This window comes from Actinoplanes sp. NPDC051343, assembly GCF_044455125.1.
Classification (GTDB): domain Bacteria; phylum Actinomycetota; class Actinomycetes; order Mycobacteriales; family Micromonosporaceae; genus Actinoplanes.
Map to the genome: position 1 here is coordinate 46,584 of NZ_JBITEL010000017.1, position 54,810 is coordinate 101,393.

A 54,810-nucleotide genomic window follows, 5' to 3' on the forward strand; every position below is an offset into this window, starting at 1 on the left:
CACCGATGCTGCCGTCACCGATGCTGCCGTCACCGATGCTGCCGTCACCGATGCTGCCGTCACCGATGCTGCCGTCACCGATGCTGCCGTCACCGATGCTGCCGTCACCGATGGTGCCGCCACCGATGCGGAGACCGGCGCGCTGGTCGCTCGGATCGCGGAGCTGGAGGGGGCGCTGGCGCATGCCCGGGCCGGTGCGGACAGCGAAGTCGTCGAGCTGGACGACCATCTGGTGCTTCAGGACGTGGGCATCTATCGATACCACCATCCTCTCGAGGACGCCGCTGCCTACAAGGAAAGGCTTCGTTCTCTCGAGGCGGAGATTGATTCCACGGTCAAGGCGGGGCGTGCCGTCCTGGCCGCCGACATGTTCACCTTCTCGGGGTCGCTCGCGAAGGGCCGGAAAATGGTCGCGGATCTGTCCAAGCTCATGCTCCGTGCGTACAACGCGGAGGCGGACAACTGTGTTCGGTCCCTGCGCTCGGGCAACATCACCACTGCGAAGAAGCGTTTGCAGTCCGCGGTCACTGCCATCGAGAAGCTGGGCGCGATGATGGAACTGCGCATCAATCCGGAGTATCACGCGGTGCGTGTCCGGGAACTTGAGCTGACGGCCGATTTCCAGATGAAGGTTCAGGAAGAACGTGAACGGGCCCGGGAGGAACGCGAACTCCTGCGCGAGCAGCGGCGGGCCGAGCAGGAGCTGGCGGCGGAGCGCGAGCGTCTCGACAAGGAAAGGGCGCACTACCGAACCGCCCTGGCCGCGCTGCGCGACAAGGGTGACGATGTCGCTGCGGGCGACCTGGCCGCTCGGCTGGCGGAGATCGACGAGGCCATCAAGGCGAATGACTATCGCATCGCGAATATCCGCGCCGGCTACGTCTACGTCATCTCCAACATCGGGGCCTTCGGGCCCGACATAGTCAAGATCGGCATGACTCGGAGGCTGGAGCCGCTCGACCGGGTGCGCGAACTCGGCGATGCGTCGGTTCCGTTTCCCTACGACGTTCACACTCTCTACTTCTCCAGCGACGCCATTGCACTGGAAAACGAATTACACAAGGCGTTCGCTCATCGGCGGGTGAATGTGATCAACGAGCGACGCGAGTTCTTCTTCGCTACGCCGGTCGAGGTGCGGGAAATCCTTGAGAAGAAGACCGGGGGATTACTGGAGTTCAATGAGCATCCCCAAGCGGTCCAGTACTTCCAGAGCAAGGGGCACTGGCCGCGGTTCTAGTGGCCGTCAACTTGGGTTCAAGGAAAGGTACATCCGCAGACCGGTGCCGAGCGCGGTGGAGACCGGACCGACCGGCACGAATCCGACGGCCAGGTAGAAGGCCGAGGCGTGCGGATTGCCCGTGACCCACAGGCGCCGGTGACCGGAGTCGCATGCGGCGTTCGCGATCTGCCGGACCAGGTGTCGGGCTGTGCCGCGGCGGCGCCAGTCCGGGTCGACGAAGAGGTCCTCGAGTTCGGGGCCGGTGTCCTGCCCGGTGCCGCTGGTGGCGAAGCCGACGACCCGGTCGTCGCCGGGTGGGCCGGCCAGTGCCACCAGCGTGCGGCCGTCGGCGATGCCGTCGCCGGTGAAGACCAGGAACTCGGGCCGCCGCAACAGGATCGGAGCGTCGTCGGCATTGGACAGCGACGCCGCGCGGTAGACCCGCTGCAGCGCCGGTAGGTCAGCGGCGACCGCGCGGCGGATCGCCGGTGCGGAGCCGGCACGCTGGTTCATGCGCACACTCCAGCAGCGCCGGCATCGGCCGTCAACGGCATATCCGATCGCGGAGCCGTGGGCGGCGGAGGCTCGGGTCGTTGTCAGTGCACGTCGTCGCCGAACTCGTAGTAGTCCGGCTCCTCCAGCGGTGGCTCGTCCATCCCGTCACCCCACAGCGAATCGCCAGCCCGGGCACCGGACTCGGCCGGAACCGGCGGCCGCTCGTTGTCGGAGCCGAATCGCGAGCCGGCCGAGCCGGCCGAGCCGGCCGAGGTGGCCGAGGTGGCGCCGCGCGTGCCGGCCGAGGAAGTGGGGCGCGTGCCGGCCGAGGAAGCGGGGCGCGAGCCGACCGGCGAGGCGGCGCCTGGGGACGCGACTGGTGAGGGACCGAAGCGGGAGCCGGCGGAGGGGGTGGCCGGGGGGTCGGGCAGGTCGTTGATGGCGTCGAGGACCGGCTGGCCGAACTTGGTCAGCTTGCTCTGGCCTACGCCGCTGATGGTGCCCAGCTGGGACAGGGTGGCCGGGCGCAGTGTGGCGATCGCTCGGAGGGTGGCATCGTGGAAGATGACGTAGGCCGGGACGCCCTGTTCCTTGGCCGTTGCCGCGCGCCACGATCGCAGGTGCTCGAAGAGCGGCGTCGCCGACTCGGGGAAGTCGGCGGGGGCGGCCGCCGGAGTGGCGCTGCGGGACGCGCGGGACGGGCGGGCCGGCTTCACCTCGCGGCGCATCATCACCTTGGCCTCGCCGCGGAGGAGCTCGGAGCTGCGGTCGGTCAGCACCAGGGCGCCGTAGGCGGGTTCGACCGCCAGGTAGCCCGCGGCCAGCAGCTGACGGACGACGCCGCGCCACTCGGGCTCGCTCAGGTCGGCGCCGATGCCGAAGACCGACAGCTCGGCGTGGCGGAACTGGGCGATCTTGTCGGTCTTCTTGCCGAGCAGGATGTCGATCGACTGGCCCGCGCCGAACTTCTGGTTGCGCTCCTTCTGCAGGCGGAACACCGTGGACAGCAGCTTTTGCGCGGGGACCGTGCCGTCCCACGACTCGGGTGGGGTGAGGCAGGTGTCGCAGTTGCCGCAGTTGGGGCCCGAAGGGTCCTGGCCGAAGTAGGCCAGGAGCTGGGCGCGCCGGCAGGTGACCGTCTCGCAGAGGGCCAGCATGGCGTCGAGGTGCTGGGAGGCGTTGCGGCGGAACGCGAAGTCGCCGTCCGAGCTCTCGATCATTTTGCGCTGCTGCACGACGTCCTGCAGCCCGTACGCCAGCCAGGCCGTTGAGGGCAGGCCGTCGCGCCCGGCCCGGCCCGTCTCCTGGTAGTAGCCCTCGACCGACTTGGGCAGGTCGACGTGGGCCACGAACCGCACGTCGGGCTTGTCGATGCCCATGCCGAAGGCGATCGTCGCGACCATGACCAGCCCGTCTTCGCGCAGGAAGCGGGACTGGTTGGCCGCGCGGACGCGGCTGTCGAGGCCGGCGTGGTAGGGCAGAGCGGGCACGCCGTTGGCGCTGAGGAACTCGGCGATCTTGTCGACCGAGGCGCGGGACAGGCAGTAGACGATGCCGGCGTGGCCCGGGTGCTCGGTGCGGAGCAGGTCGAGCAGCTGCTTGCGCGGCTCGGCCTTGGGCACGATGCGGTATTGGATGTTGGGCCGGTCGAAGCTGGACGTGAAGTGGCGGGCGCCGGTCAGCTCGAGCCGCATGGCGATCTCTTCGCGGGTGGCGCTGGTCGCGGTCGCGGTGAGCGCGATGCGCGGCACCTCGGGCCAGCGCTCGTGCAGCATCGACAGGCCCAGGTAGTCGGGGCGGAAGTCGTGGCCCCACTGGGAGACGCAGTGCGCCTCGTCGATCGCGAACAGCGAGATCTTGCCCCGGTCGAGCAGCCGCTGGACGCCCGCCGTGCCGAGGCCCTCGGGTGCGACGTAGAGCAGGTCGAGGTCGCCGTTGACGAACTCGGCCTCGACGACCCGGCGCTCCTCGAAATCCTGCGTCGAGTTGAGGAAGTTGGCCCGGACCCCGGCCGTGCGCAGGGCGTCGACCTGGTCCTGCATGAGGGCGATGAGCGGCGAGATGACCACGCCGGTGCCCGGGCGGACCAGGGCCGGGATCTGGTAGCACAGCGACTTGCCGCCGCCGGTCGGCATCAGGACCAGCGCGTCGCCGCCACCGATCACGTGCTCGATGATTTCGCGCTGCTGGCCCCGGAACTCGGGGTAGCCGAAGACGGTGTTGAGGACCTCGAAGGCGGGGGAAGTCACCCCGCGACAGTACAGAGGGGGACCGACATTCGCCTCGGACGCCTGTGGACAACCTGGGGGACGCACCGGGCGTCCCCCGTCCCCGTCCGTTGTACGGGGGAAGAGTAAAGGCTGTTGACAATTGCCAGCAAAGTGAATTACTTCGATGTCAGCGGCAGCGCGACCAGATCGAGCACCACCTGGGCCGGGCTGCCCGGCGGGGCGTACAGACGAAGGGACGCCTTCTCCGCCACCTTGTGCAGAGCCGACACGCCGGCGCTCGACAGGTGCGTCACCCCGGTCAGATCGACGGTCAGGCCGACGGTGCCGCCTCGCGAACGTCGCAGAAGTTCGGTGCCGACCTGGCCGGCGGTAGCGGCGTCGATCGGCCCGTCGACGCGTACGGAAGTCTCGTCGTCCCCTTCCAGTTCGGTGATCTGCAGGGGCGTCGCCGCCGGCCGATCGGGCCGGGACGGCCCGGCGGCCGGACCGAACAACCGGGCGGGCCGGCCGAGCCGCAGTTCGATCCGTGCCCGGGTGCCCTCCCCGGCCGGCGTGACCAGCAGGTGGTCGACCAGCTGGGCGGTCAGCGCGAGACCGCGACCGCGCAGCGGCTGCCGCACCGGCTCCCGCCAGCGGCCCCGATCGGTCACCGTGGCGTCGAGGCGTCCCGAGTCGGTGAGCGTCGCGTGCACCGAGACGGTCGCGTCGCCGTCGGAGTGCTCGATGGCGTTGGTCATCAGCTCGCCCAGGGCGTGCTGGACCACGAACACGTCGGGCCCGGCCGCGCCGAGCGCGTCGAGCCAGGCGGCGATCGCGGCGCGGGCTCCCCGCAACGCCGTCGGCTCGGCCGGCAGATCAAGTTCCAGATCCGGTACGCGGGGGAGACGCTGCACCGCCAGCAGGGTGATGTCGTCGTCGTGCCCGGTCGCCCGCACCAGCAGCTCGATCGCCTGATTGCAGACCCGCTCGGCCGGAATGCTCGCCGGGTCGTGCAGCGCCCGCCCGGCCGCGCTGTCGGCCGCCACCCGGGCCAGTTCGGCGATGCTCGCCTCGTGGCTGCGCCCGGGGCGTTCCAGGATGCCGTCGGTGAACATCAGCAGCAGCTCGCCGACCTCGAGCTTGTCGGTGTGCACCGGGAACGACCCGCCCGTGCCGAGCGGCGTGCCGCCGGTGCCGGTCAGATGACGGCCGGGCCGGCCGTCGGGCGACACGACCAGCGGCGCCGGGTGTCCGGCCGTGCAGTAGGTCAGCTCGCCGGTCGCCGGGTCGAGCACGGAAAGGCAGACCGTCGTCGCGTGGGCGGTCGGCCGCCGCCGCGCGAACCGGTCGGCCGCGGCCAGCGCGCGGGCCGGGTCGTCGCCGTCGCTCAGCCGGTCCTGCAGCACCGCGCGGAGCTGACCCATCACCCCGGAGGCGGCCACGCCGTGCCCAACCACGTCGCCGGTGACCAGGGCGACCCGGCCGTCGGGGCGGACGATCGCGTCGAACCAGTCGCCGCCGGCCGCGGTGTCGGAGCCGGCGAGCAGGTAGGCGGCCGCGATCTGGGCGCCCGGCAGCACCGGCAGGCCGGCCGGGAGCAGCTCCCGCTGCAGGGCGGTGATCACGTCACGGCTCTGCTCGTAGCGTTCCTGCAGATGGGCCGCGGCCTCGGCGGCCGCCGCGCGGGCCCCGACCATCGCGGTGACGTCGAAGCCGACCCCGACCACGCCCCGCCGCTCGCCGTCGACCAGCCACGGGGTGATGGAGAAGTTCGCGTACATCTCGTGCACCGAACCGTCCGGCCGGTCGAGGTGGACCCGCCACTCCCGGCCGAGAATCGGCTCGCCGGTGCGGAAGACCTCGTAGTAGGCCTCGGTGATCTGCTGCCCGGCCAGGTCGCTGATCACCTCGCCGATCGGCAGGCCGAGCCACGGGCGGCCGGGCAGCACCGCCCGGGTGGCCGCGCTGAGGAACCGCACCCGAAGGTCGGGCCCCTCGCAGACGGCCAGGATCACCGGCGCCTGGTCCAGCGCCGCCAGCCGTACGTCGTCCATCACCTCATGGTGCCTGATGAAGGACCGGCCCCGTTACTCGGCCAGGGGTAGCTCGATCGTGTGAGCTGTGTGGGAGGCCTTCGTGGCCAGGTAGCGCACATTGGCCGACGACATGTGCACCCCGGTCGGGACCCGCTGGGTGACGTCGATGCCGTACGACCCGAGTTGTACGGCCTTGTCCGGATTGTTGCTGAGCAGCCGGATGCGGTCGCAGCCCAGCGCCGACAGCATCTGGGCCGCCGCCGCGTAGTCGCGCTCGTCCTCACCCCGCCCGAGCGCCACGTTCGCCTCGTAGGTGTCGAGCCCCGAGTCCTGCAGGGCGTACGCGTCCAGTTTGGCGTAGAGGCCGATGCCGCGGCCCTCCTGGCGGAGATAAAGCAGGACGCCGCCCTGGTCGGCGATCCGCTCCACGGCCTCGCGCAGCTGGGGGCCGCAGTCGCAGCGCTGGCTGCCGAAGACGTCGCCGGTCAGGCACTCGCTGTGCGGCCGTACGAGCGGCGCCCGGCCCCCGGCCGCCGACTTCTTCAGCGCCCGCTGCCAGTCGCCGAGACCGAGCGCGAGGTGCTCCTCCTTGTCGACCAGGCCGTCGAAGGTCATTACCTGGGCGGTGGTGGCATATCCGTCCGCAAAGCGCAGCGGGACAGTGACCTGCTGCCTCACCGTGGCTTTCAACATCGGTCCTCCTTTATGGTTCCCGGCTGATCCGCCCCACCGGCAGCCCGTGTCACGACACCGCCACAGACAGCAAATGTGCCTGTAATCGTCGCCCGGATTATCTTGGACGCAACTCGTGATCTGGGTGACGATCGTCGCTCGACTGGAGGCATCATCAGTGCTTGAGCGTCCTTACACGCTTCTGAGCTGCGGAATGTCGATCGATGGCTACCTGGACGACGCCGGTCCTGATCGACTGCTGCTCTCCAACGACGCCGACTTCGACCGCGTCGATGAAGTGCGCGCGACGTGCGACGCGATCCTGGTGGGTGCCGCGACGATCCGCGCCGACAATCCCCGCCTTCTCGTACGCGCCGAGCACCGTCGCGCCGCCCGCGAGGGCCGCGGCCTGGCGTCCACGCCGCTGAAGGTGACCGTGACGAGCCAGGGTTCGCTGGACCCGTCGGCGCAGTTCTTCGCCGCCGGCGACGTCGAGAAGCTGGTCTACTGTCCGACCCCGGCGGTGGCCTCGGTCTCGGCCCGCCTCGGAGCGGTGGCCACCGTGGCCGACGGCGGCGATCCGGTCGACGTCGCGGTGATCGTGGCCGACCTGGCCCGCCGCGGCGTGGGCCGCCTGATGGTCGAGGGCGGCGGCACCATGCACACCCAGTTCCTGACGTCGGGACTGGTCGACGAGCTGCAACTGGTCGTCGCGCCGTTCTTCGTCGGCGACTCGCGGGCGCCCCGCTTCGTCGGCGACGGCAAGTTCGGTTGGGGACCGACGCACCGGGCGGTGCTGGCATCCGTCCGCCAGATCGGCGACGTGGTGCTGCTGCGCTATGCACTCTCGGATCGGTTCGTGGCAGCTTAGGGACAAGGAACCGGCGCTCCTCTAGGCGCCGGTGCGGGCCAGCTCGCGGCCCGCCGGGACCGCCTCGTGCATGACCGGCGCCGGCGACACCGGGGCCACCGTGCGTACGGTCTGCAGCGCGCGATCCATCGCCGCCGCCCGCAGCCGCGCAACGGCCCGGACCACCAGTACGATCGCGCCCGGCAGGGCCGCCACGAAGGCGAACAGACCGTAGACCACCGCGATCGTCAGGCCCTGGGTGGCGCTGAGCCCGGCCGCGCCGAACGCCCACGCCGTCACCGCCTCGCGCGGGCCCCAGCCGCCGACGTTCACCGGCAGAGACATGGCCAGCAGCGCCAGCAGCATCAGCGGGGCCAGCCGCAGCAGGGACGTGGTCGAGCCGGCCGCCCGGGCAGCCACCACGAACGTCGCGAGGTGCCCGGCGAGCACGACCGTCGAGGCGAGCGTGATGCCCGGCCAGTTCTTCCGGGCGAGCAGACCCGTGCGGATCTCCGACAGCGTCGTGCGTACGCCCGAAGCAAGCTTGGAACCTCCCTGCCGCAACCGGCGGCAGGCGAGAAAGACCAGAGCGCCCGCCAGGGCGACCGCGCCGGCCGCGACCGCGACCGTGGCGCCGTGCTCGGTCAACGCGCTCAGAATCGGCGAGGGGACCGTGAGCAGGACCGTCACGCCGACGCCGAGCAGGACGATCTGGCCGGCGGTGCGCTCCAGGACGACCGCCCGGACGCTGCGACCGACGTCGCCCTCGTCGCGACCGTGCTGAACCGCCCGGTCGACGTCGCCGAGGACACCGCCGGGAAGTGCGGCGTTGAGGAAGAGCGCCTTGTAGTAGTCGGCGACCGCGGTCCTGATGCCGAGCCGCAGACCCATGCCGCGCGCGACCAGGCACCAGCGCCAGGCGCTGAACACCGTCGTCGTCACCCCGATCAGGAACGCGAGGGCGAGAGCCGGCGCCGAGATCACCCGCAGGCCGTCCAGGAACGCGCCGGTGCCGAGCCGCCACAGCAGCACGGCGATGATCGCCGCTCCGCCCAGGATGCGCAGCCAAGCCCAGATCGATCGCGTCACTTCGTTCGTCCCCTCGTTCGGCCCTTCATCCCCTAGTACGCCGGGGCGGGCACAAAGGGTTCAGCCGAAGATGGCCAAAAGATCAATGTGTCCGACCGTGGCCCGCGTCGTCGTGCTCAGCCGCTCCTCGAGGTAGGCGTCGAGCCGCAGGTCAGGGCGCTGTTCCTGGGCCGCGCCGACCCAGCCGCGGAGCCACTGGAGCGTGAGCGGTGCCTCTTTTGCGCCGAGCCGCCACGGGCTCTCACGGGTGACGACCGTCGCGCCGGCCCGCTCGAACGCGGCCCGGGCGACGTGCGGCGCGTCCGGCCCGAGCTGATGATCTCTCCGCTGGTGGTCGTTGAACGCGTCCTGGACCACCTTGTCATGCTCGTCGGGCGGGTCGAGGGTGACCTGGCCGGTGACACTGAGCGTGAACAGCGCGGGCGTCCGGCTGTCGGCGCACGCGCGGACGAGTGACTCGATGCCGTCGGCCGTGAGGATGTCGAGCAGGGCCGAGCAGGTGACCAGGTCGGTGCCGGCCAGATCCGCGGCGGTCAGCGCGGTGACGTCGCTCAGTTCGGTGGTGACCGTGACGCCGTCGAAGGGCATGTTGGCCTGGGCGTGCTCGAGGAGTGCGGGGTCCCGGTCGGCCATGATCCAGTGCTGGGGGACCGGCAGTTGAGGGGCCAGCCAGCGGCCGAGGGAGCCGGTGCCGCAGCCGAGGTCGCGGATCGTGCGGATGTCGGCGGGCAGCAGCCCGACGAGGTCCCGCGCACGGGCCGCGGCGTCGGCCGGCTCGCGCAGGCCCAGCCAGGTCTCGCTGAACTCTCCGGTCATCGCGGGCTCCTTCGTCTCGTGCCGGCTCGTGTTGTCCACAGTCGTTCCCCGTGATCTTCAAATTCCCGCGAGAATAGATCCGGGGGAGGCCCCGGCGGGGTTGATCACAGTTGGATGATCTCGGTCAAGATGCGGGCGGTTTCGTCCCACGTCGGGAGGGTCCGGCGACGGTCCTGTGCCGCAATGCGCCAACGATTGCGCAGGTCGGGGTCGGTGAGCCACGCACGCAGGGCGTTCGCCAGAGCCGGCGGATCACCGGGCGAAATCAGCGTGCCCGGCCGGCTGCCGTCGGCCGCGAGTCCCAGGGCCTCGGGAACTCCGCCGACCTCGGTCGCCACGACCGGCAGGGCGCGGGCGAGGGCCTCGGTCACGACCATGCCGTAAGTCTCGGCCCGGGACGGGAGCACGAACAGGTCGGCCTCGGCGTAGGCGGCGTCGAGATCGGCATCGGCCAGCGGGCCGACGAAGCGGATCCGGGGGTCGGTGTGTGGGACCGGCTCGACGAGGGCGCCCGCGAACGTGCATCGCCAGTCGAGGTCGGCCAGGTGGTCCTGCAGTGCGGAAACCAGCAGGTCCTGGCCCTTGCGGTGGGTCACCGAGGCGACGCAGAGCAGCCGGCCGCCGCTCGGTGACGGCGTCGCGGGATCGGCCGGCGAGACTCCCGGGGCGGCTACCTTCACCGCCGGCAGGTCGTGCATCCCGGAGATGGTGGCAGCGGCCTGGGACGACGTCGCGATCACGGTGTCGGCCAGGTGCAGAGTGCGGCGTTCGAGCGCGCGCAACCGGTCCCGCTCCGGCGCGGGCAGGCCGGTTTCGTCGCTCAACGGCAGGTGCACCAGGACGATCAGGCGTAGCCGCCGGGCGTGGGGTTCCAGCAGCGACGGCACCCCGCAGGCCACCAGCCCGTCGAGCAGCACATCGGAATTGTCGGGAATGTCAGCCAGGGCGCGCGCGAGCGCCGCCTGCGCAAGCGGCGCGGGGGACGGCCACGAACCTGCCACGGCGATCTCGTGCACGTCCCGGTCGAGCAGGGACAACACGATGCGGTCGTACCGGTTGCCGCCGCTCGGTGCCGCCGGGTCGTCGATCCCGCCCGGCAGCACCGCCCACAGCGGGGAGCTCACAGATCGCGCTCGTACGAGGCCCAGGCGATGTGCGACTCGTGCAGCGTCACCGCGACGCCGGTCAGCCCGGACGCGCCGGCGCCGAGCGAGCCGTCCGCGACCGCGCCGGCCAGACGGTCGGCGATCACCTTGGCCAGGTATTCCGTCGACGTGTTGACGCCCGCGAAGTCGGGCTCGTCGTCGAGGTTGCGGTAGCTCAGGGCGCCGCAGATCGCGTGCAGCTTCTCGAGCGCCAGGCCGATGTCCACCACGATGTTGTCGTCGTCGAGCGAGGGGCGGCGGAAGGTGGCGTCCACCACGAAGGTCGCGCCGTGCAGCTTCTGGGCCGGTCCGAAGACCTCGCCGCGGAAGCTGTGCGCGATCATGATGTGGTCGCGGACCGTGACGCTGAACAAGAGCTACTCCTCGGGGTAGTCGATGACGTGGCAGAGGGCCGGAAGGCTACCGTCCGCGAGCCGCGGCATCACCTCGGGCAGGGACGCGAACGGTGACCGCCCGGTGATCAGTGCGTCGAACACCGGATCGCGCAGCAGGTCCAGCGACAGGGCCAGGCGCTGGGCGTACGTGCGGCGCCGGTTCGGGGCGATCCCGCCGACCTGGCTGCTGCGGACGGTCAGCCGGCGGGAGTGGAAGAACTCACCCAGCGGCACCGAGACCTGCCGGTCGCCGTACCAGCTGAGCTCGACGACCGTGGCCTCCGGCGCGAGCAGCTCCAGCGCGCGGGTCAGGCCCTCGGAGGTGGCCGACGCGTGAACGACCAGGTCGCAGTCGCCGTCGGCGTCGGCCGGGGCGGCGTAGGAAACCCCGAGAGCCTCGGCCAGGGCGGCCCGCGACGGGTCGGGGTCGACCAGCTGGACGCGTACGCCCGGAAGCCCGGCCGCGACGGCCGCGACCGACGCACCCACCATGCCCGCCCCGACCACGGCGATTCGATCGCCGATTTGCGGGCATCCGTCCCAGAGTGCGTTGACCGCGGTCTCGACCGTCCCGGCCAGCACGGCCCGGTGGGCGGGAACGGACGGGGGCACGACGGTCACCGCCGAAGCCGGAACGACGAAACGGGTCTGATGCGGGTAGAGGCAGAAAACGGTCTGGCCGACCAGGTCGGGTATGCCGTCCTCGACCACCCCGACATTGAGATATCCATATTTGACCGGGGCCGGGAAGTCGCCCTCCTGGAACGGTGCCCGCATGGTCGCCCACTGGCTCGACGGCACGCGGCCGGTGAAGACCAGCGTCTCGGTTCCCCGGGAGACCCCGCTGTGCAGGGTGCGCACCAGCACCTCGTCGCGGGCCGGTGCGGGCACCCGTTCTCCACGGATCTCACCCACCCCCGGTGCGGCGAGCCAGAACGCCGACGCGTCACCCGACATGGAATATCCCCCCAACCGACGAGACCGCTGAACCGATCGCGTTCTCCGCGCGTGTAAAGCGCTGACAGCGGCAACCATATCCGGCGGCCGATTTTGCACCTGGAGGCACGGTGACACCCAATATCGCAGTGACCACGACCACCCCCTCACGGGGTCCGGTGGCCGGTCTTGCACTCCAGGTCGTGCTGCTCGCCACCCTCTTCGTGACCCTCGGGCTGACCCCCGAGGGTCTTCTCAGCGGTGCGGTCTACGGCCTGGCGCTGTTCGCCTTCCTCGCCACCGGGCTGCAGCGGGCCGCGATGGCGAAACTCGGCCCGGCCAACACCGTCACGCTGGCCCGCGCGATCCTGGTCGGCGGGGTGACCGCCCTGGTCGTGACCTCGTTCTCGCACCCGGTCAGCACGCCGGCACTGGTCGCCATCGCCGGCGTCGCACTCGCCCTGGACGGCGTGGACGGACAGGTGGCACGGCGTACGGGAAGCACCTCGGCGCTCGGCGCCCGGTTCGACATGGAGATCGACGCGTTCCTGATCCTGGTCCTCAGCGTCTACGCCGGTGACCGTTTCGGCTGGTGGACGGTCGCGCTCGGCGCCTACCGCTACCTGTTCGTCGCCGCCTCGTGGGCGCTGCCCTGGCTGAACGCCGCGCTGCCGCCCAAGTTCTCCCGCAAGGTCGTCGCCGCGCTGCAGGGCGTCGTGCTCGCGGTCGCCACGGCGCACCTGCTGCCGTACACCGTGACGACCGCCGCCCTGGCCGTGGCCTTCCTGTCGCTGACCTGGTCGTTCGGTCGCGACACCGGGTGGCTCTACCGGGCCGGGCGGGTGCGCGAGGCGGCCCGGGTGCGGTGGTCGGCACCGGGTCAGGCCGCTCTCGTCAGCTGACCCTCTTTCGCCGGGTCCGTCCTGGACGGATGCAACATCGCGGCGATCGCCTCGACCCCGTCGACCAGGCGGGGTCCGGGCCGCACGACCAGGCCGTCGCCGTCGATCGCCCACACCTGGGCGCCAGCGAACTCGTGTTTGATCCGATGGGCCTGCTCGGTCGCCCCGTCCAGGTGGAAGCCGCACGGCGTAACCAGCACGACGTCGGGCCGGGCGGCGGCCAGTTCCGCGTACGTCGTCTGCACCGACCGTTGCCCGCCGCGCGCGCCCACCGGTTCGCCGCCGGCGGCGACCACCAGATCGGGCACCCAGTGCCCGGCGGTGAAAGGCGGATCGACCCACTCCAGGATCGCCACTCGCGGCCGTCGTTCCCCCGCGACCCGGGCGGCCACCCGCGCCAGTCGCGCGCGGAGCCCTTCGACGAGGTCGAGCGCCCTTTCCCGTACGTCGGCAGCCGCCCCGACCGCAACGATCGTCCCGAGCACCTCTTCCAGCGAACACGGATCGAGCGACAGCACGTCGGCGCGGCAGCCGAGGTAGTCGAGAGCGTCGCTGACCTGGCCGGACGGCAGCGCGCAGACCCGGCACAGGTCCTGGGTGAGGATCAGGTCGGCTTGCAGCCCGGCGAGCGCGTCCGCGTGCAACGTGTAAAGGTCTTCGCCCGCCGCCATCTGCGCCTTGACGTAGTCGTCGATCGCGCCGGGCGTCATCCCGCTGGTGTCCCGCCCACCGACGACGACGGTTTTCTCCCGGCGGGCGGAGGGCGGCTCATCACATTCGAACGTCACCCCGACCAGGTCGTCGCCGAGCCCGAGGGCGTAGACGATCTCGGTCGCGGACGGCAGCAGCGAAACCAGGCGCATGTCACCCATCCTGCCCCGAGCCCAGTTCCTCGACGCCTGACAGCGCACCGGTCCGCATGTTCTCGGTCAGATGGGCCATGCTGCCCGTGCCGGGGATGGCGAGCACGTGCGGCCCGCGACTCAGGGTCCAGGCGATCCGCACCTGGGCCGGGGACACCCCGTGGGCGTGGGCGAAGGCCGTCACGGCGTCGTTCGCGAGCACGCCGCCCCGCTCGCGCCCGGTGCCGGCCAACGCGAAGAACGGCACGAACGCGATGCCGCGCGCCCGGCAGACGTCGAGCATCTCGTCGTTGACCCGGCCGAAGTCGACCCCGTACCGGTTCTGCACCGCGACGACCGGCGCGATCGTCTCCGCCTGGGCGAGGTGAGGGAGCCGGACGTTGGAAAGGCCCAGGTGCCGGATCAGGCCCGCCTGACGCAGGTCCGCGAGGACGCCGAAGTGCTCGGCGACCGACTCGAGACCGTACTGACGCAGGTAGACCACGTCGAGCCGGTCCCGGCCGAGGGCTCGCAGATCGGCCTCGACCAGCCCTCGCAGCTGATCCGGCCGCGCCAGCCCGGCGGCGGTCGGGCCGACCTTGGTCGCGATCACCAGCTCGTCCGGATAGGGCGCGAGCGCCTCCCGGATCGCCTCGTTGGCCCAGCCGAGCGCGGTGGAGTCGTGCTCCCGGTGTTCGGCGCCGGCATGGGTGGGATAGAAATCGGCCGTGTCGATGTGGTCGACACCCGAGTCCACCGCGTGGCGCAGCAGTGCGATCGCGTGCGCCCGGTCGTGCCCGAGGCGCTTGGCGCCGAAGCCGATCCGGTGCACGGTCCGATCGCCGAGGGTCGCGGTCTCGTATGCGGGCATCGTGCGACCGTAGTGGTTTTGGCGGGTCCGGTGCGGGCATGTGACGCCCATGTTCCCCGCTGAGAACCTGCGTGACTGGCGCGGCCAGAAGGTCATCGACCCCAACGGCGACAAGATCGGTGACCTGGAGGCCGTCTATGTCGACACCACGACCGACGAGCCCGCCTTCGCCACCGTCCGGGTCGGCATGATCGGCCGGCACCGCCTCGTCTTCGTGCCGCTGGGCGGCGCGTCCGTGATGCCGGACGCGGTGCGCGTGCGCTACGACAAGAAGCTCGTCAGCGACGCCCCGAGCATTGACGTCGACGGCGAGCTCGCGGCCGCCGACGAGCCCCGGGTCTTCGCACACTACGAGCTGCCGGCCCAGCCCGGCGCCGGCGGCACCCGCCGCCTGGCCCGCCGCTGACCGGGATCTTCGGGCGGGCCGGCGGTCGTCAGGCGAACAGGATGTGGGCGGCGCCCGGGACGGGGAGGCTGCCGGCCACCGCGCCGGGGATGCCGGTCGTGGGGGAGACCGGGAGCCAGGTGATCGTGCCCGAGTTCTGGTTGGCCACGTAGAGCCAGCCGGCGTCCGGGGTGAGGGCCAGGTTGCGGGGCCAGTCGCCGCCGCAGGCCGGTGCGGCCACCGGGGTCAGGGTGGAGCCGTCGGCCGACGTCGTGAAGACGCCCACGGTGTTGGCTCCGCGGTTGCTCACGTAGACGAAGCGGCCGTCGGGCGACGTGACGATCTCGCCGGGGTAGTTGGTGACCGCGGCGTCCGAGGCCGGGAGTGACTGGCCGGGGGTCAGCACGCCGTTCTGCCAGGAGCACACGGTGACGTTGTTGCCGTTCTCGCCGGCCAGGTAGGCGTGCGTGCCGCCGGGGTGGAAGGCCAGGTGGCGCGGGCCGGTGCCGGTCGGGAACTGCACCTGCCGGGACAGGGTGAGGCGGTTCGCGTTCAGCGTGTAGACGAACACGCTGTCCCGTCCCAGGTCCATGGCGAGCAGATATCGGCCGGTCGGGTCGACCACCACCTGGTGGGCGTGGGAACCACTGCCCTGCTTGCGGCTGTCGGTGCGCGCCTTGACCGTGCCGTCGGCGGCGATCGGGTGGGTGACCGTGGCGCCGCCGTCGTAGAGCGAGGTGAACAGCAGCGCGCTGCCCGGCTGGACGGCCACGTGGGCCGGCCCGGAGCCGGTGGACACCGTGTTGCGGACCGCCAGCGTCGACGGGTCGACGGCGCTGACGGTGCCGTTGGATTCGCTGATCGCGTAGAGCGCCTTCGGGCCGGGCGCCAGCCAGGACGGGTCGGCGACCGCGGCGCTTTTGACCTGCACGGTCAGGGCGCCGGTGGCCGGATCCGCGGTGCCGAGCAGCATGCCGGGGCCGCCGGATGAGGTGTAGCTGCCGGCATAGAAGCGGCGGCCGGTGACGGCCCGGGGCATCGGGAACGCGCTGGCGGCCGCGGCGAAAAGCAGACCCCGGCGACTGATCTTCATCCCATCCATGACAGTAAATATACCTAAGAGATCAGACCAGGACGGAACCGCCGTCGATCGTCGTGACCGTGCCGGTGGCGTACGGCTGGGTCATCAGGTAGAGGTAGGCGGACGCCACGTCGCCGACCTCGCCCACCCGGCCCAGCGGCAGCGACCTGCCGATCGTCGCGTACATCTGATCCACCTCGGCGCCGTCGCCCCACAGCGGGGACCGCGTCACGCCGGCCTTGACCGCGTTGACCCGGATCGGCGCCAGCTCGACCGCCAGCGCCCGGGTCAGGGCGTCCATCGCGCCGCAGACACCGGCCGCGGCGGCCCAGCCGGGGCCGGGCCGGTCGGCGGCGGTGCCGCTGGTCAGGGTGATCGAGCCGCCGGGGCGCAGGAACGGCCGGGCCGCCTTCACCGCGGCGAGCGCCCCGAAGAAGCGCAGGCCGAAGAACGCCTGGGCGGCCTCGGGGGTCAGGTCCTCCAGCCGGGTCAGCGACAGCCGGTCGGCGGCGGTGTAGACGAGGTGGTCGAACGGGCCGATCTCCTCGAAGAGGGACACCGGCGCCGAGCGCAGGTCGGCCACCCGGCCGGCGACGCCGAGAGCGGCGGCTGCTTCGGAGACCCGCGACGGCGTACTCGAGACAACCGTGACCGATGCGCCCCGCGATGCCGCCAGGGAAGCCGTCGCGTACCCGATTCCGCTGGTCCCGCCCAGAATGACCACGCGTTGATCCTTGATTTCCATGACTCGACGATGCGCCCGGTCGCGGGCGCCCGTCCAAGACCTGTTCCGCGGTCTGTAATACCCTCAGGGTATCGACGTCGACCTGCGCAAGCTGCGCTACTTCGTGGCCGTCGCCCGGCACCTGCACTTCGGCCGGGCGGCCGCCGACCTGCACATCGCCCAGCCGGTGCTGTCGCGGCAGATCCGGGCGCTCGAGACCGAGCTGAACGTGACGCTGTTCCGGCGCGACAAACGGTCCACCGAGCTGACCGGGGCGGGCCGGCAACTGCTGTCCGACGCCGTACCGCTGCTGGCCCGAGCCGACGCGCTGCGCCGCCGGGTCGCCCGGGCGGCCCGCGGCCCGGACCGGTTCGTGGTCGGGTTCATGCCCGGCCTGATCGTCACCGACGCCGTGCGGGCGATCCGCGAGCGGCATCCCGGCCTCACCGTCGACCTGCTGCGCACCGGATGGAACGACCAGACCGACGTGGTGCACGACGGGCGGGTCGACGTGAGCTACGTGCGGCTGCCGGTCGACAAGCGCGGGCTGACGCTGCGGCCGCTGCTCGGCGAGCCGCGGGTGGCGATGCTGCCCGCCGCGCACCGGCTGGCCGGCAAGGAGACCATCGAGATCGCCGAGCTGGCCGATGACCAGCTGCTGCAGGACCCGGCGGCGGTGCCGGAGTGGCCGGTGCGGTCCCCGGCGGCGCCGCCCACCTACGCGGTCGAGGAGAAGCTGGAGCACGTCGCGGCCGGGCGGGGCGTCGTCGTGCTGCCGCTGTCGACCGCCCGGTTCTACACGCGGCCCGACGTGGTCTGGGCCCGGATCGCCGACATCCCGCGCAACCGGGTCAGCCTGGCCTGGGACTCGACCCGCCGGGACCCGCTGATCGCCGAGTTCGCCGCGCTGGCCGAGGAGTTCCCCGCCGCGTGATATTCGCGCGTTCATCCGGCAAAACCCGGTCGACCGGCCAGGGTGAAGTGCATGTGGCTCCTCCAGTACAACCCCGCCCACGAGCAGCCCGCCAACCGCTGGCCGATCCGCCGCTATCGCGACCGGATCGGGGTGGGCGACGAGGTCGCGCTGTGGGCGAGCGGCCCCGGCGGCGGCGTGACCGGCCTCGGCCAGGTGATCGCGACGACCGACGGTGCCGTCGAGATCGACCACGTCCGCAGCTTCCCGGTCATCCGGCGGGAGCAGCTCAAGGACGACCCGCGCTTCGCGAAGGCGCTGATCCTGCGGATGCCGGGCGGGGGGAACCCGTTCCCGGTCGAGCCCGGACAGTGGCCGGCGATCACCGAGCGGGTGCCGGCCGAGTTGCACCTGGTCGGCAAGACGGTGCTGGGGGCGGCCGCGCTCGCCGCGGCGGGAGCGACCGCGATCCGGGAGGCCGTCAGATCGGTGCGCCGCGCACAATGACCGGGTGACTCGGATCCTCTGCGTCGGGCTGGCGACCGTCGACCTGGTCTACGCGGTGCCGTCAATCCCGGGCACCGACGAGAAGGCGCAGGCCTCGAACCTGACGATCGCGGCCGGTGGGCCCGCCGCCAACGCGGCGGTCACGGCCGCCGCGCTGGGCGCGGAGGTCACCCTGGTCACGGTGGTGGGTTCGCATCCGCTGGGAGTTCTCGTACGCGAGGAGTTGCGCGACCGCGGCATCGAGCTGATCGACACCGATCCCGGCAATCCGAGCCCTCCGCCGGTGTCCTCGGTGATCGTCGGTGAGTCGACGGGGGAGCGGACCGTCGTGAGCCGCAATGCCGGGGACCGGGCCGCCCGCGTGCCGGGAAATGCCCTGCCCGACGCCGACCTGACCCTGGTCGACGGGCATCATCCCGCGCTCGCGGTGGCCGCGGCGCGCGCCGCGCGGCGCCTGCTGGTCGACGCCGGCAGCTGGCGCCCGGTCTTCCCGGAAATCTTTCCGCACGCCGAGGTCGTGGCGTGTTCCGCCGCCTTTCGCCACCCCGGCGCCGGCGCGGCCGACGCGGCGCTGGCCGTCGCGATCGGCGCCCCCCACGTCGCGGTGACGCACGGGCCGGACCCGGTCACCTGGTTCTCCGGCAGCGAGTCGGGCCAGGTCACGGTGCCGGAGGTCGCGGCGGTCGACACCGCCGGTGCCGGCGACGCCTTCCACGGCGCCCTCGCGGTCGCCCTGGCCCGAGGCGAGGATTTTCCGGTCGCGCTGGCGTCGGCGGTCGCGGTTGCGGGGGTACGCGTCGTCCACCGCGGACCGCGAGCGTGGCTGGCCGCGCTCTGACCATCGGCCGAGTAGTCCATTGACGACGCAGTGTGATCAAGATTACTGTCGTCCTCTCAGGATCACCGTCCGGCCATGATGTGCGGCCCCGCACTTCGCGACCGGCCACCCGCCGCGCGCCTGCTCCCGGGCGCCGGCGTACCCCTCGATCTACTACGGGAGGCCACGTTGCACCTCGGCAGTGTGTCCGGTGAGCGCCCACTCACCGCCGACCAGTTCCGTCAGCGCACCGCGCTGACCGCCGCGTTGACCGCCGTCCGGTCCCGGCTCGACGAATTCGCTGATCCGCCGGCCGCGCGCCGCGAACTCACCATCGTGGAACAGGACCCGCACGACGCCCGCGCCCGCCAGGCGCTGCAGGAGCTGATGCGCTACGTGCGGCCCGGCACCGAGTCCCTGATCGCCCTGACCGCCCTGGTGTCGGCGGTCCGCGCGCTCACCGCCTGAACCGACAGGCTCGACCCGCTCCCCTCACCTGCCCAGAATGCGGGGCCGGCCCCGCACGTCCCGCGGCCGGTTTTTCCGGGCACAACGATGCGCGGCCCCACGTCAGCGGGTGGGGCCGCGCATCGTTCAAATCCGGTGCGCCTCAGACCGTGCGGGCGAGGCGGTCGGCCAGGATTTTGGCGAACTTGGCCGGATCCTCCAGGTCGCCGCCCTCGGCCAGCAACGCCGTACCGTAAAGAAGCTCGGCCGTTTCGCCCAGCCCGGCGTTCTCCGCGTCGGCCTCGTGCGCAGCACGAAGGCCCTCGATCAGCGGGTGGCCGGGGTTGAGCTCGAGGATCCGCTTGATCCGCGGGGCGTCCTGGCCCATCGCGCGGTACATCTTCTCGAGCATCGGGCTCATGTCGTCGCTGTCGCTGACCAGGCACGCGGCCGACGTGGTCAGCCGATGCGAGAGGCGCACGTCCTTGACCCGGTCGTCGAGCGCTCCCTTGAGGAACGTCAGCAGGTCGGCGAAGTCGCCCTCGGGCTTCTCCGGCTCGTCGTCCTTCTTCGGGAGGTCGACCTCGCCGCGGGAGATCGACTGGAACTTCTTGCCGTCGTAGTCGGGCACCGCCTCGACCCAGATCTCGTCGACCTGGTCGGTGAGGATCAGCACCTCGTAGCCCTGAGCCTGGAACGCCTCCATGTGCGGCGAGTTCTCGACCTGGGAGCGGGTCTCGCCGGTCAGGAAGTAGATCTCCTCCTGGCCCTCCTTCATGCGCTCCACGTAGGCGGCCAGCGTCGTCGGCTCGGTGCCCCGGGTCGAGGCGAAGGAGGCCACGTCGAGGATGGCCTTCTGGTTGTCCTGGTCGCTGAGCAGGCCCTCCTTGACCGCCCGGCCGAACTCGCGCCAGAACGTCTCGTACTTCTCGGGCGCCGACGAGAGCAGGTCCTTGATCGTCGACAGCACCTTCTTGACCAGCCGGCGCCGGATCATCTGGATGTGGCGGTCCTGCTGGAGGATCTCGCGGGAGATGTTCAGCGACAGGTCGGCCGCGTCGATGACGCCCTTGACGAAGCGCAGGTAGTCGGGGATCAGCTCGGAACTGTCGTCCATGATGAAGACGCGCTTGACGTACAGCTGGAGCCCGCGACGCGCGTCGCGCTGGAAGAGGTCGTGGGGTGCCCGGGCGGGCAGGAAGAGCAGGGCCTCGTACTCGAACGTGCCCTCGGCCTTCATGTTGATGATCTCGAGCGGGTCGGTCCAGTCGTGGCTGATGTGCCGGTAGAACTGGTGGTATTCCTCGTCCGACACCTCGGCGCGCGGGCGGGCCCAGAGCGCCTTCATCGAGTTGAGCGTGTCATCGCCCATCTTTATCGGGAACGCGATGAAGTCCGAGTAGCGCTTGACGATCTCGCGGATCTTGGACTCGGAGGCGTAGTCGTAGAGCGCGTCCTCGGTGTCCTCCGGCCGCAGGTGCACCGTCACGCTGGTGCCGACCGGCGCGTCGGGCGCGTCGTCGATCGTGAACGTGCCCTCGCCGGCCGATTCCCAGCGGGTGCCGTGGCCCTCGGTGCCGGCCTTGCGGGTGACCAGGGTGACCTTGTCGGCGACCATGAACGTCGAGTAGAAACCGACGCCGAACTGGCCGATCAGCTCGGGACTCTCCTTGGCCTCCTTGAGTTTGGCCAGCAGTTCGGCGGTGCCCGACTTGGCGATCGTGCCGATCAGCTCGACGACCTCTTCGTGGGTCATGCCGATGCCGTTGTCGCGCACGGTCAGCGTGCGGGCCTCGGTGTCCACCTCGATCTCGATGTGCAGATCCGACGTGTCCGCCTCGAGGCCGTCCTGCAGCGTGGCCAGACGCAGCTTGTCCAGGGCGTCCGAGGCGTTCGAGATCAGCTCGCGCAGGAAGATGTCCTTGTTCGAGTAGATCGAGTGGACCATCAGCTGCAGCAACTGCCGCGCCTCGGCCTGGAACTCCAACGTCTCCATCGCGTCAACTCCCGTGTGTGTACGTCTTGCTCACACGGATGGTATTGGGTTCGCTAACAGCCCGGCCCTGCGGCCATGCCGTCGACGATCCGATAGGCCGAGATATCTCCCTTGACCAGACTCTTCAGCTCGCCGACCGACTTCGGGTCCCGGTTGTTGATCGCGACGTAGGCGACGATGGCCTCGTCGACCGCGCGGCAGTCGGCCTGCGCGGCCACCACCCGGGCCTTCTGCTCCACATCCTTCGGCTTCAACGTAGCGTAAGAAACGCTGGCAATACTGAGAGTTACGGCTGAGGCTACTGCGAGATGTATCAACTGCACGGAAGCAGCGTAGGCGATATGACAGTGCGTGATGAGCTGGCCGATCAGTTGATGATCTTAGCCGCTCGTCTCACTCTCCGTAAATCTCCTAAAGGCCGTGCGGTAGGACTCCGGGGTCACTCCGCGCGCCCGCCGGAAATGCCGACGTAGCGTGTCGATACTGCCGAAACCGCAGCGCCGGGCGATCGCGGCGATCGTCGTCCGGTCCGACTCCAGCAACTCCTCGGCCCGGCGCACCCGCTGATCGCGTACCCAGGCGCCGGGCGTGGCGCCGGTCGCGGCGGTGAAGTGCCGCACGAAGCTGCGCGGAGACATCGCGGCCCGGGCGGCGAGAGCGCCGACCGAGAGATCGGCGTCCAGGTGCCGGGCCGCCCATTCGAGAAGGTCACCGAAGGCGGTGGGTTCGGCTTCCGGCGTACGCGTGAACTGCGCCTGCCCGCCCGAGCGGTGTGCCGGCACCACCAGTTCACGCGCGACGCGGCCGGCGATCTCGGCGCCGTACTCGCGCCGGATCAAGTGCAGGCACAGGTCGATCGCGGCCGAGGAACCGGCGCTGGTCGCCACCGGGCCGTCGACGACGTGGATGAGGTCCGGCACGACGCTCACCGCCGGGTGCCTGCGGGCGAGTTCCGCCGCGTACGCCCAGTGGGTCGTTGCCGTCCGCCCGTCGAGGAGGCCGGTGCCGGCCAGCACGAACGCACCGGTGCAGACCGCCGCCACGGTGGCGCCACGCTCGGCCGCATCCGTCAACGCCGTGATCAGAGCGGGCGGAGGCGGCGGCACCGGCGGACTCGCCCCCGTCACCACGATCAGATCGGCGGTGGCCAGGCGCTCCCAGCCGTCGGTCGGGGTGATCTGAAAGCCGCTCGACGTGCGCATCGGCCGCCGGCCGGCGGCGCAGACGGCGTACCGGAAATGGCGTCTGGGGCTCGACCTACCTCGCCCAGAAGATCGGATTGGAAGGCCTGCCGCCGCTGACGGAGAACGCCGCCCGGTTCCTCATCGCCGGCGCGCTGCTGTTCGCCTACTGCGTCGCCCGGCGGTGGCCCCGGCCGGCCCGTGCCCACTGGCGGGCCGGCGCCATCCAGGGACTGCTGCTGCCCGCGGCGGGCACCGGCGGCGCGGCCTGGGCCGAGCAGAAGTTGCCGTCCGGCACGACGGCGCTGCTGCTGGCCACCATCCCGCTCTGGATCGTGGTCGGCCGCCGATTCTCCGATCAGGAGCGCATCGGCCTCCCCGTCGGGCTCGGCCTGCTCGCCGGCCTCGCCGGGGTGGCCGTGCTGGCCCGCCCGACCGGCGGCGGCAGCCTGCTGTCGACCGTGGTCGCCCTGGCCGGGGCCGCCTGCTGGGGACTCGGCACGGTCTACGCCGGTCACGCACCCCGCCCGGAGCACGCGCTGCAGGCGAGCGCGATCGAGATGCTGGCGGCCGGCGGTGCACTGACCGTGCTCGCGCTCATCTCCGGTGAACCCGGCCGGATCCACGTGACCGGACGCTCCGTGACGGCACTCGCCTACCTGATCGTGTTCGGCAGCATCGTCGCCTACACCGCGTACGCCTGGCTGCTCGACCACGTCGCACCGCGCGTCGCCGGCACCTACGCCTTCGTCAACCCCGTCGTGGCGGTGTTCCTCGGCGCGCGGCTGCTCGGCGAGCCGATCGGCCCCCGGGAACTGATCGCCACCGCGATGATCGCCGTGGGGGTGGGCCTGATCGTCCTCGCGCCACCAGTCACCGCCAAGCCCGACTTCGCGTTGCAAAAAGGGTGAGACGACGCATAGTGCTGGTCGGCGCGGGGACGATCGCCCTCGCGGCCGCGATATCCGGCTACCGCCACCGGCAGCCCGGGTTCGACCCGGTCATCCCGGCCGCACCGACCGGCGACGAACGGGTCGAGCAGCGCGCCTCGATCATGCGGGGTAGAACTGTCGACTTCTACACCGCCGTACCGGCCGGCTACGGCGACGGGAAAGGCCTGCCGATCTGCCTGGTGCTGCACGGCGGAACGGCCCGGCCGGCCGACTTTCCCGGGCTCGGCTTCGGCCGTTTCCTCACCGACGCCGTACGCCGTGGAACGCCCCCGTTCGTCCTGGCCGGCGCCGACGGCGACCGCCTGTCGTGGCGCCCTTCGGGCGGCGACGACCCGCAGCGGATGGTGCACGAGGAAATCCCGCTGTGGTGCAGACAGCGGGGCTTCGACGTGTCCCGGCGGGCGCTGTGGGGCTGGTCGATGGGCGGGTACGGCGCCCTGGGGCTGGCCGAGGCGTTCCCGGCGTGGGCCTCGGCGGTGGCCGCGTTCTCACCCGCGGTCAGCCCCGGCGACGACGTGTTCGAGGCGGCCCGCCTGCTGCGCGGAACCCCGGTCGGGCTGTGGTGCGGCCGGCAGGACCCGCTGTTCGGCAACGTGACGGCGTTGCGGAAGGTGCTGCCGGAGCCCGCCGTCGCCGGCTCGTTCACCGACGGACGGCACAACATGGGCTACTGGTCGCGGCAGATCCCGGCCGCCTTCGACTTCATGGGGCGCCGCCTCGGCCGGTGATCGGCAACAATGAGGCCGTGGTCACCGAGATGATGCTTCCGGTCAACGGCATCGAGGTCTGCGCCTCGACGTTCGGCGAGCGTTCCGATCCGGCCGTCCTGCTGATCGGCGGCGCCGCCTGCTCGATGGACTGGTGGGCCGACGAGTTCTGCCGCCGCCTGGCCGCCGGGGGCCGCTACGTGATCCGATACGACCACCGCGACACCGGGCGCACCACGTCGTTCCCGGTCGGCGACCCGGGCTACTCCGGTGTGGACCTGGCCCACGACGCGCTGGGCGTCCTCGACGCGCTGCACATCCACCGGGCCCACCTGGTCGGCCAGTCACTCGGCGGCATGCTGGCGCAGCGGATCGCGCTGGACCGCCCGCACCGCGTCCTGTCCCTGACCCTGATCTCAACAAGCCGCGGCCCCCGCTCCACACCCCCCACCTCGCCGCAGCCTTCGCCCTCGCAGTCGCCCTCGCAGTCGCCGGCCGCATCGCAGGCCCCGCCGCCGCTGGAGAAGGCGCCGGAACAACCGGATTGGACCGACCGCCGGGCGACCGTCGACCACATCGTCGAGAGTGTCCGTTCCATCGGCGGTGCCTTCACCGCGGAGGAGCCCCAGCTGCGCCGCATGGCCGAACGCGTCTTCGACCGCACCAACGACATGGCGGCCAGCCAGACCAACCATTTCATCGCCGAACCCGGACCGCCCTACCGCGACCGGCTCGGCGAGCTCAAGGTGCCCACCCTGGTGCTGCACGGCACCCAGGACCCCTTCTTCACGCCCGCCAGCGCCGAAGCCCTGGCCGCGGCCATCCCCGGCGCCAAGCTGATCTGGCTCGAGGGGGTCGGCCACGAGTACGCCCCGGAGGCCCTCTGGCCGGTCGTCCTCGAGGCCATCCTGAGTCAGCCCCGCTGATCCACGATGGTGCCGGAGCGCCAAGCTCGCTGACCTGGACAGTGCCGACGTCAGACCTGCGGCCGAAACGGTGTCCGAGGCCAAGCCCGCTGACTTGGACGGTGCCGAGGTCAGGCCCGCGGCCGAAACGATGTCCGAGGCCAAGCCCGATCGCCTGGACGGCCTCCGAGGTCAGATCCAGTGACCTGGACAGGTGTCCGGCGTCGGATTCGCTGGCCCGGATCGGTGTCCGAGGCCGGACCCACTGGCTCGGACCGGGGTCTGAGGTCAGACTCGCTGGCCGAGCCGGATGGCCGCCACCAGCGCCTCCGGCGGGCCCAGCCACCGCACCACCTCGGCCGCGTCGCGGGTTGTCGGCTGGCGGGAGTTGATGTAGCGCGCCACGGTCACCATCAGCTCGTCCCGGAGGCGCGGCGTCAGGCCCTCGCTGTGCGACCAGAGCTCTCCGAGATATTCCAGGACCACCGCGTCGGCCCTCGTCAACTGCGCCGTCGTCGTCATGCCTCCAGCATTCGCGCGGTACCCGCCCGGCGGCATCGGTCCGAGGTCCCAGTTCCGACCCCCAACCCTAAGACTTTCGGCCGACCCGGATGGTGTCAGAGAGGTGCAGAACCGCGCTTTGGGCACCCGGTCTTCCGGTGGTCCTTCACGTGCCGGCGCCACAGGATCACGTCGAGGGCGCGCAGGATGCTCACCTGGTCGTCCACGCCGACGGTCGCCCGGGCCCGGGCGAGAGCAGTTCGCAGTTCGCCGTCGGCGAGCTGGGCATGCAGCTTCAGCCAGACGTGATCCGGCTCCCCGAACTGGCAACTCACGACCGCGTCGTAGACGGGTATGAGCTTGGGCCGCTTCCGAGCGAGAAGTTTGCCGGCGATCACCCTTCCGACGCCGGTCTTCTCGCCGCGCTCGTTCCGGCTTTTCAGCAGATGCCAGGCCTGGTAGGCGGGCCCGTGGTCGGCGACCAGTTCGTCAGCGCCCTCGGTGCCCAGCTCGGCGCCGGTGGGAATCTTCTCGAGGAGCGCACCGAGGTCTCGCCCGAGCTGCCCTTCGAGCAGCTCCCGCCCGACCGCGAACGGCACCTGCACGCTCAGCGCCTCCACCGCGTAGAGGTCCTCCGCGGCGATCCGGTGGGGGTCGCCGCCGGCTGCGAACGTCTCGAACCACTGGCCGGTGTAGGCGCCGGGCGCGAAGTAGGCCGTCAGATGGTCCACGCCTTCGCGGCGCGCGATGTCGATCAAGGGCTCAGGGTCGATCAAGGGATCGGGCACCGGCCGATGCTAGTGATGCACCGGTCAGTTGGCGAGGTTGCGCAGGAAGACGCCGATGTTGCGGAACGCCTCGGCGAGGCCGTGGCCGATGCCCTGGGTGATGTCGGCGGCGGGCCCCGGGTTGGTGCCGATGTAGAAGATGACGAGAATGAGCACGATCCAGCCGATGACCTTCTTCATCTGACCGGCTCCCTTCCGCGACCGGGCGGTGGCGTACATGATCGTGGCACGTCCGCGCCTCGAGTTCCCGGATCTTCACCCGTGCGGCGTGGTTGCGATCAGGTTGTGGGCGTTCGTCCAGCACACGGCCTTCAGCCAGTCGTCGCCGAGGTCGAGTCGTTCGAGCGCCTCTAGCTGGTGGGCGTACGGGTAGGGGATGGTCGGGAAGTCGCTGCCGAGGAGCACCTTGCCGGCCAGGCCGAGGTCGCGCAGCCGGGGCCGCAACCCGACCGGGAACGGGGCCATCTCCTCGAAGAAGTCCGTGAACGCCATCGTCGTGTCCAGGCAGACCCGATCGTAGCGGGAAGCCAGGTCGAAGAAGCCGGTGTATTCCGGCGCGCCCGCATGTGCGATGACCACCGCGAGCCGCGGGAACCGCGCGAGCACGTCGCCGATCGGCCCCGGGCCGGTGAAGCCGCGGGCCACCGGCCCCGATCCGGCATGCACGACGATCGGATGGCCGGTGGACGAGAGCAGGTCCCACACGCCGGAGAGCAGCGGGTCGCGCGGGTCGAAGGCGCCCACCTGCAGGTGGAGTTTGAAGATCTGGGCGCCGCGCGTGAGGGCGTCGGCAACGTACGCGGCGGCCGAGGGTTCCGGGAAGAACGTCGCGCTGCGCAGGCACCCCGGTGTGCGTGACGCGAAGTCGAGCGTCCACTCGTTCAGTGACTCGGCCATCTCGGGACGGTGTGCGTAGGCGAGCGCGCTGAACATGCGTACGCCCAGGTCTTGAAGGGTTTTGACCCGGGTCTCCGCCGGGTCCCGGTAGTGGATCGGCCAGTTGCGGCCGATCAGTGGGCCGGCTTCGTCGAAGTGGGCCCAGACCCGGCGTTCCATCCGCGCGGGCAGGAAGTGGGTGTGCACGTCGGCGAGGCCGGGGAGGCCGAGGCCGGCCCAGAAGCCGGGCACCTGCGAGTCGATCACACTGACACTATAGGACTTGACAGCTGCTATGAAATGACAGCTACTCTCAAAACATGGTTACTCCCAAATCCCGCTGGTACGCGCTGGCCGCGCTCGCTCTGAGCACCGTGGCGGTCGGCCTCGACACCACCGTGCTGAGCGTCGCGCTGCCGACCCTGGCCCGGGACCTCGACGCGTCCACCGGCGACCTGCAGTGGTTCACCTCCTCCTACCTGCTCGTCCTCGCCGCGGCGCTGCTCCCGGCCGGCATGCTCGGCGACCGGGCCGGCCGCAAGAAGATGCTGATCGGCGCCCTGGCGATCTTCGGCCTGGCGTCGGTCGCCTGCGCGTACGCCCAGAACGCCGGCCAATTGATCGCCGCCCGCGCCCTGCTCGGTATCGGTGCCGCCGTGATCATGCCGATGTCCGGGGCCGTCCTGACCGTGCTGTTCGAGCCGAAGGAACGCGGTCGCGCGATGGGCGTCTGGGTCACCGCGAGCGCCCTCGGCATCCCGCTCGGCCCGCTGCTCGGCGGCTGGCTGCTCGACAACTTCTGGTGGGGCTCGGTCTTCCTGATCAACGTCCCGGTGGTGGTGGCCGGCATGATCGCGCTGACCGCCTGGCTGCCCGAGTCGCACGGCGAGCGGGGCGGCCGGCTCGACCTCGGCGGCATCGTCGCCTCCACCGCGGGGCTGGTGGCGCTGACCTACGGCATCATCGAGGCCGGCGACCGGGGCTGGGGCGACGCCCGCTCGCTGGCCACGGTCGGCGCCGGGCTGCTCCTGCTCGCGGGCTTTGCCTGGTGGCAGCGGAAAAGCAAGGCGCCGCTCATCGACCTGGCGCTGTTCCGGAGCCGCGCCTTCACCTCGGGCGCCGTCCTCGCCACGATCGCCAGCTTCGCGATGCTCGGCCTGCTGTTCTCGCTCCCGCAGTTCTTCTCGGCGATCGGCGGCCACGACGCGTTCGGCTCCGGCCTGCGGCTGCTGCCGGTCATCGCGGGCCTGGTCGTCGGCGCCCGGCTGGGGGAGCGGATCGCCCGTAAGGTCGGCGCGCGCCTCGTGATCACGGCCGGCCTCGCGCTGATCGCGGCCGCCTCGCTGGTCGGCGCGTTCACCACGGCGTCGAGCGGCTACGGATTCATCGCCGTCTGGATCACCGTGACCGGCGTCGGCCTGGGCTTGACCATGCCGGTGGCGCTCGACGTGGCGATGAGCGCGCTTACCGCTTCCCGCAGCGGGGTCGGCAACGCCGTGCTCCAGGCGTTGCGGCAGGTCGGCGGTGCGATCGGCGTGGCGGTGCTCGGCACGGTGTTGAACTCCGGCTACCGCGATCACCTGCCGGCGGCCGCGCCGCCGGCCGCCCGCGACGGGATCTCGGCCGGGCTCACCGTGAGCGATCCGGGCCTGCTTGCGGGTGTACGCGCCGCCTTCGTCCACGGCATGGACCTCTCCCTGCTCGTGGGCGGCGGGGCCGCGCTCGCCGGCGTGATCCTGGCCCTCGCCTTCCTGCCCCGGAAGACGGCTCTCGAGGAGCCCGCCCTGGTCCTGGCAGAATCGGGGCTATGACCTCCTCACCCCCGGCCGGGCTACGCGAGCGGAAGAAGGCGAAGACCCGCGCGGCGATCCGCGAGGCGGCCATGACCCTCTTCGAGCAGCAGGGATACGGTGCGACGACCGTCGAGCAGATCGCCGAGGCGGCCGAGGTCTCCCCGAGCACCTTCTTCCGCTACTTCCCGACCAAGGAAGCCGTGGTCATCACCGACGACTGGGACCCGCTGATCGCCGACGTGATCCGGTCCCAACCGCCGGAGGTGTCCGCGGTCGACGCCCTGATGGCCGGCATCCGCGCGGTCATCCTGACCGCGACCCCGGAGGACATGGCGGCCGAGCGCCGCCGACAGCGACTCTTCCAGGACGTGCCCGAGCTGCGATCGCGCTACATGCAGCAGATGACCGACGCGATCGACATGTTCGCCGGGGTGCTCGCCGAGCGGGCCGGCCGGGCCACGCCCGACCTGGCGCAGCGAGCGGTCGCCGGAGCGCTGATCGGGGTGGCGATGGCGGTTCTGCAGGCCGAGAGCGGCTTCATCGAGGTGGCCGACTACGAGCGCTACGAGGAAGCGCTGCGCCTCGTCAGCCGTGAGCTGGGCGCCCGCTGAACCGGGTCAGCCCGGGACGACGACCAGGCGGCGGCCGCGCAGGTCGGTGCGGTTCCACGCCTCGGCGACGAGGCTGAGCGGCATGGTGGTGACCGGGATGGTCAGCGCGCCGTCGCGCACCCAGTCGACGACCTGCCGGTAGGCGGCGGGCATGGCGGCGGCCGCATTGCGGGCAGCGCCGTAGATCTCCAGGCCCGAGGTGCGCAGGGCGTCGGCGGTGAGCCGGACGGCCGGTCCCGCCGACTCGCCGATCTGCACCAGCCGGGTCGGCTTGGCCAGGGCGAAGCTGTCCGGCACGAGGGCGCGGGTGAGCAGTTCGGCCGGGCGTCCCCACAGGTAGTCGACGACGACGTCGTACCCCTGGCCCGCGTTCTCGCGGAACGCGCGCACCAGCCGGTCTTCGTCGACCGCGGTGTCGATGACCGCGTCGGCGCCGAGGGCGGCAACCTCGTCGAGCGCGGCTCGGTCGCGGCCGGTGGCCACGATGCGGCCGGCGCCCAGCAATCGCGCGATCTGGACGGCGAGGCGCCCGGCGACGCCGGTGGCGCCCTGGATCAGCACTGTTTCCCCGGCCGTGAGACCGGCGGCGGTCCGCATGCACATGGCGCTGATGGCCGACGACAGTGCCGCGGCGGTCGGCGGCTCTATCCCGTCGGGGATGGGGACGGTGTGCGTCGCCGGGACGATCACGTGCTCGGCGAGGGCGCCTTGCGGCGGTTTGAGGCCACCGAAACCGACCAGCGAACCGTCCGGGAGGTGGCCGATGCCGTCGAAACAGGGAATCGCCGGGAGTGCGGACTGGAACTCGGCCGCCGTGTAGTGGGTGCCGGCCACGATCGCCCGGTCCACGTTCTCCACGGCGACCGCGGCCACGGTCACCCGTACTTCACCGTCGTGCACCGGCGGTTCGCCGACGTCCCGATATTGCGGGGTCCCGCCCAGCCGGTCGACCACTGCTGCCTTCACGTCAGCCTCCTCTTACGGTGTTAGAGAGGTACCGTATCTCTAACACCGTAAGAGGAGAAGTCGAGTGTCGCTTGATCGCGAACAGGTTCTGAACGGGGCCATGCGGCTGGTCGACGACGACGGACTGGACGCGCTGAGCCTGCGCACGCTCGCCGCCCGTCTGGGCGTTCAGGCGCCGACGCTGTATTGGCACGTCAAGAACAAGGCCGCCCTGCTCGACGCGCTGGCCGACGCGATCATGGACGAGGCCATCGCCGGAGTTCCGGGGTCCGGCGGCGACGGCCGGGAGTGGCTGCTCGCCGCCCTCGGTCAGTTGCGGGCGGCGCTGCTGCGGCATCGCGACGGCGCGCGGATCGTCGCCGGTGCCCGCTACTCGATGCGCCGCGGTGACTTCTCCGAACTGGCCATGGCCACGCTCGTCGGCCACGGCATCGATCTGCACCATGCCCGGCTGCTCGTGCTCGCCGGCGAGCGCTACACCTTCGGATGGGTTCTCGAGGAGCAGGGCACGGTCCCCGAGGAGCCGGACATCGACGTCGACGCGCTGCGGGCCCGCTTCCCGGTGGCGACCCGCGCGATCACCGAGTACTTCACCGCCGGCCGCACCGCCGACGATCTCTACCGGGACATCGCCCGCCTCGTGCTCAACCTGCCGGACGAGACCCGCTAGACGGCCTTCGTGAGCGCCGCACGCGCCGCGTCGAGGATGCGGTCGGAGATGTCGAGGCCGGCGGTCGCGCGGGCCAGCATCACCGCGCCGACCATCATGCTGACCGCGGCCAGGTCGGGCGAGGCCTCGGTGCCCAGCCAGCGGCTGTAGCGGTCGACGCCCGCCGCGTACGCCTCGCGCGCCGGGGTCACGTCGTCGGCATGGGCCAGGTCGCCGCCGAAGCCGGCCGTCGGGCAGCCCGGGCCCGGGTCGTCGCGGTGCTCGGCGGAGAGGTAGTCGGTGATGAACGACGACCGGGCCGCACCCTGGTCGGGCTTGTCCCGGTAGTGCTGCAGGGTGTCCGCCTGCTCGGCGAACGCCTGCGCGATCGCCTCGACGACCAGCGCGTCCTTCGACTCGAACTGCTTGTAGAAGCCGCCGTGGGTGAGGCCGGCGGCGGCCATCACGTCGGCCACGCTCACCGCGTCGATGCCGCGCTCGCGGAAGAGCCGGCCGGCGGTGCGGACCACGGTGCGCCGGTTTTCCTGCGCCTGTGCCTGCGATACCCGTCCCATGGCAACCCAGCTTAGCTTAGATGGTCTATGTCATCTATTACCTTGCGCAGATTAGATGACGTACCTAATCTAACCTGCATGGACATCACGAACTCCGTAGTCGTCGTCACCGGTGCCAACCGCGGTCTCGGCCGCCAATTCGCCCAGCAACTGCGGGCCCGGGGCGCCAAGGTGTACGCCGCGGCCCGCAACCCCGAGTCGATCGACCTGCCGGGCGCTATCCCGCTGCAGCTCGACGTCACCGACCCGGCCTCGATCGAGCGCGCGGCCAAGGCCGCTCCCGACGCGACCTTCCTCATCAACAACGCCGGCTCGTCGACCGGGCAGACCCTGATCGCCGGGGACCTCGACCGGATCCGGCTCGAGATGGACACCCACTACTTCGGGACGCTCCTGGTCACCCGCGCGTTCGCGCCGGTCATCGAGGGCAACGGCGGGGGCGCGGTCCTCAACGTGCTGTCCGTCCTGTCCTGGGCCCACCCGGGATCGATCGGTGCCTACTCGGCCGCCAAGGCGGCGGCCTGGGGGCAGACCGACGCCGTACGCGATGAGCTCGCCCCGAAAGGCATCGCCGTCTCCGCCCTGCACGTCGGCTACATGGACACCGACATGGCCGCACACATCCCGGCCGACCAGAAGACCGACCCGGCGATCGTCGCCGAAATCGCGCTGAACGGTGTCGCCGACGGGCAGGCCGAGATCATCGCCGACGACCTCACCCGCGCGGTCAAGAGCAACCTCTCCGCGGTCCGGTGAAAATCGAAGGTTGAAAATCGGCGAAGTCGGGTACCGCCGCCGCATGTCGACCTTGGCCGCGGAGGCTCTGACCAACGCTGGATCCGGACAACTCATCCTCGCCGCGGTGCTCGGTATCGCGGTGGTCATCCTGCTCATCGCCTGGGCCAAATGGCATCCGTTCCTCGCCCTGATCCTGGGCTCGGCGGTGCTCGGCCTGGTCGCCGGCGTCGGGCCGGGCAACATCGTCACCTCGTTCACCACCGGGCTCGGCAGCACGGTGGGCAGCGTCGGCCTGCTGATCGCCCTCGGCTCGATGATCGGCGCGCTGCTGGCCCAGTCGGGCGGCGCCGACAGCATCGTCCGCCGGATCGTCAACGGGGTCGGTGGCGCCGCCCTGCCGTGGGCGATGGCCGGGGTGGCGGCGCTGATCGGCCTGCCGCTGTTCTTCGAGGTCGGCGTCGTGCTGCTGGTGCCGATCGTGCTGCTGGTGGCCCGGCGTACGGACGTCGGGCTGCTCCGCATCGGCATCCCGGCGCTGGCCGGGCTGAGCGTGCTGCACGGCCTCGTGCCGCCGCACCCGGGTCCGCTGGTCGCGATCGCGAGCCTGCACGCGGACCTCGGCCTGACCCTGATCTTCGGCCTGATCTGCGCGATCCCGACCGTGATCATCGCCGGCCCGGTGTTCGGCAACTTCATCTCGAAGCGGGTGCCGGTTCCGGTGCCGCCGCCGCTGCAGAAGGAGAAGGACGAAGAGGCGGAGATCGAGGGACGGAACCCGGGCGTCTGGCCGGCGGTCCTGACGGTCCTGCTGCCGATCGTGCTCATGCTGGCCCGGGGCATCGCCGAACTGACCCTCGACAAGGGCAATGGCGTCCGGTCGGCGCTCGACGTCCTCGGGAATCCGCCGGTTGCTCTGCTCCTCGGCGTACTCCTGGCGATGTGGACCCTCGGGAAGCGCGCCGGATTCGACCGCCGCGGCACCTCGGCGGTGATCGGCGGCTCGCTGCCGCCGATCGCCGGAATCCTGCTGATCGTCGCCGCGGGCGGCGGGTTCAAGCAGGTGCTGGTCGACGCCGGCGTCGGCAACGTGGTCGCCGACGCGGCGAAGGACGCCAACATCAACGCGCTGCTGCTGGGCTTCCTGGTGGCGGTCGGCATCCGGGTCGCGACCGGCTCGGCGACCGTGGCCACGATCACCGCGGCCGGCATCGTCGCGCCGCTGGCGACCACCCTCGATCACCCGACCGTGGCGCTGCTCGCGCTCGCGATCGGGTGCGGCTCGTTGTTCTTCTCGCACGTCAACGACGCCGGGTTCTGGCTGGTCAAGGAGTACTTCGGGATGACCGTGGGCCAGACCATCAAGACCTGGTCGATCATGGAGACGATCATTTCGATCGTCGGTTTCGGCTGCGTGATGCTGTTGAGCCTGGTGGTCTAGTCCCGGTCTAGTTCTTCGAGTCCCGCCAGGCCAGCCACTCACGCAGCGGGCCGAGGTCCGGCTTTGGGCCGCCCTGGCTGGCGATGAACTGACGGACGCCGAGGTCGTAGTAGGCCTCGGCGTTCTCGGCCGGCAGCGCGTCGCCGATGCCGACCGAGATCTCGATCTCCGAAACGTCGCGGCCGACGGTCTCGCAGTGCCCCTTGAGCACGTCGATCTTGCGGATCAGGTCGTCGCCCTTGGCCAGCGTGTTCCAGATGTCGGCGTGCTTGGCGACCATCCGCAGCGTCTTCTTCTCGCCGCCGCCGCCGATCATCACCGGGATCTTCCGGGTCGGCGGCGGGTTGAGCTTGCCCAGGCGGGCCTCGATGCGGGGCAGGGCCTCGGCCAGCGCGTCGAGGCGGGTGCCCGGGGTGCCGAACTCGTAGCCGTACTCGTCGTAGTCGCGCTGGAACCATCCGGCGCCGATGCCGAGGATCAGCCGGCCGCCGCTGATGTGGTCGATCGTGCGGGCCATGTCGGCCAGCAGGTCGGGGTTGCGGTAGCTGTTGCAGGCGACGAGCGCGCCGATCTCGACCCGGGAGGTCTGCTCGGCCCAGGCGGCGAGCATGCTCCAGCACTCGAAGTGCAATCCGTCCGGCTCACCGTAGAGCGGATAGAAGTGATCCCAGTTGTACAGCAGGTCGACGCCGAGCTCCTCAGCCTCGGCGACGGTGTCGCGAATGGTCGAGTACTCCATGTGCTGCGGCTGCAACTGCAGCCCGACGCGTACGGGTCGAACGATCATGGGACAACCCTAGCGAGTGGTCAGTCGCACCGGCCGTCGAGCTTGTGCGCGATGTCGGTGAACCCGCCGTTGACGTAGGAGCTCGGGTCGGGCTCCCGGGAGGCCGTCGTCAGCTCGGCCGCGATGTCGCCGATCGCCTGCCGCAGGCTTGGGTCGGTGGTCCTGGTGCCCTCGGCCGAGATGCGGGTCGCCATGTCGGCCAGCGTGGCCTGGGTGGCCTGGTGGTCCTTCGCCGACTTTCCGCCGACCGAGCCGGTCAGCCGGGCCGCGCCCGAGGTCAGGATCTGATAGACCGTGGTGCAGACGTAGGCCGGTTGGCCGGTCGAGGCGGACGGCACCGGGGCCTGACTGAACGGCGCCGGCACCGACGACGGGTCGATCTTGATCTCGCAGGCGGCCAGGGCCGCCACGGCGGCCACCGCGAGGGTCAGGCCGGCGAGGCGACGCTGCGGCATGGGATTCTCCCTCTTCGATTTCCGTACGCCCGGAGCGTACCGAGGTTTCTCCGGACCGCACGTTCTGCGCCCGGGACCGCGTCCTCCGTGCCGTCCGGGCGTTAGCCGACAATGTGCTCAACACTCGTAAAAGTGCCAAGGCGGTCGCGCGCCGGACCTTGATCGTCGGCGTCGCGACGATCGTGGTCGCGGCCGGTGGGGCCGCGCTCGCCGAGGTGGTCTCGCCCGACCCGGCGACCTCGCCCTCGTTCAACGGCCCGGTGTACGCGATCGCCTACCGGGGCAGCACGGTCTACGTCGGAGGCAACTTCACCGGCGCCGTCGTCAACGGCAAGAACTTCGCCCGCGCCCACCTGGCCGCGTTCGACGCCCGCAGTGGCGCGCTGCTCGACTGGAAGCCGGCCGCCGACGACAACGTGCGGGCCCTCGCGGTCGCCGGGAACACGGTCTACGCGGCCGGCGACTTCAACACGATCAGCGGGCTCACGCGCGACGCGGTCGCCGGCATCGACGCCACCTACGGCACCGTGACCCCGATGCGGCACACCGTCCTCGGGCAGCCGAACGCGCTGGTCGCCGGCTCCGGACGGCTCTACCTCGGCGGCCGGATCACCTCGGTCGACGGGACACGCCGGGCCAACGTGGCGGCCTTCACGCTGAGCACCGGCGCCCTCGATGCGTGGGCACCGACCACCGACGACACGGTGAACGCCCTCGCCTATGCGCCCGGCCGGGTCTATCTGGGCGGCAGCTTCCACCGGACCAACCGGGTCAGTTCGACGTTGCGGCTCAGCGCGGTCGACCCGGCCACCGGCGTACTGGACAAGACCTTCCTGCCGAAGCCGGTGTCGCAGGTCTTCGGCCTGGCCACCGATCAGGCCGGCGTCTATGCCGCCCTCGGCGGCCAGGGCGGACGGGCGGTCGCCTATTCGCCGGCCGGGGCGCTGCGCTGGACCCGCGTCTTCGACGGCGACGCCCAGGCGGTCGCCGCCGTGGACGGGACCGTCTACGTCGGCGGGCACTTCGACAAGGCGTGCACGACGACCAGCAACGGCATGAAGGGTCTGTGCACCGACGGCTCGGTGCCGCGCGGCAAACTCGCCGCGATCGACCAGGAGGGCAACCTGCTCGACTGGGCGCCGCAGGCCAACGGCGTGGTGGGCACCCGGGTCCTGGCCGCCGACCCGGTATCGCGTGCGGTCGCGGCGGGCGGCGACTTCACCCGCATCGGCACCAGCACCCGCAAGCGGTACGCCGCGTTCGACCGGTCCGCGCTGATGGAGAGCTCGCCCGCGTCGCCCTATGTGGCCTCCTACAACTTCGACTCGACGATCGCCGACGGCACGTTCGACGACGGCTCGGGCCACGGCCACCTGCTGCGGGCCGTCGTCCGCAACGGCGGCAAGATCGCGATGAGCCCGCACGGCGCCGGACATGCGCTGACTTTCCCGCCGAAGTGCACCGGCACCACCTGCCCGAGGCTCGTGCTGCAGGCCGTCGACACGCCCGACCTGAACCCGGGCTCCGGGCCGCTCGCCTACGGCGCCGGCATCCTGCTCGGCACGGCCGAGACCTCGAGCGGCGAGAACGTGCTGCAGAAGGGCTACTCGACCGGCGGCGGCCAGTACAAGCTGCAGGTCGACGGCGTCTCCGGCAAGCCGAGTTGCGGCATGAGCGACAAGACGGCCACCACGCTCTACCTGGCCCGCAGCCGGGCCTCGATCGCCGACGGTAGGTGGCATTCGGTGGAGTGCCGCCGGACCGGTCCGACCCTCGCCGTCTACGTCGACGACCAGATGCAGTCGAGCATCGCGATCCCGGCCGCGCTGGCGGTGGCGTCGACCCAGCCGTTCAGCCTCGGCGGCAAGGGTGTGGGCGCCAACAACGACCAGTTCCACGGCAGCCTCGACGACGTCTGGATCCGCGTGGGCTGACCTGCGCAACTCAGCCTTCCGGCGTGGCGACGGCGACCACGTCGGCGGTCGGTGTGCCGCCGCCCGCGCCCGTGCCGCCGGCCGCGCCGGTGGCCGGCGGACCGTCGCCGGTGGTGGCCGGCGGGGTGGTCGGGGTCTGCTTGGTAGTGGTGGCCGACGACGGGGTGTGGCTGGGCTTCCCGGTCGGTTCGGTGGTTTCGTCGCCGCCGCCACCCTTGGGGGCGGTGGTGGTCGGGTGGCCGCTCGTGGGCTCGGTGGTGTGGTGGGAGCGGCCCGTCTCGGTGTGCTGGGGTGCGCCACCGGGATTGGTCTTCGCGCTGGGGGACACCGAGACCGGGGCCGAGGGGACGGCCGGGGTGTTCTTGTCGTCGTGGCCACCCGGGTTGGCGAAGGCCAGGATCCCGAGCACGGCCAGCAGGGCGATCATGATGCCGGCCACGATCAGGAGCGCGCGGCGGTGCTTCCCGGGCGGCGCCGGCGGGTCGGCGAGCGGGGCCGGCATCACCGAGGTGGCCGGGCCGGCGACGGGCTCGGTGGCCGCGCCGGCAGCGAAGCCACCGGCTCCGGACGCGCCCGCGCCAGCGGCTCCGAATGCGCCCGCGCCGCCGGCTCCGGGCGTACGCGCGTCCGGGTCGCGGCCGTTCGCGACGCCCCGTGCGAAGCCTCGTCCGTCGTCGGGGGGCAGCGCCGGATCGACGCCGAGGGCGGTCGCCGTGGCCACGCGGGCCGGGTCGACGACGGCGGCCAGGGCGGCGGTGCTGTCGGGCGGGCCGGCCAGCAGGCGGCGGCCGGCGTCGGCGGCGTCGGCCATCGCGGCGGCCGAGGAGAACCGCTGGGCCGGGTCCTTGGCGAGGGCGGTGGCCACCAGGACGCGTACCGGCTCGGGAATGTCGCCCGGAAGGGCGGGCGGCGGGTCCTTGAGGTGTTGCATCGCGACAGCGATGGGATTGTTGCCCGGGAACGGCGGGTGGCCGGTCAGGCAGTGGTAGGCGACCGCACCCAGGGCATAGACGTCGGCCGGTGGCCCGGTGGTCTGCTTGGAGACCTGCTCGGGGGCGATGTAGAGGGCGGTGCCCACCACCTCCTTGGCCCCGGTCAGCGCGGCCGACTGGGTCGAGCGGGCCACGCCGAAGTCGACAAGCACGACCGTCCCGTCGGGCTCGACGATCAGGTTGCTGGGCTTCACGTCCCGGTGCACGATGCCGGCCTGATGCGCGGCCTCCAGCGCCCGCGCCGCCTGCGCGACGATCGACATGGTCTCGACCGGGGTGAGGCGGCCACGGGAGGCGATCAGCTGGTTGAGGGGTTCGCCCTGCACCCGGGCCATCACGATGTAGGCGTCGCTGCCGTCGCCGGTCTCGCCGTAGTCGTAGACGTCGGCCACGCCGGGGTGGTGCAGGACGGCCATCGCGCGGGCCTCGTGCTGGAACCGGTTCTGGAAGCTCGGGTCGGTGGCCCGGTCGCCCTTCAGCGTCTTGATCGCGACGTCGCGTCCGAGCACCGTGTCGGTGGCCTGCCAGACCTCGCCCATGCCGCCGGCCGCGATCCGGTCGTCGAGCCGATATCGATCGCCGAGCATCTGTCCAGGGTGGGGCATGGCTTCCCCTCTACCCACGCGGCGCGTTCCATAAAAGCGCGAACTGCATAACATTGCTTTTATATGAGCCTTGAGTCATGTTAAAGCCGTGGACATCTTCGTCGCGTTGGCCGACCAGACCCGCCGCGGCATGCTCGACCTCCTCACCGAGGGCGAGCGGCCGGCCGGTGACCTGGTGGCGGCGTTCCCGGCCCTCACCCAACCGGCGGTCTCCCGGCACCTGCGGGTGTTGCGGGAGGTCGGGCTGGTGGCGGTACGCACGCAGGCCCAGCACCGTATCTACTCACTTCGCGCCGACCGCCTGGCCGAGGTGGACGCGTGGCTTTCGCGGTACCGGCAGTACTGGGCCCGCCACCTCGACGCGATCTCCGACCACCTCGACGGGAAAGGACGTAACGATGACCGTTGACGACCGCCTCGGCCGCCTCGACGTACGCGGCGACCAGGCCACGATGACCTTCCGGCGGCGACTGCCGCACTCGATCGACGCCGTCTGGGCGGCTGTCACCGACCCGGCCGAGCGAGCGGTCTGGTTCGGCACGACGACGATCGAAGCGCACGCCGGCGGACGGATCACGATGATGCCCGACGAGCCGCCCGTGGCACCGTCGGCGAAGGAGATGACGGGCCGCATCCTGACCTGGCAGCCGCCGTCCGGGGGCCGCGCGGTGTTCGAGCACGAGTGGCACCAGAGGATCGTCGAGGAGGGTGTGGTCCGCTACGAGCTGACCGCGGACGGCCCCGGAACGGTCCTCGTCTTCACCCACCACGGCCTGAGCACCCGCAATGCCCAGGGCTTCATCCCGGGCATGCACGCCTACCTCGACCGGCTGGCCGCCCACCTGGCGGGCGACCAGGTCCAGCCCTGGAGCGACCTCTACGGCCGGTTGGCCCCCGCCTACGCCGGGCAGTCGTGATAGGCCTCGACCAGCCACCGGCCGGACCGGCCGGACACCACCCACGTCGCGATAGACGACTGGTCCGCGGGCGGCTCGGTGGCACTGCGGGTGATCACGATCGCGGTGGTGTCGTCGAGGAACCGCACGCTCTGGACCCGGTGGATGCGCCGGGTGCCCTTGAGGGGCCCGGCGAACGCCGCCGCCATGGCCGTACGGATCGTTGCCCGGTCGAGCAGCGTGAACCCGGGCAGGATCGCCGTCGCCTCATCGGCGTAGTTCTCGACGAACGAGTCCGCGTCGCCGGCGGCCCACGCCTGCGACGCGGACTCGATGACGGCCCGCACCGGGGTCTCTCGAGCGCTCATGATTGATCCTTTCGTCAGCTGATCCGGTCACGAATATCGACTCGACCGGCGCGACGAACGAATCGGTCATCGGCAGGGGTCCCGGAAAGGGGAGGCGGCGACGTATCGGGCCCATTCGGCCCGGGTCAGGCGGTCGCCGCCGTCCCGGCAGACCGCCGCGGCCGCCGACCGGGGGTCGGTGTCGAACAGGGTCACCGTGCCCGCGCTGCCGGCGGCCGCCAGGGTCGAGCCGTCGGGGCTGTAGGCGACCGCGTACGTGGAACCGCCGTAGTCGGCGGCGTGCAGTTCGGTGGCGGACGTCGCGGTGCCGCCCGTCAGCCGCCAGATCCACACCGACCCGTCGCCGCCGGCCGCGGCCAGCCGGGTGCCCGCCGGATCGAAGGTGAGGCCGAAGATGTAGTGCGTCGGGCCGGGCAGCGGGGGGCCGAGGGCCCGCGGGGCCGACGGGTCCGACACGTCCCACAGCCGGATCGTGTCGTCGGCGCCACCGGCGGCGAGCGTCTTCGAGTCGTGGCTGAAGGCCACCGACCAGGCGTAGTTGTCGAACCCGCCGGGCGTGGCGAGCAGCCGCGCGTGCGCCGGGTCGCCGACGTCCCACAGATGGACGCGCCGGTCCACGCCGGCGGCGGCCAGCAGCTTTCCGTCGTGACTGAACGCCACCGACGCCGCCAGCCCGCCGGAGTCGAGGGCGGGCAGCGAACGCGGCGCGGCGGGATCGCGTACGTCCCAGAGGTGGACGTGTCCGTCGTCGGAGGCCGCCGCCACGACCCGGCCGTCGGGGCTGAAGGCGAGCGACTCGATCATCTGCGTGGCGCCGGTCAGGACGGTCGAGACGCCGGCACCGACCAGGGCGACCTTGCCGGACGCGTTGCCGGTCACCAGGAGCGTGCCGTCGGGGGAGACCGCGCTGGTGCCCTCGGGCTTTCCGAAGGAGGCGGGCAGGGACTGTCTCGCCTGGGTGCCGGCCGTGCGGACGATCAGGCCGGCGGAAGCGCCGTTCGAGGCGAACGCGAGCCGCCGGCCGCTCCCGTCGTAGCCGACCGAGAAGATCGCCCCGCCTCCCGCGGTGATCGATCGCCGGGCCATCGGGAAGCCGCGCACGGTGCCGTCGGACGTCGCCGCGAGCAGTGCCTGGCCGTTGGCGGCCCAGGCCAGACCGGTGATCGGGCTCGAACCGGCGACGGTGTCCAGGCGGGTGGCGGTGGCCGCGTCGAACAGCGCCACGGTGCCGTTCGACCCGCCGATCGCCAGCACCTTCCCGTCGGCCGAGTACGCGGCCGCGTTGACCCACGAGGTGAACCCGGTGTCCAACCGGGTTATCCGGTCGTGGTCCCCGACGAGCTCGGCCGTGCCGTCCTTCGCGCCGACGACCAGGCCGGAGCGGCCGGGCGCGAAGGCCACCGTGGTGATGGTCGAGGTGCCGAGGGCGAGCTCGGTGGGTGCGCCCGGTGTCGGCGCGCCCGGTGTCGCCGCCGGCCGCCGGCGGAGCGTTCCGTCGGTTCCGCCGGTGACCAGCGTCCGGCCGTCCGGGCTGAACGCGACCGCCTGGACGACCTCGTCGCCGCCGGAGACCGCCGCCGGCCGCCAGCCGGTGCCGTCCCGCTTCCACGCGCGCAACGCCGGCTCGGCGCCGCCGGCGACCAGGGCCGAGCCGTCGGCGCTGAAGGCCAGCGCCTCGACCGCGCCACCGGAACCGGCCGGCGCAGGTAGCGGCCGGGCCCGGGCCGGGTCCGAGACGTCGAACAGCCGGACCCGCCCGGCCGTGCCGCCGACCGCCAGCGTGCGTCCGTCCGCGGCGAAGGCCAGCGCGAACACCTGGTCGGTGGCGGCGGCGTCGGTGGCGGTGGCGGCGGCGTCGGTGGCGTCGGTGGCGGCGTCGGCCGCGATCACGCCCAGCCGGTCGCCGACGATGCCACCGGCCTGGCGGTAGAGCACGACGTCGCCGGTGCGCGCATCGCTCACGGCTAGGACGTCGCCGCCCGGGGAGAGCCGCATCGCGGTCGGCCCGTAGGTGCCGGCCCGCCGGTTGACGACACCGGCCGCGGTGGCGTCCAGCAGGGCCGATCCGGCGTCGGGGGTGGGCGAGATCCGGTACGCGGCGAGCGCCAGCTGCTCGGCGAGCGCCGGATCGGCGACGATCGCCCGCGACGACTCGATGGCCACCTGACGGGACAGCGCGTCGTCGCGCGCCCGCTCGGCCGAGTGCTCGTCACGGACCGCGCGCGTGGCCGAGACGGCGGTCGCCACCAGCGCCGCGACGAGACCGCAGGCCAGGCCGGCCAGGAGGCGTACCCGCCGGCGGGCGGCCCGCTGCTCGGCGGCGCGCGCGGCGACCGCCGCGGCCAGGAACGCGCGTTCGCGCCGGTTCATCGCGGCCCGGTGGTCCGGGTCGGCGGCCCATTCCTCGGTGCCGGCCAGCTGGGTGCCGCGGAACAGCCGGTGGGAGTCGTTGCCGTGGTCCGTCCAGTCGTTGGCGGCGCGGGTCAGACGCTGGTGGGTCAGCAGGCCGGCGTGGTCCGCGGCCACCCACTCGGCCATCCGCGGCCAGGCGATCAGCAGGGCTTCGTGGCTGATCTCCACGTGCCGCTCGTCGACCGTGACGAGCCGGTGCCCGACGAACGCCTCGATCACCCGTGCCTCGTCGCCCGGCTCGTCGCCGCCCGGCAGTTCGCTGCGGTCGATGCGGCGCTTGGTCGTGACCACGCCCTCGTCGAGGTTGACCAGGCGCAGGAACATGCGCCGGGCCAGCTCCCGCTGTGCCGGCGCCAGGCCGCCGTACGCGGCCTCGGCGCTCTGCTGCACGGCGCCGCGCAGGCCACCGGCCGCCTGGTAGTCGCCGACGGTGAGCCGATCGCCGCCGCGGCCCTCCCACGCGGCCAGCAGCGCGTGGGAGAGCAGGGGAAGCACGTTCTGCCCGCTGCGGGCGTCGGCGACGAGGATGTCGGCGAGCGCCTGCTCGACGGCCACGCCCCGGCCGGCGGCCGGGCCGACGATGATGGCCCGCAGCTCCTCGTCCGTGGGCGGTGGCACCACCACCGGCCCGGCCTGCAGCGACTCGACCAGCCGGGGCTCGCCGGCCACCGGGGCGAAGAAGTCGGCTCGGAGGCCGGCGACGACGACCGTGCCGCGGTCCAGCGTCGTGAGGTGGTCGAGGAAGCGACCGGCCGAGGCGGGGTCGGCGAGCGTGTAGAGCTCCTCGAACTGGTCGACGACCAGGACCCGGACGCCGGGCGTCTCGGCCAGGACCTTCTCGAGCTCGGCCGCCGGGTCGGCGCCGGGCACCAGCAGGCGCGCCGGTGCGGTCAGAGCCGGCAGCAGCCCCGCTCGAAGGACCGACGATTTGCCCGCGCCGGACGCCCCGACGAGGAACAGCAGCCCGGACCCCGAGCGGACCTCGTCGACGCGTTCGACCAGGCGCCGCACGAGGCTGTCCCGGCCGAAGAACACATCGGCGTCGGCAGGCTCGAACGCCGCCAGACCGCGGTACGGAGCCGGCTGCCGGGAGCGGCGTCGCGCCAGGCGCCCGTCGGAATCGGCCCGCACCCGCTGAAGTGCCGTCACCCAGCCGTCCAGATCGGACTGCTCGCGCACGCCGCACGCGCGGAGCAGCGCGCGGAACTGACCCGTCTGGGTGAGGCCGGGGAGGTGCCGCGCGCTCAGGTAGTCGTCGGCCGTCGCCCGGGGCACGTCCGCCCGCCGGGCGATGTCGCGAATGGTGGCTCCGGCGCTCCGGCGCAGCGTCGTGAGGGCGAGCCGCAGTTCGTCGCGGCTGCTGATCCCAGCGGGGTCGATGTCGACGTCAATCGCTCTGTCCTCCCGGGCTCGGAGGACGGACTCTATGACCCGCTGATCCGGACTCCTATCGATCCGACGGTCGGCCGGCATCGCCCGTACGGGCATCGTCGCGGTTCGGCGGTTTCCTCGGACATCTCTCGGACAGCGCGGCCGTCCGGAGATGTCCGAGGTCGGCGCCGGCCGCGGCGACCGGGGTCCGAAGGCACCTAGCGTTGGCGTCCCGACCACGCCGCACAGAGGAGCCGAGCGTGACCGACATCCAGTCCCATCCGAACTTCGGTAACGCGTACCACCGGTTGCGGCCGGCCGGCCGGGAACAGCCGCAGAAGATCGACTGGGCCGTCTACGGCGAGGCGCTGGAAGCGGCGGGATTGCCTCCGGCCGGGCTCCGGGCGCTGTCGTGGGGTCGTTTCAGCGAGACCCAGATCGCGGCGCTCACCGAAGGCACGACACTGATCGGCGTCTTCGACGAGGCAGTGTTCGAGAGCCTCGGCAAGCGGCACCTGTTCGGCCGGTCACCGAAGTACCGGCTCATCGACTTCGGCCAGGTACGTGCGTTCGCGGCCGAGGACTACGTGGTCGAGCATCACCGGCTCCACAAGTTCTGCATCGAGTTCAACGGCTACGGCGGCGTGCTGCTGGGCCGCCTCGAGTGGCATGTGCAGGCGCGACGCTTCGCCGACAGCCGCCCGGAAATCATGGCCACCGCCCAGGAGCGCGACCGGGTGCTCGAGGCGGTCGACCGGATCCTGGGCAGCTGAGATCACCATCCGTTTCCGACCGAAGAAGGAGTCAGTCATGGCGTGTGCGTGCGAGAAGGACCGGGGGCCGGGCAACAAGTGCGCGTGGTGCAAGGAGGCCATCGCCAACCGCATCCCACCGGCAAGGCACCGGTGCTCGTCGTTCGGAAAGTGCTCCTGATATGCCCGGACACGACATCTCGATCTGGGACGACCCGGATGTCATGCGGATCTACCAGGTCCGCGATGGACAGCCGTTCCCCAGCTTCTCCGTCTTCAACGACGATCCACGGCAGCTTCACCTCGTCAGTGACTTCGTGATGGCCGACCAGAACGCCGGTTCGGAGGGCCCGGCGAGCGCCTACGTGGACGCCTGCCTGGCCGCGATCCGGGCGGTCGAGGGGCTGACGGGCGAGGTCGGGCCCGGCTGGCTGAAGTTCTTCGTCTACATGTGCGACGCGAACAACCACTTCCTCTGGGATCTCCACCACCCGCGACTCGAGGTCGGCGCGATCGCCTCGTGGATCGTCGAGACGATCGAGAAGAACGGGTGGGGCCCGGACGGCAACGCCTCCGCGATGGGTCAGCGGCACAGCAACTCCCTGGCGCTCGCCGCCGCCGCGGGCTGGGTCCCGCCCGGCCCGGGCGACCGGGGCCGCCAGGCTGCCCACGACGGCCACTTCTGAGCGGGAGAGTGGGCGACTCATCGGAGGGTGCCCCGGCGGCCGGTGAGGACGGGGATGAACGGCCGGCCGCCGGGGCGGGGCGTGCGCCGGGTCGGAGGCCCCGGTGGGCACGCTGGTCGCCTTTCGTGCGGTTTCAGCTTCCGTACGCCTCGAGCGCCGCCAGCTGACCGGCGGGCCAGCCGGAGTTGGCGGTGAAGGTGGCCCGTACGTAGCGCACCGAGGCGGCCGTGACGGAGACCGTCACCGCGTTGCCGCTCGCCGGGTCGAAACCGCGTGCGGCGGCCGCGGCGAGCGGGCTGAAGGACGAACCGTTGGTGCTTCCGCTGAGCGCAATGGTCTGGCTTCGGGCACCCCATCCGGCGGGCAGCCGGAGCACCACCCGGCCGACCGGCACCGACGATCCGAGGTCGGCCTGCACCCACTGCGGGAAGGCGTTGTTGGCGCTTTCCCAATAGCTGCCGGCATCGCCGTCGACCACATTTGGAGAACCGTACGTCTGCACGTGGCTGCTTTCCGACGTCGGCCGGCCGCGGGCCAGGTCGCCCGCCGGAGGCGGTGGGGCGGTGCTCGCCGCGTACGCCTCGATCGTGGCCAGCTGGGCGGCCGCCCAGCCGGTGTTGCCGGCGAAGCTCAGCCGCAGATAGCGGGCCGTCCCGCCGGAGAGCGTGACCGTGACGCTGTTGCCGGACCCCGGGTCGAAGTTGTAGCCGGCCGAGCCGGCGAGCGTGGCGAAGGACGAACCGTCGGTGCTTCCGCTGACCGTGATGGTCTGCGTGCGCGCGCCCCAGCCGGACGGGAGGCGCAGTACGAGACGGCTGACCGTGGCCGCCGCGCCGAGGTCGACCTGGATCCATTGCGGAAACGAGCCGCTGCTCTCCCAGTAGGTGGCGGCATTTCCGTCGACGGCGTTCGACGCGGCATAGGCGCCGTTGGACGAGCTGGCGCTCACCGGACGCCCGGCCGCCAGGTCACCGGTGGCCGGTGGGGGAGTGGAACCCACGACCGGCTGGGTGGGACGCGTGGCGGTGAGAGCGATCTGCCCCTTCAGCATCCTGCCGCCGTCGCCGGTGATCCGGAGGTAATAGTCGGACGAGCACGCCGTCCCGTCCTCGTCGAGCGCCCGGATCCCGGTTCCGGCCGGCACGAAGGCGGCGCTCTCGGCGGTTTTCGCGATCTGGTTGCCCTCGTTGAACTCGTCGAACATCGACACGTAGAGGCCATGCGAACCGAGCCGGATCATGTTGTAGAGGCTGCGCCAGTAGTAGTCGCCGTGCGCCCGGGCGCCGGTGGACAGATCGCCGGGCAGCACGCAGGGCTGATAGTCGATGCCGTGCGCGGCGCAGTCGGCCAGGTCGGGCGTGTTGACATTGGCGTAGAACTGGTCGAGCCCGTCGATGGTGCCGGTCCGGCCGACCATCCACGGCGAGATCATGTTGAAGGCGTGGTAGACATCGAGATAGCCGGTCCGCGAGTCGTTGATGCCCTGCCGCCAATAGGTGGGGACGCCGCCGATCACGTAGCAGCCCTGGCTCTTGAACCAGTTGATCACGTCGAGGCAGGCGGCCGGCGTGAAGGTGTGATTGTCGTCGTTGAATCCGAAGCCCCAGATGCAGACGACCGGTTTGCCGTTCTGGACCGCGTAGGACGAGCTGGCCGTGTGGGCCTTCATCTTGTTCGTCCAGTCGTCCTTGATCTGCTGCTGCATCGCCGACCAGCCGCTGACGTCGTACATAAGGTAGAACTTCCGCCCGTGGGCCTCGGCCGCCGCCCGCACCTTGACCGCCATGGCGTCGCGGGTCGGGCCCTCGTCGCCGACCGGGTTGAAGCGCTGCAGCGCGGCGGTGTCGATGCCGTAGGTCTGCATCCACTGGAAATGCGTGTCGACGGTCTGCGCGTCGTAGGACGAGAAGAGCGACGCGGTTGAGCCGTTGCCGAGGTTGGGGTAGGCCGTCGGGTAGGTGTGGGCGAACTCGCGCACGTCCGGCCAGGAAACGATCGTGGTGTTGCTCGGCGAGGGCGGCTGGGAGCGGTCACGGCTCCAGTGCCACCAGCCGCCGATCGGGGCGCCGTCGCCCGGGCAGGCGAACCAGCCCTGGTAACCGACGCTGATCTTGCCGACGACGTCGCCCGGGCCGGAAGCGGCCCGGGCGGGGGACACGTCGATCAGAAACGATGCCGCGGTGCCGGCGGCCACGGTGGAGAGAAAGGTACGTCGACTGACGACCATCGGGGACTCCTGCCGATCCGGTTAGGGGGAGACGGATCGACGGTCATCGTGACAGTCCGCGTCACAGGAACGCAATAGTTGAACTTATCGCTGCAAAGATCGGCGACCAGGAAGAAATACTGCGACGATCGCGCCGGCCCCTACGATGGCCGCGCCGACCAGGACGGCCGGACGGAGTCCGTCGACGAACGACTGGTGACTGGCGAAGCTGCCGTACGAGGAGAAGATCGACGCGAGCGCGGCCACGCCGGCCGCCACCCCGAGTTCGCGGATCGTGTTGTTGGTGCCCGACGCGACGCCCCGCTCCTCGGCGTTGACGCTGTTGAGGGCCAGCGTGCTGATCGGGGAGAAGGTGAGACCCATACCGACGCCGGCCATCACGAACGCGCCGATCAGGTGGGTGTAGGGCACGTCGGCGGTCGTCGTCAGGCCCATCCACAGGATCGCGCCGGTGAGCAGCACCTGGCCGGCCACGATCAGGTTGCGGCTGCCGATCCGGTCGCCGAAGATGCCGGCCAGCGGCGCCACGATCATCGGCGCGGCGGTCCAGGGCAGCGTGCGCAGGCCGGACTGGAGCGGGGTCGTCGACTGCACCACCTGGAAGAACTGGGAGAGCAGGAAGACCGCGCCGAACGTGCCCGCCGAGAACGTCAGCTGAACGACGTTGACCAGGCTGAACCCGCGCGAGCGGAACAGCGTGAGCGGCAGCATCGGCGTCGAGTTGCGCCGCTGCCAGGCCAGGAACGCCAGCACCAGGGCGCCGCCGCCGATCAGCATGGACAGGATGCGGGCCGAGCCCCAGCCGTGGGACGGGCCGTCGACGACGCCCCAGATGATCAGCAGCGTGCCGGCCGAGGAGAGCACCAGGCCGAGCGGGTCGAGCCGTTTCGCGGCGCCGCGGGACTCGCCGAGCACGGTCGCGACCATGATGACCGCGAGGACGCCGACCGGCACGTTCAGGAAGAAGATCCAGTGCCAGTCCAGGCCGGTCACGACCGCGCCGCCGACCACCGGGCCGACCGCGACGCCGAGCCCGCTGATGCCGCCCCAGATGCCGACCGCCGCCGTCCGGCGGTTCTCCGGCACCGCCTGGGCGAGCAGGGTGAGGGCCAGTGGCATGACCGCGGCGCCGCCCAGGCCCTGGATCGCCCGGGCGGCGGTGAGCTGCCACGACTCGGTGGCCAGGCCGGCCGCGGCCGAGGCGAGCGTGAAGACCACCAGGCCGGCCAGGAACATCCGGCGTCGGCCGATGCGGTCGCCGATCGCCGCGGCGGTGAGCAGGAAGGCGGCGAACGGCAGTGTGTAGGCGTTCACGAACCACTGGAGGCTCTGGAGCGACGCGCCGAGGTCGGTGCGGATCACCGGCAGGGCGGTGCTGACGACCAGGTTGTCGAGCGTGACCATGAAGGTCGGGATGCCGATGGCCACCAGGATCAGGGCCATCGGGCGGGTTTTCGCTTTCACCGCGGGCGGCGGTGCGAGCGTGGCGGCGGTCATGAGAGTCTCCCCGGAAGTTGTTATCCACTGATAACTAACAAGGGCGACAGTAGTTATTGACTGATAACCTGTCAACCATGACCCGGACCCGCCTCACCGCCGCCGAGCGCTCGGAACAGCTCATCGACGCCGCCGTCACCGCGTTCAGCCTGGGCGGATACGCCGGCACGACGACCGATCAGGTGGCCCGGCTGGCCGGGGTCAGCCAGCCGTACGTGATCCGGATCTTCCACACCAAGCAGGAGCTGTTCATCGCGGCCGTACGCCGGGCCTGCGACAAGATCGACGCGATCTGGCGGGCGGCCGAGCCCTCCCTGCCCGGTCTCGGCGAGGCCTACAGTGCTCTGCTCGCCGACCACGAACTGATCACCCTGCTGTTGCACGGCTTCACCGCGAGCGCCGACCCGGCGATCGGGGAACCGGTACGGCGGGGCTTCGGACAGCTTTACGACACTGTCCGGGAACTGACCGGCTGCACGGCCGAGGAGGCCCGAGACTTCTTCGGCATCGGCATGCTCCTCACCTGCCTCGGCGCCATGCGCGTGGTCGGTCCCCAGGCGGTCCAACCGCAGCCCTGGATGCGGGACTTGATCTCCACCCTGGGCAGCGAGCAGAGTGCGTAGGCGGGGTACTGTTCGGCCCCTGAGCTGGGGGATGAGGAGAAACACGGCGGCATGAGCGGCATGATCGGCTTCACCGACAACTACCAGGACCGGTCCACCCGCGAGGGTTACCAGTTCGAGTTCTACTGCGAACGTTGCGGTAACGGATACACGTCGTCGTTCAAGCATTCGGTCACCGGGTTCGGCGGGCGCCTCCTGCAGATGGGCGGCGACCTGCTCGGCGGCGACATCGGCCGCAAGGCGTCCGAGCTGGGCTGGGACGCCCAGTGGATGCGCGACGGTAACCGCGGCAAGACCTGGGACAAGGCGCTGGCCGCCGCGGTCGAGGAGATGCGCCCGCACTTCGACCAGTGCCACCGCTGCGGCGAGTGGGTGTGCGGCCAGGTGTGCTGGAACGGCGAGCGCGGTGTCTGCGTCAACTGCGCGCCCAAGCTCGACCAGGAGATTGCCGGCATGCAGGCCCGCGCCCAGGTCGACCAGCTGCGCGACAAGATCGAGCAGGTCGACTGGACACAGGGCACGGTCTACGGCCAGCCGGTGACCGCCCGCTGCCCCTCGTGCAGCAACGACACCGGCGGCGGCAAATACTGCCAGCACTGCGGCACCCCGCTTGCGGCGGCGCCCGAGGCGTCGAAGTTCTGCGGCCAGTGCGGCACGAAGGTCAACGCCGGCCAGATGTTCTGCACCGGCTGCGGCACCTCGTCGGTCTAGATGTCGGTCTAGATGTTGTGGCGGGTGAAGGCGGGTTCCCGCCAGCCCATGATCGCCTCGGTCATCCGGACCGCGTCCACGGTCGCCCGCACGTCGTGCACCCGCACGATGCGGGCGCCGTGCAGCACGCAATAGACGACGCTGGCCAGCGTGCCGGCCAGCCGTTCCTGTTGCGGTGCGTCGAGGGTCTCGCCGATGAAGTCCTTGTTGCTCACCGCCACCAGCAGGGGATAGCCGATGGCGGCGATCTCGTCGAGGCGGCGGGTCACCTCGAGCGAGTGATAGGTGTTCTTGTTCAGGTCGTGGCCGGGATCGATGATGATCTGCTCCGGGCGTACGCCGCGGTCCTGGGCGGTGGAAATCCGCTCTTCAAGAAATGCTGTTACTTGACCGACGACGTCGTCATATTTCGGGCTGGGCCACAGAGTCCGCGGCGCGGCCAGACTGTGGGCGATCACCAATTGGGCGTCCGTTCCGGCGATCGCATCGGCCATTGCGGGATCGCGCAAACCGGACGTGTCGTTGATGACCCCGGCTCCCGCGGCGATCACCGCCCGGGCCACTTCGGGCCGGAACGTGTCGACCGAAACGACGGCGAGATCGCGAGCCGCCTCCACCACAGGCAGCACACGGTCGATCTCCTCGGCGGCACTGACCTCCGGCCCGGGTGCGAACGGGACCCCTCCGATGTCGATCCAATCGGCTCCCGCCGAGGCCGCCGCGCGAACCGACTCGATTGCCGGCTCGAGGGCGAATGTGCGGCCTTTGTCGTGGAATGAGTCGGGAGTTCGATTGACGATCGCCATCACGGCAACACGTCGCGTAAGATCGAATTTACGCCCAGCGATGACTCGCGTACTCTTTGCTTCGCCCACGGTCGGGAGAGTAACAGGCTGATCTAGGGGGGCTGCTTGACTCGCGGACCAGTGCGCTACCTGCTCTGGCTGGCCCGCTGCCAGTGGCCCCGCGTCGCGGCCGGTGGTCTTCTGGGCAGCGCATCGACACTCAGCCTCGTCCTCGCGCCACCGGTGATCGGCCAGGCCATCGATCACGGACTGAGCGAAAACCACTACGGCGTCCTCGCCGCCTGGTCGGCCGTCCTGCTCGCGCTGACGGCGGTCGGCGCGTTCCTCGGGATGGCCCGGCACCGCACGATGACCCAGATCAGGATGGACGCGGGTTACCGTACGATCCGCGTCGTCCTCGGGCACGCCATCGACCTCGGCGCGGCGCTTCCGCGCCGGCTCACCGCCGGCGAGGTGGTGACGATCGGCGTCGGCGACGTCTGGATCATCGCCCGGGGGCTCACGGTCACCGGGCCCGGCGTCGGCGCCGTCGTCGGGTACGCCGTGGTGGCCGTTCTGCTGCTGCGCGTCTCACCGCTGCTCGCGGTGACGGTGCTGGCCGGCGTGCCGGTCGTCGGCCTGGCGATCGGGCCGCTGCTCGGTTCGCTGCACCGGGCCGGCGCCCGCTACCGCAACCAGGCCGGCCGCCTCGCGGCCCGCCTGCTCGACATCGTCGGCGGGCTGCGCCTGCTCAACGGGCTCGGCGGCAAGGACGCCCACCTGGCCCGCTACCGGGCCGGCTCGCGCGGCCTCGTTACCGAGGGCTACCGGGTGGCGTCGGCCGCCAGCTGGATCGAGGCGCTCGCCACCGGCCTGCCCGCACTCTTTCTAGCCCTGGTCACGTGGCTCGGCGCGCACCTCGCCGCGCGCGGCGACATCACGATCGGCGAACTCGCGGCGGTCTACGGCTACGCGGCGATCCTGGTCGTACCGGTCGAGATCTTCATCTCCTCGGGCCAGCAGATCATCCAGGCGGTGGTGGCCGCCCGCCGGGTCACGGCACTGCTCAATGTGGAACCCGAACCGGTCGCCGGGCTCACCCCGCCGCCCGGCGGCCCGGCCAAGCTCTACGACCCGTTCTCCGGTGTCACGGTCGAGCCGGGCCTGCTCACGGTGCTCGCCGGCTCCGGTGCGGCGCCGATCGTGGACCGTCTCGGACGGTACGGGGAGACCGGCGCGACCTGGGGCGGCATCCGCCTCGACGAGATCGAGCGAGGTGAGGTGCGCGAACGCATCCTGGTCGCCGACGACGACGCGCACCTGTTCGCGGGCACGCTGGCCGAAGTGGTCGCCGGGCGCGGCACGGTCGACCCCGACCGGATCGAGGCGGCGCTCAACATCGCGGTCGCCAACGACATCAGCGGGCGGGTCGAAGCCGACGGGCGCAACCTCTCCGGGGGGCAACGTCAGCGCGTACGGCTGGCGCGCGCTCTCTATCGGGAGCCGGAGATGCTCCTGGCCGTCGAGCCGACCTCGGCGGTCGATGCCCACACCGAAGCCGCCATCGCGGAACGGCTCAGCAAGGCCCGCCGAGGCCGCGGCACCCTGATCGTCACCACGTCGCCGGCCCTGCTCGACCAGGCCGACGTGGTGCACTTCCTGCGCGACGGCCGGGTGGTCGCCACCGGCACCCACCGGTCGCTGCTGGCCGAGGTGCCCGACTACCGAGCACTGGTCTCACGCCAATGACCGCACTCCCCGTCGCCGGCCGCGCCCAGGTCCGCCGGGCCGCCGTCCGGCTGCTCGCCGCCGACCGCCGCGCCGTCGGCACCGTGATCGCGCTCAACGTGCTCGCCACCCTGGCCGGCCTGGCCGCGCCGTGGCTGCTGGGCCGCATCGTCGACGGCATCGGCCACCGCAACGCACCGATCGACCGCTACGCCGTCGCCATCCTCGCCTGCACCGCCGCCCAGATCCTGCTGGCCCGCTACGCCCTGCTGGCCGGGCACCGCTTCGGCGAACGGACGGCCGCGCGCATCCGGGAAACCTTCGTCGAACGCACCCTCGCCCTGCCGGCCGCGGTCGCCGAACGGGTGCCGGCCGGAGACCTGGGCGCCCGCGGCACCGGCGACATCGGCACGGTCGCCGAGACGGTCGCCGAAGCGGTGCCGACGGTCTTCATCGCGGTCCTGCAGGTGACCTTCCTGGCCGTCGCGGTCGTCGTGGTCTCGCCGCTGGCCGGCGGCATCGGGGTCGCCACGCTCTCGCTGATCTACTTCGTCCTGCGCTGGTACCTGGCCCGGGCCCGCGACGGCTACCTGGCCGAGGGCGCGGCCAACTCGGTGGTCGCCGAGGAGTTGGGGGCCACGGTCAGCGGTGCCCGCACCATCGAGGCCCTCGGCCTGCAGGCCCGCCGGCTCGCCTCCGGCGAGACCGCCGTCGCCGACAGCCGCAAGACCCGGTTGTGGACCCTCTTCCTGCGCAACGTCCTCTTCCCGGTCGCCGAGATCGCGTACGGCGTACCGGTGGTCGTCGCGCTCTTCGTCGGGGGCATCCTGCACCTGCGCGGGCTGCTGTCGCTGGGCTCGGTGGTGGCAGCCGTCTTCTACCTGCGCCAGATCGCCGGCCCCCTCGACTCGATCATGATCTGGGTCGAGCAGCTGCAGAGCAGCGGAGCGTCCTTCGCCCGGGTCGAGGGGCTGGCGGTGGTGCCTTTCGTCGCCGCGCCCGACCCCGGGGAACCCTCCGGCGACCGCATCGTGGTGCAGGACGTGCACTACTCCTATGACGACGGGTCGGACGTGCTGCGCGGGGTCTCGCTGTCGGTGCGGCCGGGAGAGCGGCTGGCGATCGTAGGGTTGTCCGGGGCCGGGAAGTCCACGTTGGGGCGTCTGCTCGCCGGGGTCGACCGCCCCCGCCGCGGCTCGGTGACCGTGGGCGGGGTGCCGGTCGCCGACCTGCCGCCGGACCGGCTGCGTCAACAGGTGGTGCTGGTGACCCAGGAACACCACGTCTTCCGCGACTCGCTGCGGGCCAACCTGATGAGCCCGCACCAGGACGTCGCTCTTCGGGCCGCGCTGGCCGAGGTGGGCGCGGACTGGGCCTCCGATCTGGACCGTGACCTGGGCGCCGACCCGCTGAACGGCGCCCAGGCCCAGCAACTCGCCCTGGCCCGGGTCATGCTGGCCGACCCGCACACGGTGATCCTCGACGAGGCGACGGCCCTGCTCGACCCGACGACGGCCCGTACGGCCGAGCGGGCGCTGGCGGCGGTGCTCCACTCCCGGACGGTCATCGCGATCGCCCACCGCCTGCAGACCGCCCACGACGCCGACCGGGTCGCGGTGATGGACGACGGCCGCATCATCGAACTGGGCACCCACGACGAGCTGGTCGCGGCCGGCGGTGCCTACGCCGCCCTCTGGCACACCTGGCACAGCCTCCCGGACCGCTCGGCCAACCTCCGCGAGGGCACCAGCGGCCGACCGGGTCACGACGGTTCGTAGCCGCGCCGCCGGACGTAGTAGATCGTGTCTTCCCAGTCCGGCGTCGCGGAGGTGGGGGTGAAGCCGGCCGCGGAGGCGCATCGTGCGCTGGCGACGTTGCCCGGGTCGATGCCGGCGGCGAACAGGGCGACGTCGGCCACCGCGGGAGCGTTGATCAGAGCGAGCAGTGCGGCG

At 71.4% G+C, this 54,810-nt stretch carries 54 protein-coding genes and 2 pseudogenes (1 of these 56 cut by a window edge); 25 read left to right on the forward strand and 31 right to left on the reverse strand.

Annotated features, from left to right (window positions below; translation table 11 throughout):
• A partial coding sequence (locus ACIA5C_RS41385; protein ID WP_396065363.1) for a DUF4041 domain-containing protein occupies positions 1-1,237 on the forward strand: 1,237 nt, incomplete at its 5' end.
• 6 nt (positions 1,238-1,243) lie between these two features.
• Here the strand turns inward: ACIA5C_RS41385 and ACIA5C_RS41390 are convergent.
• From ACIA5C_RS41390 to ribA, 4 genes and pseudogenes are all read right to left on the reverse strand, one after another.
• Positions 1,244-1,732 carry a GNAT family N-acetyltransferase gene (locus ACIA5C_RS41390; RefSeq protein WP_396065365.1) on the reverse strand — a complete coding sequence of 163 codons (489 nt, stop codon included), beginning with the start codon at positions 1,730-1,732 and terminating at the stop codon, positions 1,244-1,246.
• Between the two features lie 413 nt (positions 1,733-2,145).
• A pseudogene (gene recQ, locus ACIA5C_RS41395) lies at positions 2,146-3,978 on the reverse strand (DNA helicase RecQ); the annotation flags it as partial.
• Between the two features lie 122 nt (positions 3,979-4,100).
• A complete protein-coding gene (locus ACIA5C_RS41400; protein WP_396065367.1) occupies positions 4,101-5,978 on the reverse strand; it encodes a SpoIIE family protein phosphatase in 1,878 nt (625 codons plus the stop codon).
• Positions 5,979-6,011: 33 nt separating this feature from the next.
• Positions 6,012-6,653 (reverse strand): GTP cyclohydrolase II, encoded by a 642-nt coding sequence (gene ribA / locus ACIA5C_RS41405; RefSeq protein ID WP_396065369.1) that lies wholly within the window; start codon positions 6,651-6,653, stop codon positions 6,012-6,014.
• A gap of 157 nt (positions 6,654-6,810) precedes the next feature.
• On the opposite strand from ribA, the gene ACIA5C_RS41410 reads away from it, so the two are divergent.
• Complete coding sequence (locus ACIA5C_RS41410) at positions 6,811-7,503, forward strand: RibD family protein (RefSeq protein WP_396065371.1); 693 nt, start codon at positions 6,811-6,813, stop codon at positions 7,501-7,503.
• A 21-nt stretch (positions 7,504-7,524) separates the two neighbouring features.
• On the opposite strand, the gene ACIA5C_RS41415 is transcribed toward ACIA5C_RS41410, so the two are convergent.
• From ACIA5C_RS41415 to ACIA5C_RS41435, 5 genes are all read right to left on the reverse strand, one after another.
• Entirely contained in the window at positions 7,525-8,571 is a 1,047-nt protein-coding gene (locus tag ACIA5C_RS41415; RefSeq protein WP_396065373.1) for a lysylphosphatidylglycerol synthase transmembrane domain-containing protein, read from the reverse strand.
• A 60-nt stretch (positions 8,572-8,631) separates the two neighbouring features.
• Entirely contained in the window at positions 8,632-9,387 is a 756-nt protein-coding gene (locus tag ACIA5C_RS41420; RefSeq protein ID WP_396065375.1) for a class I SAM-dependent methyltransferase, read from the reverse strand.
• A 104-nt stretch (positions 9,388-9,491) separates the two neighbouring features.
• Positions 9,492-10,511 carry a glycosyltransferase family 4 protein gene (locus tag ACIA5C_RS41425; protein WP_396065377.1) on the reverse strand — a complete coding sequence of 340 codons (1,020 nt, stop codon included), beginning with the start codon at positions 10,509-10,511 and terminating at the stop codon, positions 9,492-9,494.
• The gene (locus ACIA5C_RS41430; RefSeq protein WP_396065379.1) at positions 10,508-10,906 is read right to left on the reverse strand and encodes a 6-pyruvoyl trahydropterin synthase family protein; all 399 of its coding nucleotides are present in this window, start codon (positions 10,904-10,906) and stop codon (positions 10,508-10,510) included. Before ACIA5C_RS41430 ends, ACIA5C_RS41425 begins: the two co-directional genes overlap by 4 nt.
• A gap of 3 nt (positions 10,907-10,909) precedes the next feature.
• Positions 10,910-11,884 carry a zinc-binding alcohol dehydrogenase gene (locus ACIA5C_RS41435; RefSeq protein ID WP_396065381.1) on the reverse strand — a complete coding sequence of 325 codons (975 nt, stop codon included), beginning with the start codon at positions 11,882-11,884 and terminating at the stop codon, positions 10,910-10,912.
• Between the two features lie 128 nt (positions 11,885-12,012).
• Here ACIA5C_RS41435 and ACIA5C_RS41440 point away from each other — a divergent pair, with 128 nt between their 5' ends.
• The gene (locus ACIA5C_RS41440) at positions 12,013-12,765 is read left to right on the forward strand and encodes a CDP-alcohol phosphatidyltransferase family protein (protein WP_396065383.1); all 753 of its coding nucleotides are present in this window, start codon (positions 12,013-12,015) and stop codon (positions 12,763-12,765) included.
• On the opposite strand, the gene ACIA5C_RS41445 is transcribed toward ACIA5C_RS41440, so the two are convergent.
• Positions 12,744-13,628 carry an ABC transporter substrate-binding protein gene (locus ACIA5C_RS41445; RefSeq protein WP_396065385.1) on the reverse strand — a complete coding sequence of 295 codons (885 nt, stop codon included), beginning with the start codon at positions 13,626-13,628 and terminating at the stop codon, positions 12,744-12,746. The two genes, ACIA5C_RS41440 and ACIA5C_RS41445, sit on opposite strands and share 22 nt — an antisense overlap.
• A gap of 1 nt (position 13,629) precedes the next feature.
• Entirely contained in the window at positions 13,630-14,478 is an 849-nt protein-coding gene (locus tag ACIA5C_RS41450; protein ID WP_396065387.1) for an aldo/keto reductase, read from the reverse strand.
• 49 nt (positions 14,479-14,527) lie between these two features.
• On the opposite strand from ACIA5C_RS41450, the gene ACIA5C_RS41455 reads away from it, so the two are divergent.
• A complete protein-coding gene (locus ACIA5C_RS41455; RefSeq protein ID WP_396065389.1) occupies positions 14,528-14,884 on the forward strand; it encodes a PRC-barrel domain-containing protein in 357 nt (118 codons plus the stop codon).
• A gap of 28 nt (positions 14,885-14,912) precedes the next feature.
• On the opposite strand, the gene ACIA5C_RS41460 is transcribed toward ACIA5C_RS41455, so the two are convergent.
• Both ACIA5C_RS41460 and ACIA5C_RS41465 read right to left on the reverse strand, forming a co-directional pair.
• A complete protein-coding gene (locus ACIA5C_RS41460) occupies positions 14,913-15,965 on the reverse strand; it encodes a lactonase family protein (protein ID WP_396065391.1) in 1,053 nt (350 codons plus the stop codon).
• Positions 15,966-15,987: 22 nt separating this feature from the next.
• Complete coding sequence (locus ACIA5C_RS41465; protein WP_396065393.1) at positions 15,988-16,689, reverse strand: SDR family oxidoreductase; 702 nt, start codon at positions 16,687-16,689, stop codon at positions 15,988-15,990.
• 91 nt (positions 16,690-16,780) lie between these two features.
• Between ACIA5C_RS41465 and ACIA5C_RS41470 the strand changes: the two genes are divergently transcribed.
• The 4 genes from ACIA5C_RS41470 to ACIA5C_RS41485 all read left to right on the forward strand — a co-directional run bounded on the left by ACIA5C_RS41470 (position 16,781) and on the right by ACIA5C_RS41485 (position 19,373).
• On the forward strand, positions 16,781-17,602 hold the full coding sequence (locus tag ACIA5C_RS41470) for a LysR family transcriptional regulator (RefSeq protein ID WP_396065601.1): 822 nt from the start codon (positions 16,781-16,783) through the stop codon (positions 17,600-17,602).
• A 51-nt stretch (positions 17,603-17,653) separates the two neighbouring features.
• Positions 17,654-18,088 carry a hypothetical protein gene (locus tag ACIA5C_RS41475; RefSeq protein WP_396065395.1) on the forward strand — a complete coding sequence of 145 codons (435 nt, stop codon included), beginning with the start codon at positions 17,654-17,656 and terminating at the stop codon, positions 18,086-18,088.
• 4 nt (positions 18,089-18,092) lie between these two features.
• Positions 18,093-18,926, forward strand: coding sequence for a PfkB family carbohydrate kinase (locus ACIA5C_RS41480; protein ID WP_396065397.1), 834 nt, complete (start codon positions 18,093-18,095; stop codon positions 18,924-18,926).
• Between the two features lie 75 nt (positions 18,927-19,001).
• On the forward strand, positions 19,002-19,373 hold the full coding sequence (locus tag ACIA5C_RS41485; protein WP_396065399.1) for a hypothetical protein: 372 nt from the start codon (positions 19,002-19,004) through the stop codon (positions 19,371-19,373).
• Between the two features lie 142 nt (positions 19,374-19,515).
• Here ACIA5C_RS41485 and htpG read toward each other — a convergent pair whose 3' ends face one another.
• Genes htpG through ACIA5C_RS41500 form a run of 3 tightly spaced genes read right to left on the reverse strand, consistent with a single transcriptional unit; the run spans position 19,516 to position 22,628 of the window.
• Positions 19,516-21,348, reverse strand: a complete 1,833-nt coding sequence (htpG, locus tag ACIA5C_RS41490) for a molecular chaperone HtpG (RefSeq protein WP_396065401.1) — start codon at positions 21,346-21,348, stop codon at positions 19,516-19,518.
• A 53-nt stretch (positions 21,349-21,401) separates the two neighbouring features.
• Complete coding sequence (locus ACIA5C_RS41495) at positions 21,402-21,671, reverse strand: hypothetical protein (protein WP_396065403.1); 270 nt, start codon at positions 21,669-21,671, stop codon at positions 21,402-21,404.
• A 57-nt stretch (positions 21,672-21,728) separates the two neighbouring features.
• Entirely contained in the window at positions 21,729-22,628 is a 900-nt protein-coding gene (locus ACIA5C_RS41500) for a GlxA family transcriptional regulator (RefSeq protein ID WP_396065603.1), read from the reverse strand.
• Between ACIA5C_RS41500 and ACIA5C_RS41505 the strand changes: the two are divergent.
• The 3 genes and pseudogenes from ACIA5C_RS41505 to ACIA5C_RS41515 form a co-directional block, all read left to right on the forward strand.
• Positions 22,604-23,440: pseudogene (locus ACIA5C_RS41505) on the forward strand (EamA family transporter); the annotation flags it as partial. The gene ACIA5C_RS41500 and the pseudogene ACIA5C_RS41505 sit on opposite strands and share 25 nt — an antisense overlap.
• Positions 23,437-24,210 carry an alpha/beta hydrolase gene (locus ACIA5C_RS41510; RefSeq protein WP_396065405.1) on the forward strand — a complete coding sequence of 258 codons (774 nt, stop codon included), beginning with the start codon at positions 23,437-23,439 and terminating at the stop codon, positions 24,208-24,210. The pseudogene ACIA5C_RS41505 and the gene ACIA5C_RS41510, both read left to right, overlap by 4 nt.
• The gene (locus ACIA5C_RS41515) at positions 24,207-25,115 is read left to right on the forward strand and encodes an alpha/beta fold hydrolase (protein ID WP_396065407.1); all 909 of its coding nucleotides are present in this window, start codon (positions 24,207-24,209) and stop codon (positions 25,113-25,115) included. Before ACIA5C_RS41510 ends, ACIA5C_RS41515 begins: the two co-directional genes overlap by 4 nt.
• A 267-nt stretch (positions 25,116-25,382) precedes the next feature.
• Here the strand turns inward: ACIA5C_RS41515 and ACIA5C_RS41520 are convergent, their stop codons facing one another.
• The 4 genes from ACIA5C_RS41520 to ACIA5C_RS41535 all read right to left on the reverse strand — a co-directional run bounded on the left by ACIA5C_RS41520 (position 25,383) and on the right by ACIA5C_RS41535 (position 27,526).
• Positions 25,383-25,616, reverse strand: coding sequence for a hypothetical protein (locus ACIA5C_RS41520; RefSeq protein WP_396065409.1), 234 nt, complete (start codon positions 25,614-25,616; stop codon positions 25,383-25,385).
• 95 nt (positions 25,617-25,711) lie between these two features.
• On the reverse strand, positions 25,712-26,383 hold the full coding sequence (locus ACIA5C_RS41525) for a DUF6308 family protein (RefSeq protein WP_396065411.1): 672 nt from the start codon (positions 26,381-26,383) through the stop codon (positions 25,712-25,714).
• A gap of 24 nt (positions 26,384-26,407) precedes the next feature.
• Positions 26,408-26,563, reverse strand: a complete 156-nt coding sequence (locus ACIA5C_RS41530; protein WP_396065413.1) for a hypothetical protein — start codon at positions 26,561-26,563, stop codon at positions 26,408-26,410.
• A 75-nt stretch (positions 26,564-26,638) separates the two neighbouring features.
• On the reverse strand, positions 26,639-27,526 hold the full coding sequence (locus tag ACIA5C_RS41535) for an amidohydrolase family protein (RefSeq protein WP_396065415.1): 888 nt from the start codon (positions 27,524-27,526) through the stop codon (positions 26,639-26,641).
• 53 nt (positions 27,527-27,579) lie between these two features.
• On the opposite strand from ACIA5C_RS41535, the gene ACIA5C_RS41540 reads away from it, so the two are divergent.
• Together ACIA5C_RS41540 and ACIA5C_RS41545 are read left to right on the forward strand one after the other, a co-directional pair.
• Positions 27,580-29,070 (forward strand): MFS transporter, encoded by a 1,491-nt coding sequence (locus ACIA5C_RS41540; protein WP_396065417.1) that lies wholly within the window; start codon positions 27,580-27,582, stop codon positions 29,068-29,070.
• A complete protein-coding gene (locus ACIA5C_RS41545; protein ID WP_396065419.1) occupies positions 29,067-29,663 on the forward strand; it encodes a TetR family transcriptional regulator in 597 nt (198 codons plus the stop codon). The genes ACIA5C_RS41540 and ACIA5C_RS41545 overlap by 4 nt, the downstream gene beginning before the upstream one ends.
• A gap of 6 nt (positions 29,664-29,669) precedes the next feature.
• Here the strand turns inward: ACIA5C_RS41545 and ACIA5C_RS41550 are convergent, their stop codons facing one another.
• Entirely contained in the window at positions 29,670-30,629 is a 960-nt protein-coding gene (locus ACIA5C_RS41550; protein WP_396065421.1) for a zinc-binding dehydrogenase, read from the reverse strand.
• A gap of 64 nt (positions 30,630-30,693) precedes the next feature.
• On the opposite strand from ACIA5C_RS41550, the gene ACIA5C_RS41555 reads away from it, so the two are divergent.
• Entirely contained in the window at positions 30,694-31,299 is a 606-nt protein-coding gene (locus ACIA5C_RS41555) for a TetR family transcriptional regulator (RefSeq protein WP_396065423.1), read from the forward strand.
• On the opposite strand, the gene ACIA5C_RS41560 is transcribed toward ACIA5C_RS41555, so the two are convergent.
• Positions 31,296-31,853, reverse strand: a complete 558-nt coding sequence (locus tag ACIA5C_RS41560) for a TetR/AcrR family transcriptional regulator (protein WP_396065425.1) — start codon at positions 31,851-31,853, stop codon at positions 31,296-31,298. The two genes, ACIA5C_RS41555 and ACIA5C_RS41560, sit on opposite strands and share 4 nt — an antisense overlap.
• Positions 31,854-31,931: 78 nt before the next feature.
• Here ACIA5C_RS41560 and ACIA5C_RS41565 point away from each other — a divergent pair, with 78 nt between their 5' ends.
• Both ACIA5C_RS41565 and ACIA5C_RS41570 read left to right on the forward strand, forming a co-directional pair.
• Entirely contained in the window at positions 31,932-32,609 is a 678-nt protein-coding gene (locus tag ACIA5C_RS41565; protein WP_396065427.1) for an SDR family oxidoreductase, read from the forward strand.
• A gap of 43 nt (positions 32,610-32,652) precedes the next feature.
• Positions 32,653-34,029, forward strand: a complete 1,377-nt coding sequence (locus tag ACIA5C_RS41570; RefSeq protein ID WP_396065429.1) for a GntP family permease — start codon at positions 32,653-32,655, stop codon at positions 34,027-34,029.
• A 7-nt stretch (positions 34,030-34,036) separates the two neighbouring features.
• Here ACIA5C_RS41570 and ACIA5C_RS41575 read toward each other — a convergent pair whose 3' ends face one another.
• Positions 34,037-34,816 carry an LLM class F420-dependent oxidoreductase gene (locus ACIA5C_RS41575; protein WP_396065431.1) on the reverse strand — a complete coding sequence of 260 codons (780 nt, stop codon included), beginning with the start codon at positions 34,814-34,816 and terminating at the stop codon, positions 34,037-34,039.
• A gap of 20 nt (positions 34,817-34,836) precedes the next feature.
• A complete protein-coding gene (locus ACIA5C_RS41580) occupies positions 34,837-35,271 on the reverse strand; it encodes a hypothetical protein (RefSeq protein WP_396065433.1) in 435 nt (144 codons plus the stop codon).
• A 113-nt stretch (positions 35,272-35,384) separates the two neighbouring features.
• Between ACIA5C_RS41580 and ACIA5C_RS41585 the strand changes: the two genes are divergently transcribed.
• A complete protein-coding gene (locus ACIA5C_RS41585) occupies positions 35,385-37,205 on the forward strand; it encodes a LamG-like jellyroll fold domain-containing protein (protein ID WP_396065435.1) in 1,821 nt (606 codons plus the stop codon).
• Between the two features lie 10 nt (positions 37,206-37,215).
• Here the strand turns inward: ACIA5C_RS41585 and ACIA5C_RS41590 are convergent, their stop codons facing one another.
• Positions 37,216-38,784, reverse strand: coding sequence for a serine/threonine-protein kinase (locus ACIA5C_RS41590; protein WP_396065437.1), 1,569 nt, complete (start codon positions 38,782-38,784; stop codon positions 37,216-37,218).
• A gap of 106 nt (positions 38,785-38,890) precedes the next feature.
• Between ACIA5C_RS41590 and ACIA5C_RS41595 the strand changes: the two genes are divergently transcribed.
• A complete protein-coding gene (locus tag ACIA5C_RS41595) occupies positions 38,891-39,211 on the forward strand; it encodes an ArsR/SmtB family transcription factor (protein WP_396065439.1) in 321 nt (106 codons plus the stop codon).
• Entirely contained in the window at positions 39,201-39,719 is a 519-nt protein-coding gene (locus ACIA5C_RS41600; protein WP_396065441.1) for an SRPBCC family protein, read from the forward strand. Before ACIA5C_RS41595 ends, ACIA5C_RS41600 begins: the two co-directional genes overlap by 11 nt.
• Here the strand turns inward: ACIA5C_RS41600 and ACIA5C_RS41605 are convergent.
• Together ACIA5C_RS41605 and ACIA5C_RS41610 are read right to left on the reverse strand one after the other, a co-directional pair.
• Positions 39,701-40,066 (reverse strand): SgcJ/EcaC family oxidoreductase, encoded by a 366-nt coding sequence (locus ACIA5C_RS41605; RefSeq protein WP_396065443.1) that lies wholly within the window; start codon positions 40,064-40,066, stop codon positions 39,701-39,703. The genes ACIA5C_RS41600 and ACIA5C_RS41605 overlap by 19 nt on opposite strands.
• 66 nt (positions 40,067-40,132) lie before the next feature.
• Complete coding sequence (locus tag ACIA5C_RS41610) at positions 40,133-43,951, reverse strand: hypothetical protein (RefSeq protein ID WP_396065445.1); 3,819 nt, start codon at positions 43,949-43,951, stop codon at positions 40,133-40,135.
• A gap of 158 nt (positions 43,952-44,109) precedes the next feature.
• Here ACIA5C_RS41610 and ACIA5C_RS41615 point away from each other — a divergent pair, with 158 nt between their 5' ends.
• Both ACIA5C_RS41615 and ACIA5C_RS41620 read left to right on the forward strand, forming a co-directional pair.
• Positions 44,110-44,622, forward strand: coding sequence for a hypothetical protein (locus tag ACIA5C_RS41615; protein WP_396065447.1), 513 nt, complete (start codon positions 44,110-44,112; stop codon positions 44,620-44,622).
• 161 nt (positions 44,623-44,783) lie between these two features.
• Positions 44,784-45,287: a hypothetical protein gene (locus ACIA5C_RS41620; RefSeq protein WP_396065449.1), complete on the forward strand. Its 504-nt coding sequence runs from the start codon at positions 44,784-44,786 to the stop codon at positions 45,285-45,287.
• A gap of 133 nt (positions 45,288-45,420) precedes the next feature.
• Here the strand turns inward: ACIA5C_RS41620 and ACIA5C_RS41625 are convergent, their stop codons facing one another.
• Together ACIA5C_RS41625 and ACIA5C_RS41630 are read right to left on the reverse strand one after the other, a co-directional pair.
• Entirely contained in the window at positions 45,421-47,514 is a 2,094-nt protein-coding gene (locus ACIA5C_RS41625; RefSeq protein WP_396065450.1) for a discoidin domain-containing protein, read from the reverse strand.
• An 84-nt stretch (positions 47,515-47,598) separates the two neighbouring features.
• Complete coding sequence (locus tag ACIA5C_RS41630) at positions 47,599-49,011, reverse strand: DHA2 family efflux MFS transporter permease subunit (RefSeq protein WP_396065452.1); 1,413 nt, start codon at positions 49,009-49,011, stop codon at positions 47,599-47,601.
• 77 nt (positions 49,012-49,088) lie between these two features.
• On the opposite strand from ACIA5C_RS41630, the gene ACIA5C_RS41635 reads away from it, so the two are divergent.
• Positions 49,089-49,634 (forward strand): TetR/AcrR family transcriptional regulator, encoded by a 546-nt coding sequence (locus ACIA5C_RS41635; RefSeq protein WP_396065454.1) that lies wholly within the window; start codon positions 49,089-49,091, stop codon positions 49,632-49,634.
• Between the two features lie 51 nt (positions 49,635-49,685).
• On the forward strand, positions 49,686-50,345 hold the full coding sequence (locus ACIA5C_RS41640) for a zinc ribbon domain-containing protein (protein WP_396065456.1): 660 nt from the start codon (positions 49,686-49,688) through the stop codon (positions 50,343-50,345).
• Positions 50,346-50,353: 8 nt separating this feature from the next.
• Here the strand turns inward: ACIA5C_RS41640 and folP are convergent, their stop codons facing one another.
• The gene (gene folP, locus ACIA5C_RS41645) at positions 50,354-51,151 is read right to left on the reverse strand and encodes a dihydropteroate synthase (RefSeq protein WP_396065605.1); all 798 of its coding nucleotides are present in this window, start codon (positions 51,149-51,151) and stop codon (positions 50,354-50,356) included.
• A gap of 222 nt (positions 51,152-51,373) precedes the next feature.
• Between folP and ACIA5C_RS41650 the strand changes: the two genes are divergently transcribed.
• Together ACIA5C_RS41650 and ACIA5C_RS41655 are read left to right on the forward strand one after the other, a co-directional pair.
• On the forward strand, positions 51,374-52,879 hold the full coding sequence (locus ACIA5C_RS41650; RefSeq protein ID WP_396065458.1) for an ABC transporter transmembrane domain-containing protein: 1,506 nt from the start codon (positions 51,374-51,376) through the stop codon (positions 52,877-52,879).
• Complete coding sequence (locus tag ACIA5C_RS41655; protein ID WP_396065460.1) at positions 52,876-54,636, forward strand: ABC transporter ATP-binding protein; 1,761 nt, start codon at positions 52,876-52,878, stop codon at positions 54,634-54,636. The genes ACIA5C_RS41650 and ACIA5C_RS41655 overlap by 4 nt, the downstream gene beginning before the upstream one ends.
• Here ACIA5C_RS41655 and ACIA5C_RS41660 read toward each other — a convergent pair.
• Positions 54,621-54,810, reverse strand: partial view of a GNAT family N-acetyltransferase gene (locus tag ACIA5C_RS41660; protein ID WP_396065462.1) — the final stretch only. 371 nt of this gene lie beyond the right edge of the window; 190 of the gene's 561 nt are visible here — the last part of the coding sequence; the start codon falls outside the window, past its right edge; the stop codon is at positions 54,621-54,623. The genes ACIA5C_RS41655 and ACIA5C_RS41660 overlap by 16 nt on opposite strands.

What these genes read in the sequence shown, in the direction of transcription:
- ACIA5C_RS41390 (WP_396065365.1), bottom strand. Translation starts at nt 1,732, where the DNA reads ATGAACCAGCGTGCCGGCTCCGCACCGGCGATCCGCCGCGCGGTCGCC.
- ACIA5C_RS41400 (WP_396065367.1), bottom strand. Translation starts at nt 5,978, where the DNA reads ATGGACGACGTACGGCTGGCGGCGCTGGACCAGGCGCCGGTGATCCTG.
- ribA (WP_396065369.1), bottom strand. Translation starts at nt 6,653, where the DNA reads ATGTTGAAAGCCACGGTGAGGCAGCAGGTCACTGTCCCGCTGCGCTTT.
- ACIA5C_RS41420 (WP_396065375.1), bottom strand. Translation starts at nt 9,387, where the DNA reads ATGACCGGAGAGTTCAGCGAGACCTGGCTGGGCCTGCGCGAGCCGGCC.
- ACIA5C_RS41435 (WP_396065381.1), bottom strand. Translation starts at nt 11,884, where the DNA reads ATGTCGGGTGACGCGTCGGCGTTCTGGCTCGCCGCACCGGGGGTGGGT.
- ACIA5C_RS41445 (WP_396065385.1), bottom strand. Translation starts at nt 13,628, where the DNA reads ATGCGCCTGGTTTCGCTGCTGCCGTCCGCGACCGAGATCGTCTACGCC.
- ACIA5C_RS41450 (WP_396065387.1), bottom strand. Translation starts at nt 14,478, where the DNA reads ATGCCCGCATACGAGACCGCGACCCTCGGCGATCGGACCGTGCACCGG.
- ACIA5C_RS41455 (WP_396065389.1), top strand. Translation starts at nt 14,528, where the DNA reads ATGTTCCCCGCTGAGAACCTGCGTGACTGGCGCGGCCAGAAGGTCATC.
- ACIA5C_RS41460 (WP_396065391.1), bottom strand. Translation starts at nt 15,965, where the DNA reads ATGGATGGGATGAAGATCAGTCGCCGGGGTCTGCTTTTCGCCGCGGCC.
- ACIA5C_RS41465 (WP_396065393.1), bottom strand. Translation starts at nt 16,689, where the DNA reads ATGGAAATCAAGGATCAACGCGTGGTCATTCTGGGCGGGACCAGCGGA.
- ACIA5C_RS41475 (WP_396065395.1), top strand. Translation starts at nt 17,654, where the DNA reads ATGTGGCTCCTCCAGTACAACCCCGCCCACGAGCAGCCCGCCAACCGC.
- ACIA5C_RS41485 (WP_396065399.1), top strand. Translation starts at nt 19,002, where the DNA reads ATGATGTGCGGCCCCGCACTTCGCGACCGGCCACCCGCCGCGCGCCTG.
- htpG (WP_396065401.1), bottom strand. Translation starts at nt 21,348, where the DNA reads ATGGAGACGTTGGAGTTCCAGGCCGAGGCGCGGCAGTTGCTGCAGCTG.
- ACIA5C_RS41520 (WP_396065409.1), bottom strand. Translation starts at nt 25,616, where the DNA reads ATGACGACGACGGCGCAGTTGACGAGGGCCGACGCGGTGGTCCTGGAA.
- ACIA5C_RS41530 (WP_396065413.1), bottom strand. Translation starts at nt 26,563, where the DNA reads ATGAAGAAGGTCATCGGCTGGATCGTGCTCATTCTCGTCATCTTCTAC.
- ACIA5C_RS41540 (WP_396065417.1), top strand. Translation starts at nt 27,580, where the DNA reads ATGGTTACTCCCAAATCCCGCTGGTACGCGCTGGCCGCGCTCGCTCTG.
- ACIA5C_RS41545 (WP_396065419.1), top strand. Translation starts at nt 29,067, where the DNA reads ATGACCTCCTCACCCCCGGCCGGGCTACGCGAGCGGAAGAAGGCGAAG.
- ACIA5C_RS41560 (WP_396065425.1), bottom strand. Translation starts at nt 31,853, where the DNA reads ATGGGACGGGTATCGCAGGCACAGGCGCAGGAAAACCGGCGCACCGTG.
- ACIA5C_RS41565 (WP_396065427.1), top strand. Translation starts at nt 31,932, where the DNA reads ATGGACATCACGAACTCCGTAGTCGTCGTCACCGGTGCCAACCGCGGT.
- ACIA5C_RS41570 (WP_396065429.1), top strand. Translation starts at nt 32,653, where the DNA reads ATGTCGACCTTGGCCGCGGAGGCTCTGACCAACGCTGGATCCGGACAA.
- ACIA5C_RS41575 (WP_396065431.1), bottom strand. Translation starts at nt 34,816, where the DNA reads ATGATCGTTCGACCCGTACGCGTCGGGCTGCAGTTGCAGCCGCAGCAC.
- ACIA5C_RS41580 (WP_396065433.1), bottom strand. Translation starts at nt 35,271, where the DNA reads ATGCCGCAGCGTCGCCTCGCCGGCCTGACCCTCGCGGTGGCCGCCGTG.
- ACIA5C_RS41590 (WP_396065437.1), bottom strand. Translation starts at nt 38,784, where the DNA reads ATGCTCGGCGATCGATATCGGCTCGACGACCGGATCGCGGCCGGCGGC.
- ACIA5C_RS41600 (WP_396065441.1), top strand. Translation starts at nt 39,201, where the DNA reads ATGACCGTTGACGACCGCCTCGGCCGCCTCGACGTACGCGGCGACCAG.
- ACIA5C_RS41605 (WP_396065443.1), bottom strand. Translation starts at nt 40,066, where the DNA reads ATGAGCGCTCGAGAGACCCCGGTGCGGGCCGTCATCGAGTCCGCGTCG.
- ACIA5C_RS41610 (WP_396065445.1), bottom strand. Translation starts at nt 43,951, where the DNA reads ATGCCGGCCGACCGTCGGATCGATAGGAGTCCGGATCAGCGGGTCATA.
- ACIA5C_RS41620 (WP_396065449.1), top strand. Translation starts at nt 44,784, where the DNA reads ATGCCCGGACACGACATCTCGATCTGGGACGACCCGGATGTCATGCGG.
- ACIA5C_RS41625 (WP_396065450.1), bottom strand. Translation starts at nt 47,514, where the DNA reads ATGGTCGTCAGTCGACGTACCTTTCTCTCCACCGTGGCCGCCGGCACC.
- ACIA5C_RS41630 (WP_396065452.1), bottom strand. Translation starts at nt 49,011, where the DNA reads ATGACCGCCGCCACGCTCGCACCGCCGCCCGCGGTGAAAGCGAAAACC.
- ACIA5C_RS41635 (WP_396065454.1), top strand. Translation starts at nt 49,089, where the DNA reads ATGACCCGGACCCGCCTCACCGCCGCCGAGCGCTCGGAACAGCTCATC.
- ACIA5C_RS41640 (WP_396065456.1), top strand. Translation starts at nt 49,686, where the DNA reads ATGAGCGGCATGATCGGCTTCACCGACAACTACCAGGACCGGTCCACC.
- folP (WP_396065605.1), bottom strand. Translation starts at nt 51,151, where the DNA reads ATGGCGATCGTCAATCGAACTCCCGACTCATTCCACGACAAAGGCCGC.
- ACIA5C_RS41655 (WP_396065460.1), top strand. Translation starts at nt 52,876, where the DNA reads ATGACCGCACTCCCCGTCGCCGGCCGCGCCCAGGTCCGCCGGGCCGCC.